Here is a 57,671-nt window from a genome sequence, read left to right as displayed (position 1 = left end):
GGATGCCAAGGCCGTGGGCATCAGCCTGTTCGGTCCTTATCTGCTGGTGGTCGAACTCGCCTCGATGCTGCTGCTCGCCGCAGCCGTCACGGCGTTCCACTTGGGCCGCAACGAAGCCAAGGAGCAATGACGATGCCTGCTATCCCCATGGAGCATGGTCTGGCGGTCGCCGGCATCCTGTTCTGCCTCGGTCTGGTCGGCCTGATGGTCCGCCGCAATATCCTTTTCGTGCTGATGAGCCTGGAGGTCATGATGAATGCCTCCGCGCTGGCGTTCATCGTTGCCGGTAGCCGCTGGGCGCAGCCGGATGGACAGATCATGTTCATCCTGGTGATCAGCCTGGCTGCCGCCGAGGCCAGTATCGGCCTGGCGATCCTGCTGCAACTGTATCGCCGCTTCCACACGCTCGATATCGACGCTGCCAGTGAGATGCGCGGATGAACATGATCTTTCTGACTTTCGTATTTCCCCTGATCGGGTTTCTCCTGCTGTCGTTCTCCCGCGGACGCTTCTCGGAAAACCTCTCGGCACTGATCGGCGTAGGCTCCATCGGCCTGTCCGCAGTGGTCGCGGCCTACGTGATCTGGCAATTCAATGTCGCGCCACCCGAGGGTGGTCACTACACCCTGGTGCTGTGGCAATGGATGGCGGTCGAAGGCTTCAAGCCTGACTTCGCCCTCTACATCGACGGCCTGTCGATCACCATGCTCGGCGTGGTGGTGGGCGTCGGCTTCCTGATCCACCTGTTCGCGTCCTGGTACATGCGCGGTGAAGACGGTTACTCGCGCTTCTTCGCCTACACCAACCTGTTTATCGCCAGCATGCTGTTCCTGGTACTGGGCGATAACCTGTTGTTCCTGTACTTCGGCTGGGAAGGCGTGGGCCTGTGCTCGTACCTGTTGATCGGTTTCTACTACAGCAACCGCAACAACGGTAACGCGGCACTCAAGGCCTTCATCGTGACCCGTATCGGTGACGTGTTCATGGCCATCGGCCTGTTCATCCTGTTCGCTCAACTGGGCACGCTGAACATCCAGGAACTGCTGGTGCTGGCACCGCAGAAATTCCAGGCCGGCAACTTCTGGATGGTCCTGGCGACCCTGATGCTGCTGGGTGGCGCTGTCGGTAAATCCGCGCAACTGCCGCTGCAAACCTGGCTGGCGGACGCGATGGCCGGTCCTACTCCGGTTTCGGCACTGATCCACGCCGCGACCATGGTGACCGCCGGTGTCTACCTGATCGCCCGTACTCACGGCCTGTTCACCCTGGCGCCGGAAATCCTGCACCTGGTGGGCATCGTCGGTGGCGTGACCCTGGTGCTTGCAGGTTTCGCCGCACTGGTACAGACCGACATCAAGCGTATCCTCGCCTACTCGACCATGAGCCAGATCGGCTACATGTTCCTGGCCCTGGGCGTCGGCGCCTGGGATGGCGCGATCTTCCACCTGATGACCCACGCCTTCTTCAAGGCCCTGCTGTTCCTTGCCTCCGGTGCGGTGATCGTTGCCTGCCACCACGAGCAGAACATCTTCAAGATGGGTGGCCTGTGGAAGAAACTGCCTCTGGCCTACGCCAGCTTCATCGTTGGCGGCGCGGCCCTGGCGGCCCTGCCACTGGTGACTGCGGGCTTCTATTCCAAGGACGAAATCCTCTGGGAAGCGTTCGCCAGCGGCAACCACGGTCTGCTTTACGCCGGTCTGGTCGGCGCGTTCATGACCTCCCTGTACACCTTCCGCCTGATCTTCATCACGTTCCACGGTGAAGCGAAGACCGAAGCCCATGCCGGTCACGGCATTGCTCACTGGCTGCCGCTGTCGGTGCTGATCGTCCTGTCGACGTTCGTCGGCGCGATGATCGTTCCACCGTTGCACGGCGTGCTGCCGGAAAGCGTCGGCCATGCCGGTGGCGAAGCCAAGCACAGTCTGGAACTCGCTTCGGGCGCCATCGCCCTGGCCGGTATCCTGCTGGCCGCGCTGCTGTTCCTCGGCAAGCGTCGCTTCGTGACCGCCATCGCCAACAGCGGCATCGGCCGTTTCCTGTCGGCCTGGTGGTTCGCTGCCTGGGGCTTCGACTGGATCTACGACAAACTGTTCGTCAAGCCTTACCTGGCGATCAGCCACATCCTGCGCAAAGACCCGCTCGACCAGACCATCGGTCTGATCCCGCGCATGGCCAAAGGCGGTCACACCGCCCTGAGCCGTACCGAAACCGGTCAACTGCGTTGGTATGCCGCCTCGATGGCTGCTGGTGCCGTGCTGGTCATTGGCGCCGTCGTGCTGGTAGCGGTCTGATATGAACCTTGCGAACTTGCGAAAGGAATTGAGCCCGTCATGATTCTGCCTTGGCTAATCCTGATCCCCTTCATCGGCGGCCTGCTGTGCTGGATGGGTGAGCGCTTCGGCGCCACCCTCCCCCGCTGGATTGCGCTGTTGACCATGACCCTGGAACTCGCTCTCGGCCTCTGGCTGTGGGCCCACGGTGATTATTCATTTGCCCCGGCGCCTGGCGCCGATCCGACCTGGTCGCTTGAGTTCAAGCACGTCTGGATCCAGCGCTTCGGCATCAACGTGCACCTGGCCCTCGACGGCCTGTCGCTGTTGATGATCCTGCTGACCGGCCTGCTGGGTGTCCTCTCGGTACTCTGCTCGTGGAAAGAGATCCAGCGCCACGTCGGCTTCTTCCACCTGAACCTGATGTGGATCCTGGGCGGTGTCGTCGGCGTGTTCCTGGCCCTCGATCTGTTCATGTTCTTCTTCTTCTGGGAAATGATGCTGGTGCCGATGTATTTCCTCATCGCGCTCTGGGGTCACAGTTCTTCGGACGGCAAGAAAACCCGGATCTACGCGGCGACCAAGTTCTTCATCTTCACTCAGGCTTCCGGCCTGATCATGCTGGTGGCGATCCTGGGTCTGGTACTGGTCAACTTCAACAACACCGGCGTGATGACCTTCAACTACGCCGACCTGTTGAAAACCAAGATGTCGATGACCACCGAGTACGTCCTGATGCTCGGCTTCTTCATCGCCTTCGCGGTCAAGCTGCCAGTCGTACCGTTCCACTCCTGGCTGCCTGACGCTCACGCCCAGGCGCCGACCGCAGGTTCCGTGGACCTGGCCGGTATCTTGCTGAAAACCGCTGCCTACGGCCTGCTGCGTTTCGCCCTGCCGCTGTTCCCGAATGCGTCGGCCGAGTTCGCGCCGATCGCCATGACCCTGGGTCTGATCGGGATCTTCTACGGTGCGTTCCTGGCGTTCGCGCAAACCGACATCAAGCGTCTGATCGCCTTCTCGTCCGTTTCCCACATGGGTTTCGTGCTGATCGGCATCTACTCCGGCAGCCAACTGGCGCTGCAGGGCGCGGTGATTCAGATGCTGGCGCACGGTCTGTCGGCCGCGGCACTCTTTATCCTCAGCGGTCAGCTATACGAACGCACCCACACCCGCGACATGCGTGAAATGGGTGGCCTGTGGTCGAAGATCGCCTACCTGCCGGCCATCAGCCTGTTCTTTGCAGCCGCGTCCCTGGGCTTGCCGGGTACCGGTAACTTCGTCGGCGAGTTCCTGATCCTGATCGGCACCTTCGCCAGCGCTCCATGGGTCACCGTGATCGCGACGTCCGGCCTGGTGTTCGGTTCGGTCTACTCGCTGATCATGATCCACCGTGCCTACTTCGGTCCGTCCAAATCGGACGCGGTCCTGCAGGGCATGGATGCTCGCGAACTGATCATGGTGGTCGGTCTGGCAGCGCTGCTGGTCTACATCGGCGTCTACCCGCAACCGTTCCTCGACACCTCTGCCGCGACGATGCATGGCGTGCAGCAGTGGCTCGGCACCGCCTTCACTCAACTCGCTTCGGCACGGTAAGAGCGCTATGGAATTCACGACTCAACACTTTATCGCGCTTGCGCCGTTGTTGATCACCAGCGCCACGATCATCGTGGCGATGCTGGCGATCGCCTGGCGCCGCAACCACTCGCAGACCTTCCTGATTTCCGTGGCGGGTCTGAACCTGGCACTGCTGTCGATCCTGCCAGCCCTGAAAGTCGCGCCCCTGGCCGTGACGCCATTGCTGCAAATCGACACCTTTGCCTGCCTGTACATGGCGCTGATCCTGGTCGCCACCCTCGCCTGCGTCACCCTCGCCCACGCCTACCTCGGCGAGGGCGGTTCGGGTTACCCGGGCAACCGTGAAGAACTGTACCTGCTGATCCTGATGGCCGCCGCCGGTGGCCTGGTTCTGGTCAGCGCGCAGCACCTGGCCGGGTTGTTCATCGGTCTGGAGCTGCTGTCGGTGCCGGTCTACGGTCTGGTGGCCTACGCCTTCTTCAACAAGCGTTCGCTGGAAGCCGGCATCAAGTACATGGTGCTGTCGGCAGCCGGTTCCGCGTTCCTGTTGTTCGGTATGGCCCTGCTCTACGCTGACTCCGGCTCCCTGAGCTTCGTCGGTATCGGTCAGGCGCTGGCGGCTACCGGTCTGCCAAGTTCGCTGGCGCAACTGGGCCTGGGCATGATGCTGATCGGCCTGGCGTTCAAGCTGTCGCTGGTACCGTTCCACCTGTGGACCCCGGACGTTTACGAAGGTGCTCCAGCGCCGGTCGCAGCGTTCCTGGCAACCGCTTCCAAGGTCGCCGTGTTTGCCGTGATGGTGCGTCTGTTCCAGATCTCGCCAGCGGCAAGCAGCGGTGTGCTGAGCAACGTACTGACCATCATCGCCATCGCGTCGATCCTGTTCGGTAACCTGCTGGCCCTGACCCAGAGCAACCTCAAGCGTCTGCTGGGTTACTCGTCCATCGCCCACTTCGGTTATCTGCTGATCGCCCTGGTGGCGAGCAAAGGCATGGCCGTGGAAGCTATCGGCGTGTACCTGGTCACCTACGTGATCACCAGCCTCGGCGCCTTCGGCGTGATCACCCTGATGTCCTCGCCGTACAAAGGCCGTGACGCGGACGCCCTGTACGAATACCGCGGCCTGTTCTGGCGCCGTCCGTACCTGACTGCCGTACTGACCGTGATGATGTTGTCCCTGGCTGGTATCCCGCTGACCGCGGGCTTCATCGGCAAGTTCTACATCATCGCCACCGGTGTCGAATCCCATCAGTGGTGGCTGGTCGGCTCGCTGGTACTGGGCAGCGCCATCGGCGTGTTCTACTACCTGCGTGTGATGGTCACCCTGTACCTGATCGAACCGAACCTGCGTCGCCACGATGCGCAACTGCACTGGGAACAGAAAGCAGGCGGCGTGATGCTGCTGGCCATCGCGGTACTGGCCTTCTTCCTCGGCCTGTACCCACAACCGCTGCTGAGCCTGGTTCAGCAATCGGGCCTGGCGGGTTGATCGCTTAGCGTTATCGGTAGCAAACAGAAACGGCACCTTCGGGTGCCGTTTTTGCATTCTGGACGTTGCTGGACGGGCAGCGCTGCCCTCACCATTCCGTGCTGACCGACACGACGCCATCGCTGGCAAGCCAGCGCCTGTAAGTGATCGTGAATCAATCCAGGGGCTGCGTCCGACTCGGCATCCGCAAGCGCCGGCATGCCGACGAAAGCAGTGGCACAAACAAAAAACGGCACCTCTCGGTGCCGTTCGCCTTTCACACTCCTGTCACTTACTTGCGCGCATCCGCCCACGACTTCAGCAGTTCGTTGTAGCTCACGGTCTCCCCTTTAGGCTTCTCGTTGGCCAGTTTCGGTTTGGGTGCGCCCGGCTGGTCGAACCAGTATTGCGCGTCGCGTTCCGGGTTCATCTTCGGCGCGCAGGTGGTCTGCGCTTTCGAACGTTCCAGGCGGGACATGATTGCGTCCTGGTCCTTGGCCAGACCGTCCAGTGCCTGCTGTGGAGTTTTCTCGCCGCTGGCCGCTTCGGCGATGTGGCTCCACCACAACTGCGCGAGGCGAGGATAATCAGGCACATTGGTCCCGGTCGGCGTCCATTGCACGCGGGCCGGGCTGCGGTAGAACTCGACCAGGCCACCGAGCTTCGGCGCCAGGTCGGTCATGGCTTGCGAGTTGATGTCCGACTCGCGGATTGGCGTCAGGCCGACGATCGTTTTCTTCAGTGACACGGTTTTCGACGTCACGAACTGCGCATAGAGCCAGGCGGCGAGTTTTTGCTTCTCCGGCGTGGACTTCATGAACGTCCAGGAACCCACGTCCTGATACCCCAGCTTCATGCCCTCCTCCCAGTACGGGCCGCGCGGCGACGGTGCCATGCGCCATTTCGGCGTGCCGTCGGCATTCACCACCGGCAGACCCGGCTTGGTCATGTCGGCCGTGAACGCGGTGTACCAGAAGATCTGCTGGGCGATGTTGCCCTGGGAAGGCACGGGGCCGGATTCGGAGAAAGTCATGCCCGCCGCTTCCGGTGGCGCATAGGCCTTCATCCAGTCGACGTACTTCTGGGTGGCGAAGACCGCCGCCGGGCCGTTGGTGTCGCCACCGCGAGTCACGCTGGAGCCCACCGGATGGCAATCCTCGACGCGAATGCCCCACTCGTCCACCGGCAAACCGTTGGGCAAGCCCTTGTCGCCGCCACCGGCCATGGAGAACCAGGCATCGGTGAAACGCCAGCCCAGGGAGGGGTCTTTCTTGCCGTAGTCCATGTGCCCGTAGACACGCTTGCCGTCGATCTCCTTGACGTCTTCGCTGAAGAACTTGGCGATGTCTTCATAGGCCGACCAGTTCACCGGGACGCCCAGCTCGTAGCCGTATTTCTCCTTGAACTTGGCCTTGAGGTCCGGGCGCTCGAACCAGTCGGCGCGGAACCAATACAGGTTGGCAAACTGCTGATCGGGCAGTTGATAGAGCTTGCCGTCCGGAGCCGTTGTGAAAGAAGTACCAATGAAGTCCTTGAGGTCCAGAGTCGGCGAAGTGAAGTTCTTGCCTTCATTGGCCATCAGGTCGGTGATGGCTTCAGTCTTGCCGTAACGAAAGTGCGTACCGATCAGGTCCGAGTCGTTCACCCAGCCGTCATAAATGCTTTTGTCCGACTGCATCACGGTCTGCAGTTTTTCCACCACATCGCCTTCTTGCAGCAGGTCGTGGGTCACCTTGATCCCGGTGATCTCGGTGAAGGCCTTGGCCAGCACCTTGGATTCATATTCGTGGGTGGTCAGGGTTTCGGAAACGACCTTGATGTCCATCCCGCGAAACGGCTCGGCGGCCTTGATGAACCACTTCAACTCCTCGAGCTGCTGATCGGCCGTCAGGGTGGACGGTTTGAACTCGCTGCCAATCCATTTCTTCGCAGCGTCTTCATAGGCATCGGCCCAGGCCGCGGCGCTCAAACCGCTGAGTGCCAGCATGGCTGCCAATGAAATGCTATGTCGCAGCTTATTGTTTTTGTCGAACATAGAGACCTCCTGTTTAAGTTTCGGAGCAACATTGCCGAGCGATTCGACTAGCCCCACCGCATCACAGCCAACAGCCACACCAGGGACGACGCGAAGGCGACCCAGATGCTCCAGTCGGTTACGCCGATGACCAGCAGATGCAGGTAGGCGCTACCGAGAAGACCGATAAACAGCCGGTCGCCACGGGTGGTGGCAATCGGCAGAAAACCACGCCGAAGAATGCTCGGCGAACGCAATTCCCAGGTCGTCATGCCCACCAGAATCAGGCCAATGACGACGAAGAACGCTGCGGTGGGAATCGTCCAACTCATCCATTCCATCATCAGCTCCTCATACCCGGCCCAGGGCAAAGCCCTTGGCCACGTGGTTGCGAACAAACCAGATCACCAGCATGCCCGGCAAAATGGTCAACACCCCCGCCGCCGCCAGCACGCCCCAGTCGATGCCTGACGCCGAGACCGTGCGGGTCATGACCGCCGCGATCGGTTTGGCGTTCACCGACGTCAGGGTGCGCGCCAGCAGCAGTTCGACCCAGGAAAACATGAAACAGAAAAACGCCGTGACACCGATGCCGGAGCCGATCAGCGGGATGAAAATCTTCACGAAGAACTTGGGAAAACTGTAGCCATCGATGTAGGCGGTTTCGTCGATTTCCTTGGGCACGCCAGACATGAACCCCTCGAGAATCCACACCGCCAGCGGTACGTTGAACAGGCAGTGCGCCAGGGCCACGGCTATGTGGGTGTCGAACAGCCCAATCGACGAATACAGCTGGAAGAACGGCAACAGGAACACCGCCGGCGGTGCCATGCGGTTGGTCAGCAGCCAGAAGAACAGGTGCTTGTCACCGAGGAAACGGTAACGCGAGAACGCATAGGCCGCCGGCAGCGCCACGCTCAGGGAGATCACCGTGTTCAGGCTCACGTAGTACAGCGAGTTGAGATAACCGGTGTACCAGCTCGGATCGGTGAAGATCACTTTGTAGTTATGCAGGGTGAAATCCGCGGGAAACAGCGTCAGGCCGCCGAGGATTTCGGTGTTGCTCTTGAAGGACATGTTCAGCAACCAGTAGATCGGCACCAGCAGGAACAGGATGTAGAGCAGCAGCGGAATCAGCTTTCTCTTGCTCATGGCGGGCCTCAGCGGTTGGCGTCAGAGTGAGTCATGGCGGTATAAAACAGCCACGACACCAACAGGATGATCAGGAAATACACCAGCGAAAACGCCGCTGCCGGGCCCAGGTCGAATTGCCCTACGGCCATCTGGGTCAATGTCTGACTGAGGAAGGTCGTGGCATTACCCGGCCCGCCGCCCGTGAGCACGAACGGTTCGGTGTAGATCATGAAACTGTCCATGAACCGCAGCATCACCGCGATCAGCAGCACGCTCTTGAGCTTGGGCAGCTGGATGTGCCGGAACACCGCCCAGGCCGAAGCCCGATCGATCCGCGCCGCCTGGTAATACACGTCCGGAATCGCCCGCAGACCGGAGAAACACAACAGCGCCACCAGCGACGTCCAGTGCCAGACGTCCATCACCAACACGGTGACCCAGGCGTCCATGGTGTTCGCCGCATAGTTGTAGCTGATGCCCATGGCATTAAGGCTCGAACCCAGCAGCCCGATGTCCGCGCGGCCGAAGATCTGCCAGATGGTGCCCACCACGTTCCACGGAATCAGCAACGGGATCGCCAGAATAATCAGCACCAGCGACGACCAGCGCCCCTTGGTCGGCATGGTCAGGGCGATGGCAATGCCCAGGGGAATTTCAATCAGCAACACACAGGCCGAGTAGATGAACTGGCGCAGCAGCGAGTCATGCAGGCGCGGATCGAGCAGCACTTGCCTGTACCAGTCGGCACCGACGAAGTAGCGGCTGGACTGGTCGAATATGTCCTGCACCGAATAGTTGACCACGGTCATCATCGGGATCACCGCACTGAACGCCACCAGCAGGAACACCGGCAGCACCAGCCACCAGGCCTTGTTGTTCTGCACCTTGTTCATGGCTGCGCCTCTTCATTGGCCATTGTTTCGTTGACGGCATGGGGCTCCAGCAGGAATTCGTCGGCGTAGACCATCAGCCACTGCCCCGGAAAACTGATGTAAGCCGTGCCTTCAGGCACCGGTTTGTCTTCGGCCAGGCGAACTTTCAGCGGCGCGCCATCGAGGTTCAGGGTCATGATCTTGTAGGTGCCAAGGTCTTCGACGTGTACGACATGAGCCCGCATCGCGTCATCGAATGGCTCTTCCCACACATGGACGAACTCGGGTCGGATACCGACTTTCAAGGTTTTCCACTGGGTCTCGGCGATGCGTTGCTGCATGGCGGCGGACAAGGGCAAATGGGTCGAAGCAAAACCGACGCCGCCCGGTTGCGGCTGCACCTCGATCAGGTTCATCCCCGGGCTGCCGATGAAGTAACCGACAAAGGTGTGGCTCGGCCGCTCGAACAATTCCCGTGGCGTGCCGAACTGCACGATCTGCCCGCCGTACATCACCGCGATCTTGTCGGCAAAGGTCGAGGCTTCCAGTTGATCGTGGGTGACATAGACCATGGTGATGTTGAACTGCTCGTGGATCTGCTTGAGCTTGCGCCGCAGCTTCCACTTCAGGTGCGGGTCGATCACGGTCAGCGGTTCATCGAAGAGAATCGCCGACACGTCATCACGCACCAGCCCACGGCCCATGGAAACTTTCTGCTTTTCGTCGGCGGTGAGGTTGCGTGCTTTTTTGCTCAGCAGGTTCTGCAGGTCGAGCACTTCGGCTATTTCCTGCACCTTGGTGTGAATCTTCGCCTCGGCCATGCCCTGATTGCGCAGCGGGAAAGCCAGGTTGTCGAACACCGTCATGGTGTCGTAGACCACCGGAAACTGGAAAACCTGAGCGATGTTGCGCTTCTCCGGGGTCAGGTCATTGACCGCTTTGCCATCGAACAACACATGGCCCTGGGACGGGCTGAGCAACCCGGAAATGATGTTGAGCAAGGTCGACTTGCCGCACCCCGACGGGCCGAGCAAGGCATAGGCACCGCCCTGCTCCCAGATGTGGTCCATCTCGCGGATCGCGTAATCCTCGGGTCCGCCCGGGGTTTTGGTGTAGCTGTGGGCGAGGTTCTGCAAACGGATTTCGGCCATCAGGCAACCCTCGCGACACGCCGGCCCGGCGCCTGGATCAGCCGCCCCTGCGTATCGAACACAAACAGTTTATGGGTCGGGATGTAGATGCGGATCGGCGCATCGACGTCGTATTCGTGGACACCGGGCAAGTGCAGCACCAGCAGGAAATGCTCGTTGCGCACGTGCAGGAAGGTTTCCGAGCCGCTGATTTCCGCGACTTCGACGGTCACCGCCAACTCCAGGTCGTCGTCGTTGCTCGGCACCAGCGAGATATGGCTGGGCCGCACGCCGAAGCGAAACTCGCCCTCGCCCACCGGCCGCAAATCGACGTTCAGCGGGAAATGCACGAAATTGGCGAAACTCACTTCATTACCGGCGATGCGCCCCGGCATCAGGTTGATCGGCGGTTCGGAAAACAGCTCGGCCGCCAGCACGGTCTGCGGCTGGTGATAGACAGCGGAAGACTTGCCGCTCTGGATCACCCGACCTTCGTGAAGAATGGTCGTGGTGCCGCCGAGGGCCAGCGCCTCGTTGGGTTCGGTGGTGGCGTAGATCGCGATGGTGTGGCGGGCCTTGAACAGCTCGCGCATTTCCTGGCGCAGTTCCTCGCGCAGTTTGTAGTCGAGGTTGACCAGCGGTTCATCGAACAGAATCAGTTCGGCGTCCTTGACCAGCGCCCGGGCCATGGCCGTGCGCTGTTGCTGGCCCCCGGAGAGCTCCAGCGGATAACGCTGCAGAAACTTCTCGATGCGCAGCATCCTGGCGGTTTCCAGCACTTTGCTCTGGATCTGCTCGTTGGACACGCGGGCCTGGCGCAACGGCGAAGCGATGTTCTCGAACACCGTCATGGTCGGGTAGTTGATGAACTGCTGATAGACCATCGACACGTTGCGCAGGCGCACCGGGCGTTGGGTGACATCCACGCCATTCATCAGGATGCGCCCGGTGTCAGGCTTGTCCAGCCCGGCCATCAGCCGCATGAGACTGGTTTTGCCGGACAGCGTGCGACCCAGCAAAACGTTGAAGGAACCGGGTTCGAAACTCAGGCACGCATCGTCGATCCAGGTCTGGCCCTCGACGGTACGGCTGACATGCTCCAGGGTTAATGACATGGCTCGGCCTTTTTTATTTTTGGAGTCAAGCGACCGGAGCTACATAGCGACATTTGTGCCAAAAATCACAAGCCGTTGATTTGGCTTGAAATCCTTGAATGTGACTACCGAGTCACGTTCGTTGCTGAACACAAATGAACAATCGAAAGTGAACAATTGAACAGTTCACCGATTGACAATGAACATTAGTGAACAACACTCTACAGACCGTTTCACGCACCCTGAAACGGACGCAAAACCTGTGGGAGCGAGCCTGCTCGCGATAGCGTTGGATCAGCCAACATTCATGTCGACTGACACTCCCTCATCGCGAGCAGGCTCGCTCCCACAAGGAAAACCTATAACAACAATAAAAAGCGTAAATCAGAGGCTGACCTGTAATGGCCCTACCTGCCCTGCCGCTGTCCCACGACGCCATCATCCAGGACTCCTGGTCCCGCTGCCGCGCGTTCGGTCTCAGTCATCAAAGCGCTCCGGCGTTCGATCAGTTGCCCGCCGAAGGCATCGCGCAGTTGCTCGAGAGCCAGCACTCGCTGGTGCAGACCACCCACCAGGAAGTCCTGCCGTATTACGAGAACATCCTCAGCAACTCCAATTGCCTGATCATGCTCGCCGACAATCAAGGCCAGGTGCTGACGTCATGGGGCACCCAGCGCTTCATCGAGCCGAGCCTGACCCGCGGTTTCAGCGCCGGCGCCAGTTGGCTGGAGCACTGCAGCGGGACCAACGCCATCGGCACCGCTTTGGCCTGCGAACAAGCGGTGCACATCGAACACGATGAACACTTTCTCAAGGCCAACCGCTTCATGACCGGTTCCGCCGCGCCGATTTTCGATGCCGAGCGCAAAGTGATTGCCGTGCTGGATGTCTCCAGCGACAGCTACCTGCCGCCGTCCCACACCCTGGGCATGGTCAAGATGATGAGCCAGACCGTGGAAAACCGGCTGATCCTCAACCTGTTTCACGGCCAGCATTTCCAGTTGACCTTCAACACGGGCCTGAACAACCTCGACAGCCAGTGGGCCGGGTTGCTGATTTTCGATGAAAGTGGCCAGGTGCTGTCCGCCAACCGCCGCGCTGACAACCTGCTGGGCATCCGCCTGTCGCGAATCAGTGTGGAGAGCCTGTTCAACGTCTCGCTGCTGGAACTGCTGAATCAGCCAGAGGGCCTGCCCTTCGCCCTGCAGACTCGCGGACGCAACCGTTTCCAGTGCCTGTTGAAACGGCCGAAGCAGTCACCGATTCAGCCGCGGCTGTTTTCTGAAAGCAAAAGTGCTGACCCCAAGAGCGCCGTGGCGGACGCTAAACCCGCCACCATCAGCCTGAAGACCCTGCACTTTGGCGACAGTCGCGTGGAAAAGGCCGTGCGCCAGGCCGAGCGCTTGCTGGAGAAAGACATTCCGCTGTTGATTCACGGGGAAACCGGGGTTGGCAAGGAAGTCTTCGTCAAGGCCCTGCATCAAGCCAGCTCCCGCCATAAACAAGCGTTCATTGCCGTCAACTGCGCGGCGATCCCCGCCGAATTGGTGGAATCCGAGCTGTTTGGCTACGAGAAAGGCGCGTTCACCGGGGCGAACCAGAAAGGCAGCATCGGCCTGATTCGCAAGGCCGACAAAGGCACCTTGTTCCTCGACGAAATCGGCGACATGCCGCTACCGACCCAGGCACGCTTGCTGCGGGTGTTGCAGGAGCGCTGCGTACAACCGGTGGGCAGCAGTGACTTGTTTGCGGTGGACATCCGCATCATCTCCGCGACCAACCGCTCCTTGCGGGAGCAGGTGCAATTGGGGCGTTTCCGCGAAGATTTGTACTACCGCATCGGCGGCCTGACCCTGGAGTTGCCGCCGCTGCGCGAGCGTAGCGACAAAGAGGCACTGTTCAAACGCCTGTGGGAGCAGCATCGGGAACCCACCCAGTGGGCGGGACTGAGCCCTGAAGTGCTGGAGCTGTTCAGCCGTCATCCGTGGCCCGGCAACCTGCGCCAGGTCAGCAGCGTGATGCAGGTGGCGCTGGCCATGGCCGAGGAACAACCGGTGCGGCCGGAGCATTTGCCGGATGATTTCTTCGTCGACCTGGAGATGGAGCCGGTGGAGGCGCCAGAGCCGTTGGGGGTTGATCTGAATGATGCCCAGGCGTTGAACCGGGAACTGAAGGCTGCCGGGGGGAATATTTCGCATCTGGCGCGGCGGTTGGGGGTTAGTCGCAATACGCTCTACAAGCGCTTGCGCCACCTGGAAAGCTGACTGCTGCGCAGTCAATCGCGAGCAGGCTCGCGAAGGCGCCAACCCGGTCACCGCAAAAACCACTCACTCCCCCCATTGACCGCAGCGACCAGACTGTGACGAAATGTTTCAGCTTTTCGCCCCACTCCTTTTTTTCCAGACCCTTCCTCCTCCTGATCTTCACAGGAAAAGTGCTTTGACCAACATCTGTTCTACCGGCCTTGATATCGGCTTTGCCTCGCTGGATTACCTGCAAATCGGCTTCCTGGGCATCGTTCAGGGCATCACCGAATTGTTGCCCGTGTCCTCCACCGCGCACATGCGCATCGTGCCCGCCCTGCTCGGTTGGCCCGATCCCGGCTCGGCGTTTTCCGCGGCCATGCAGTTGGCCGCACTGGCGGCGGTGGTCAGTTATTTCTGGCGTGACGTCAGGCAAGTTGTCAGCGGCAGTGTCGGCGCGGTACGCCAACGCGATTACAACAACCAGTGGTTCATCCTCGCGGTGGCCATCGTGCTGGCGACCATTCCCATCGGTATTGCCGGCGTGGCCTTGTCCTCGACGCTCAATGCCTGCAACTCGCCGTTGCGGGGGCTGATGGTGATCGGGATTTCCTGCGTGGTCATGGCGGTTTTGCTCGCGGCCGCCGAACTCAGTTGCCGGCATCGCCGCACCGTTGGCGAAATGCGCCTGCGTGATGCACTGATCGTTGGCATTGCCCAGATCGGCGCGCTGATTCCCGGCGTGTCGCGCTCGGGGTCAACGTTGACGGCGGCGCTGTTCCTCAATTTCAAACGTGAAGAGGCCGCGCGGTTCTCCTTCCTGCTGGGGCTGCCCGCGATCGCCCTGGCCGGCTTGAAGGAGCTGTGGGTGTTGTTCCATGCTGATCTTCCCGCGCAAGCCTGGGCGCACCTGTTTTTTGGCCTGGTGATCGCCAGCATCTCGGCGTTTTTCGCCATCTGGGGCCTGATGCGCTTTCTGGAGAAGTTCTCCACCTGGCCGTTTGTCATCTACCGCGCGGTGCTCGGAATCTTCCTGATTGTCGCGGTCAGCACCGGACTCCTGAGCTAACGCCCGCCACAAAAAACAAAACCCGCACAAGGCGGGTTTTGTTTTTTACGGATCAAGCAATCAGTCAGCCAGACGCCAGGTCGTCCCACCCTTGCCGTCTTCCAGCACCACGCCCATGGCGGTGAGCTGGTCGCGGATGCGGTCGGATTCGGCCCAGTCTTTCCCGGCACGTGCCGCCAGACGCGCAGCAATCAGCGCCTCCACTTCAGCGGCATCCACGCGCCCTTCGGCACCGGCCTGCAGGAAGTCGTCAGCCTCAAGCTGCAACACACCCAGCACGCTGGCCAGTTCTTTCAGGCGCGCCGCCAGACCGGCTGCCGCATCGAGATCGGTCTCGCGCAGGCGGTTGATCTCGCGCACCATCTCGAACAACACCGCACAGGCTTCAGGCGTGCCGAAGTCGTCGTTCATCACCGTGGTGAAGCGCTCGACGAACGCTTCGCCGCCAGCCGGAGCCACGCTCGGCAGGCCCTTCAGCGCGTGGTAGAAACGCTCCAGTGCGCCTTTGGCATCCTTGAGGTTGTCTTCCGAATAGTTGATCGCGCTGCGGTAGTGGCTCGACACCAGCAGGTAACGCACGACTTCCGGGTGGTACTTGGCAAGCACGTCGCGAATGGTGAAGAAGTTGTTCAAGGACTTGGACATCTTCTCGCCATTGATGCGGATCATGCCGCAATGCATCCACGCGTTGGCGTAGGTCTTGCCGGTGGCCGCTTCGCTCTGGGCGATTTCGTTTTCATGGTGCGGGAACTCGAGGTCACTGCCGCCGCCATGAATGTCGAAGGTCTCGCCGAGGCAGCAGGTGGACATCACCGAGCACTCGATGTGCCAGCCCGGACGCCCGGCGCCCCACGGCGATTCCCAGCTCGGCTCGCCCGGCTTGACGCCTTTCCACAGCACGAAGTCCAGCGGATCTTCCTTCGCTTCGTCGACCTCGATCCGCGCACCGATGCGCAGGTCCTCGACCTTCTTGCGCGACAGCTTGCCGTAACCCATGAACTTCGCGACGCGGTAGTACACGTCGCCATTGCCCGGGGCGTAGGCGTAACCCTTGTCGATCAGGGTCTGGATCATCGACAGCATGCCCGGGATGTGGTCCGTGGCACGTGGCTCCATGTCCGGCTTGAGGATGTTGAGGCGCGCCTCGTCCTCGTGCATTGCGGCGATCATGCGCTCGGTCAGCGCGTCATACGGCTCGCCGTTCTCGCGGGCACGATTGATGATCTTGTCTTCGATGTCGGTGATGTTGCGCACATAGGTCAGGTTGTAACCGCTGAACCGCAACCAGCGGGTCACCAGGTCGAACGCGACCATGCTGCGGCCGTGGCCTATGTGGCAGTAGTCATACACGGTCATCCCGCAGACGTACATGCGCACATTGTTGCCATCCAGCGGCTTGAAGACTTCTTTGCTCTTGGTGAGCGTGTTGTAGATCGTCAGCACTTTAAATTTCCTTGACGCAGAATCACTGGCCCCACGAATCACGCAGGGTCACGGTACGGTTGAATACCGGCTGACCTGGTTTCGAATCCTTGATATCGGCGACGAAGTAACCTTCGCGCTCGAACTGGAAACGGTCTTCCGGCTGTGCATTGCCCAGCGAGGGTTCAGCACGACAACCGATGAGTACCTGCAGCGAATCAGGGTTGATGTTGTCCAGGAAACTCGCGCTGTCTTCAGCCTTCTCCGGGTTCGGAGAGCGGAACAGACGATCGTACAGACGGACTTCGCACTCGACGCTGGCAGCGGCCGGCACCCAGTGGACCACGCCCTTGACCTTGCGGCCTTCGGGGTTCTTGCCCAGGGTGTCCGGGTCGTACGAGCAACGCAGCTCGACGATGTTGCCGTCGGCGTCCTTGATCGCTTCGTCGGCACGGATCACGTAGCTGCCGCGCAGGCGCACTTCGCCGTTTGGCTCCAGGCGCTTGTAGCCTTTTGGCGGCTCTTCCATGAAGTCTTCACGGTCGATGTAGATCTCACGGGCGAACGGCAGGACGCGCACGCCCATGTCTTCTTTCGGATGGCATGGCAGTTCGAGGTTCTCGACCTGGCCTTCCGGGTAGTTGGTGATCACGACTTTCAGCGGACGCAGTACGCACATCGCGCGCGGGGCGCTGTGGTCGAGGTCGTCGCGGATGCTGAATTCGAGCATGCCGAAGTCGACCACGCCGTCGGAACGGTTGGTGCCGATCATCTCGCAGAAGTTGCGGATCGATTTCGGCGTGTAGCCACGGCGACGGAAGCCCGACAGCGTGGACATGCGCGGGTCGTCCCAGCCGTTGACGTGCTTTTCGTCGACCAACTGCTTGAGCTTGCGCTTGCTGGTGATGGTGTAGTTCAGGTTCAGGCGGCTGAACTCGTACTGGCGCGGGTTGGCCGGCACGGGCAGGTTCTCGAGGAACCACTCGTACAGCGGACGGTGGCTTTCGAATTCCAGGGTGCAGATCGAGTGGGTGATGCCTTCGATGGCGTCCGACTGACCGTGGGTGAAGTCGTAGTTCGGGTAGATGCACCACTTGTCACCGGTCTGGTGGTGGTGGGCGTGACGGATGCGATACATGATCGGGTCGCGCAGGTTCATGTTCGGCGAGGCCATGTCGATCTTGGCTCGCAGCACACGTGCACCGTCCGGGAATTCGCCGGCGCGCATGCGGGCGAACCAGTCCAGGTTCTCTTCGACGCTGCGGTCGCGGAACGGGCTGTTGCGGCCTGGCTCGGTCAGGCTGCCACGGTATTCCTTGGCTTGCTCAGGGGTCAGGTCGTCGACATAGGCCTTGCCGGCCTTGATCAGCTCGACGGCCCAGTCGTGCAACTGGTCGAAATACTGCGAGGCATAGCGCACTTCACCGGACCATTCGAAGCCCAGCCATTTGACGTCGCTTTCGATTGCGTCGATGTATTCCTGGTCTTCCTTGGCCGGGTTGGTGTCGTCGAAACGCAGGTGCGTGACGCCGCCGAACTCCTGGGCCAGGCCGAAGTTCACGCAGATCGACTTGGCGTGACCGATGTGCAGGTAGCCGTTGGGCTCAGGCGGGAAACGCGTGACGATCTGCGTGTGCTTGCCCGAGTCCAGGTCTGCCTGGATGATCGGCCGCAGGAAATTGACCGGCACAGCAGGGCCGGTCTTGGCATTCGAGGTAGGGTCGACAGTGGGCTTGCTCATAGGATCCTTGAACGTACAAGTGCGTGGCCGTAATAAAGGCCGGACAAAACAAAGCCGCTATCATAGCCGATGCCGTCAAGCAGCTGACAGAGCAGGCCTGCAAACGGTCGCATTTAATGGGGCGTAAATGAAAAACAGCCTCGAAATTCGCGTCTGGCACGCTAAACTGCGCACCTTGGCCGAAAACGGCTGAACCGGTGAAGGGACCGCAATGTCCCGAAATCCACGAATTCCCTGAATGAGTAGTAATCATGACCCAAGTCAAACTGACCACCAACCATGGCGACATCGTCCTGGAACTGAACGCCGAGAAAGCCCCGATCACCGTGGCCAACTTCGTCGAATACGTCAAAGCCGGTCACTACGAAAACACTGTTTTCCACCGCGTCATCGGTAACTTCATGATCCAGGGCGGCGGTTTCGAGCCTGGCATGAAAGAAAAGAAAGACAAGCGCCCAAGCATCCAGAACGAAGCCGACAACGGTCTGCCGAACGAGAAGTACAGCGTGGCCATGGCGCGCACCATGGAGCCGCATTCGGCTTCCGCCCAGTTCTTCATCAACGTGGCTGACAACAGCTTCCTGAACCACAGCGCCAAGACCACTCAGGGCTGGGGCTACGCCGTGTTCGGCAAAGTCGTTGCAGGCACCGACGTTGTCGACAAGATCAAGGGTGTTTCCACCACCATGAAGGCCGGCCACCAGGACGTACCAGCAGACGACGTGATCATCGAGAAAGCCGAGATCATTGAGTGATATTGCTGATTTCAGACTTGCATCTGGAAGAGGAGCGCCCGGACATCACCCGGGCGTTTCTGGATTTGCTCGCCGGACGCGCCCGCTCGGCGAGTGCGCTGTACATTCTGGGCGACTTTTTCGAGGCATGGATTGGCGACGATGCCATGACGCCGTTCCAGCGCTCCATCTGCCAGGCCCTGCGCGACCTCAGCGACAGCGGCACGGCCATTTTTCTGATGCACGGCAATCGCGACTTCCTGCTCGGCCAGGCCTTTTGCAAACAGGCCGGCTGCACCTTGCTGAAGGATCCGAGTGTCGTGCAACTGGCAGGCGAGCCGGTGCTATTGATGCACGGCGACAGCCTCTGCACCCGCGACGAAGCCTATATGAAGCTGCGTCGCTACCTGCGTAACCCCGTCACGTTGTTCATCCTGCGGCATCTGCCGCTGCGCACGCGGCATAAACTGGCGCGCAAGCTGCGCAGTGAAAGCCGCGCGCAAACGCGGATGAAGGCCAACGACATCGTTGATGTCACCCCCGAAGAAATTCCGCGAATCATGCAGGAATACGGGGTGAAAACCCTGATTCACGGCCACACCCATCGCCCCGCCGTGCACAAGCTGCAACTGGGCGATCAAGCCGCCCGGCGCATTGTCTTGGGGGATTGGGATCGTCAAGGGTGGGCGTTGCAAGTGGATGATCATGGGTTTGCGTTGGCGCCGTTCGATTTCGCCCCACCGCCGCAATTGGCTGCCCCCGCCAACTAATTTGCACAACAAATAACCTGCAGGAGCGAGCCTGCTCGCTCCTACAGGGATTGTGCTTGTATCAATGTCCGGCGGAAGCCGCCGGCCCGGCCTTGGCGGTAAAGGGGGGCTTGGCCAGCCACACGATCAGGATCAACCCCATGAACATCCAGCCCAGCAGCGTGAAATAGTCCACCGTGGACATGATGTACGCCTGGCTGATCACCATTTGGTCCATCTGCGTATAAGCCTTGGCCCCTGCCCCGCCCAATTGATGCAATGCCTCGCGGGTGGCCGGGTCGAACGGGGTGATGCTTTCCGTCAGGTAGGCATGGTGCTGGTCGGCGCGGCGGATCCAGATCCAGGTGGTCAACGACGCCGCGAAACTACCGCCCAGCGTACGCAAGAACGTCGCCAGGCCCGAGCCGTCGGCGATCTGGCTCGGCGGCAGGTCCGACAGCAGGATGGTCAGGGTCGGCATGAAGAACAGTGCCACGCCAATACCCATGAACAGCTGCACCAGGGCGATGTGCTGGAAATCCACCTCATTGGTGAAGCCGGCGCGCATGAAACAACTCAGACCGATGGCCAGGAATGCCCCGCCCGCCAGTACCCGCATGTCGAATCGCGGTGCGTATTTGCCGACGAAAGGCGACAGCAGCACCGGCAGAATGCCCAATGGCGCCACGGCAAAACCGGCCCAGGTCGCGGTGTAACCCAAGCGGGTCTGCAACCATTGCGGCAGGATCAGGTTGATCCCGAAGAATCCGGCATAGCCCAGCACCAACACGATGGTGCCAAAGCGGAAGTTGCGGTGGGCGAACAGCCGCAAGTTCACCACCGGGTGCTCATCAGTCATTTCCCAGATCACGAAAAACGCCAGGGCAACCACGGAAATCACCGAGCCGATAATGATGAAACTGGACTCGAACCAGTCGGCATCGTTGCCTTTGTCGAGGACGATCTGCAATGCGCCGACGCCGATGATCAACGCGATCAGACCCACGTAATCCATGGGTTGGCGGCTGGTGACCACCGGACGCGTCTTCATCTGCTGGGTGACCACCCATGCGGCGAACAAACCGATCGGCACGTTGATGAAGAAAATCCACGGCCAGCTATAACTGTCGGTGATCCAGCCGCCGAGGATCGGCCCGGCAATCGGTGCCACCACCGTGACCATCGCCAACAGCGCCAATGCCATCCCCCGTTTCGCCGGAGGGTAAACCGCAATCAGCAGTGTCTGGGTCATCGGATACAACGGCCCCGCCACCACGCCTTGCAGCACGCGAAAGCCCACCAATTCCGGCATGGACGTGGAAATGCCGCACAGGAACGAGGCGAGCACGAACAGCAGTGTCGCCCAGACAAACAGCTTCACCTCACCGAAACGCCGACTGAGCCAGCCAGTCAGCGGCAAGGCGATGGCGTTGCTGACGGCAAATGAAGTGATCACCCAGGTGCCTTGCTCCGAACTCACCCCGAGGTTGCCGGAAATCGTCGGCAGCGCCACGTTGGCGATGGTGGTGTCGAGCACCTGCATAAAGGTCGCCAGCGACAGGCCGATGGTGCTCAGCAGCAGGCTGGGCGGGGAAAAAGACGCGTTATTGCTCATCGCGAATCCTTTGGAGCTGAATTTTTTGCAGCGGGATTGGCGCTGCGCCTGTTACAGGCGCAGCTGACCCTGTGGGAGCGAGCTTGCTCGTTCCCACAGGGGGGCGGCGTGCTGTACACAGGCGAATCAGCGTTGCGCGGTTTTGCTGACTGCCGCGCTGTTGTCGTGGATCAGTTGAGTAATCATCGCGTCGGCCTCGGCCAGCTGACGGTCATAGATGGTGGTGCTGAACGACGCCTTTTGCGGTGGCTGTTGCGCCAGCACCGGGCCACTCTGGTCATGCAGGTTCACATCGACCACGGTCGACAGGCCGACCCGCAGCGGGTGCCTGGCCAGCTCATCGGCGTTGACGTGAATCCGCACCGGCACGCGCTGCACGATCTTGATCCAGTTACCGGTGGCGTTCTGCGCGGGCAGCAGGGCAAACGCGCTGCCAGTCCCGGCGCCAAGGCTGTCGATGGTGCCGCTGTATTTCACGGCACTTCCGTAAAGGTCGGTTTCGATTTCCACTGGCTGGCCGATGCGCATGTCACGCAACTGGGTTTCCTTGAAGTTGGCGTCGATCCACAACTGATCCAGCGGGATCACCGCCATCAGCGCCGTGCCCGGCTGCACACGCTGGCCAAGCTGCACGGTACGCTTGGCCACGTAACCGGTGACCGGCGCGATCAAGGTGCTGCGCGAATTGTTCAGGTACGCCTGACGCAATTGCGCGGCGGCGGCCATCACGTCCGGATGCGACGACACCACGGTGTCATCCACCAGGGCGCTGGTGGTTTTCAGTCGCTGCTTCGCATCGGCCAAGGCGTTTTGCGCCGAGGTCAGGTCATCACGGGCGTGGGACAGTTCTTCCTGGGAAATAGCCCCGCCCGCCGCGAGGTTCTTGCGGCGATTGAAATTGTCCTGGGCTTTCTGCACTTCTGCCTGCTGGGCATTGACCTGGGCTTTCTGGCCGTCGACGTTGCTGTACAGGCCGCGCACCTGACGCACGGTACGGGCCAGATTGGCCTGAGCACTTTGCAAACCGATTTCGGCATCGTTCGGGTCGAAGTTCACCAATACCTGACCTTCGTGCACCAGATCGCCATCATCGGCACCGATGCTGACCACGGTGCCGGTCACCAGCGGAGTGATTTCCACCACGTTGCCATTCACGTAGGCGTCGTCGGTGCTTTCGCTCCAGCGACCGTAAAACTCGTGGTAGGCCCAGACGCCCGCACCGCTCAGCGCCACCGCCACCGCGAGGATCAGCAGCATGAACTTGCGCTTGCCCGAGTTGGGATTGCCTGGAGTGTTTTCAGCAGTTTGAGTTGTATCGGCAGTGGCCATGGCAAATACCTTGAATTAGTGGCTCAGCGTGGCTGGCGATGTGTTGGCAGACGCGAGGTTGTCGGGTGCAAACCCGCCACCCAGCGCCTGCATCAGTTGGATCGACAAGTCGATCTGCTCGGCATTCAGGTTGGCCAGCTGCCGCTGGGCCTGGAGCAGTTGTTGCTCGATGCTGAGCACGTCCAGGTAGTTACCGATGCCGGAACCGTACCGCTGGACCACGGTGTTGTAAGAGTCCTGGGCGATGTCAGTGGCGTGTTGTTGGGCGGCGATTTGCCGGCCGATGTCACGCAACTGGTTGATGCTGTCGCTGACATCCCCCAACGCCTTCACCAGGCTTTTGTTGTACTGCGCCACCGCGAGGTCGTAATCGGCGTCGCGGGAGTCGAGGTCGGCGCGCAGGCGGCCGCCATCGAAGATCGGCAGTGAAATCGTTGGCCCGACGTTGAAGAAACGACTGGCCGAACCGAACATCGCGTCACCCAACAACGATTGGGCACCGGCCGCCGCACTCAGGTTCAAGTTGGGATAAAACTGGGTTTTGCCAGCGTCGATGTTTTTACTGGCTGCCTCAACCCGCCAGCGCGCCGCTACCAGGTCCGGGCGACGACCGAGCAACTCGGCCGGCAGCACCGATGGCAACGCCACGGCGCTGGCCTGAAGGACTTTCGGCCGGGCGATCTCGTTACCGCGGTCCGGGCCCTTGCCCAGCAGTACGGCCAGGGCGATTTTGGCGCTTTGCAGGCGTTTCTCGGCGTCAATCAGGTTCGCTTCAGAGGTGGCCTCCAGGCTTTCGGTCTGCTGGAACTGGTACTGACTGTCGATCCCGGCGCTCAGGCGGCGCTGGCTCAAATCGAGCATCTGCCGGGTGCGCTTGAGGTCTTCGGCAGACAAGTCATAAACGATGTGCGCCTGCCCCAGATCGCTGTACGCGCGGGCCACGTCAGCGGACAAGGTCAACTGTGCGGCCTGCTGATCGATTTCAGCGGCACGGGCCTGGCCCAATGCGGCTTCCCAGGCGTCTCGCTGGCCACCCCAGAGGTCGAAGTTGTAATTGAAACTGGCGCCGATGTTACGCAGGGTGGAGTAGTTGTCGCCCTGCCCGCTCGGGTCTTGATCACGGGCCAGACGCGAACGGGTCACGCCGGCGCTGGCATCGATAGTCGGCATCCGCGCGGCATCGGCGGCGTATGCGGCGGCGCTGGCCTGATGGGCACGGGCGTCGGCGATCTGCATGTCAGGGCTGTCGTGCAGGGCTTCGCGAATCAGGCCGTCGAGCTGAGGGTCGCCGAGGCTTGTCCACCAGTCGCTCTTCGGCCAGGCCGCCGGCGAAAGCTTCACACCGCTGAGGGATTGCCCGGCCTTGAGGTTTTTCGCCTCGAGGCTGACACCTTCGGTATTCAGGCCGCTGTAATTGGCACAACCGGCGAGGGTCAAGGCCAACAGCACCAGGCTCAAACCGGTACGCAGGGTTTTGCTGCTCATTTGTCACCTACCCGCAGCAAGGTGATCGCGTCACCGGCTGCCACCAGGATTTTCTTCAGGATCTGTTCCAGGGTCTTCAACTCTTCAGGGGTGATGCCGCTCGCCAGTTCGTTCATGGCTTCGGCACCGATGTGCGGCAACAGAGCAGCCAGTTTTTGGCCCTCTTCGGTCAACACCAGCTGGATCTGCCGGCGATCGGCTTCGCAGCGTTGGCGGGCAAGTAAACCTTTCTGTTCCAGACGATCGAGCATCCGGGTCATCGAACCGCTGTCCAACGACAGGTGCCGGCACAGCTCGGCCGGGGTATCGACGCCGAACTGGGCCATGATGATCAGCACCTTGAACTGCGCGGCGGTGATGCCGTGGGGCTCCATGTGCGTGTCGATAATCCGGTCCTTGAGCAACGCAGCGCGTCCGAGCAGCAAGCCAAGGTGGCAATTGTGGAAATCGTCTGGGGTGAAATGTTTCATCTGGACACCAGTTAGCTGCCTAGGCAGTGAATGTATGTCGAGATATTACTGCTTAGGCAGCGAATGTCAACGCAATAGTTAGCATGCTTTGTAATTAGTTGACTAACGGCGTCGGATATTAACGGCGAACGCGGTGATGCCTTCGCTGGCAAGCCAGCGAAGGTTCAGAGCACGTATTGGAGAAAACGGGACCTAGAAATCCCGCTTGTAGAAGATGTCCAGCGAACTGGCCACGCCGCCAGCGGCTTCGAGGTAGACCTTTTTGCTCAGTTTGTAACGCAAGGCAATGGTGTTTGCCGGTTCGAACACGCCCACGCCATAGCGCAGGCTGAGCTTCTCGGAAAGGTTGCCACTCGCCACCACGCTGGTGGTGTTGCCGCTGCCCTGGGTGTCGAGCTGGAAGTCCTGAATACCCAGGTTCTTGGCCAGCCCGCTGGTGACCCCGGAACTGCCCATCAGCCCCAACCCGAGGGCCGCCTGGGCGAGCATGTTGTTGTCCTCGCCGTTGCTGCTCAGCGGACGGCCCAGCACCAGGTAGGACAGCGCCTGTTCCTGGCTCATGGCCGGCTCGGAGAAAATCTGCGTGGTCGGCTGCTCGGCGCTGCCGCTCAAGCGAATGCCGGCGATCACGTCGTCGGTCTTGCGAATGGCTTCGATGTCGAGGTAAGGCTGATCGATCGGCCCGGCAAACAGTAACCGCGCCCGGCGCACGGTCAACCGCTGACCGTAGGCGCGATAGCGGCCGTCGTTGAGCCAGAGTTCCCCCCGGGTGTCCATGTTGTCGCCGATGTGCACATGACCTTGCAGATTGGCCGTGAGGCCAAACCCGGCGAAGCTCAGTTTGTCCTCGCCGACCACCACATCGATGTCCATCAGCGTGGCCATCGGCGGCTTGCCCTGTTCGGTCTGCTGGCCGACGATCACCGTGTCACCGGAGACTTTGACCGTCGATGGCGGCAGCTCGCGAATGGTGATTTCGCCCTTGGGCACCTGCACTTTCCCGGAAACCGCGAGCTTGTCGTCCTTGATCGAGATCTTCAGGTCCGGCGCCACTTCCAGCTTGGCGTAAGGCTCGACGGTGACCGGCAACTGCGTGCCCTTGAGCGCCAGGTCCACCACCAGCGCCTGACCCCAGGCAACGCTACCGCTCAAACTGCCCTGGCCGGTCTTACCGCTTTTCCAGCCACCGTTCAATTGCACGGTTTCGCCGACGATGACGGCCTGAAGTTGCAATGCCTCGATCTCCATTGGCAGTTCCGGCCCGGAAACCTGGCCATCGCTGAGCAACAGATTGCCATTGACCTGGGGCGCCAGCAGCCCACCTGAAATCGTGCCGCTGCCGTTCAAACGGCCAGTCAGCTTTTCGACCATGGGCACAAACGGTCGCGCCACCGACAGGTCCAGGCCACTCAAGCGGAAGGAACCGCTCAGGGGTTTGTTCTTGGGCAGCGGGTTGATCTGCGCCTGCATCATCAGTTCGCCGAGCTTGCCACCGACGAAGTTGAGGTCTGTGTCGATGCGTTTGGGCGTGAATTGGCTGGTGAGCTTCAGGGTCTGGTACGGGAAGTCCAGCCACTGGTCTTTCTCGCGCATGCGCAAGACGCCACCGCTGGCGTCGAGGCTGACCTGGCCGTTCGGGCCGCTGGCCGGAAGATCCAGTTGCACGTCGGCGTTGAGTCGGCCCTGCCAGGCAAAGTCTTTGGGCAACCACTGCGCGAGGCTTTCGATAGGGAACTGCTTGAGGTGATAGCGCAGTTTCGGATCAGGCATCAGGCGCTGGTCTTCGCCGCACAAACTGGCCGGGCCGGACTGCCAGCAATGGGCACCGAAGTTGATCTTGCCGTCCGCCAGCCGCTCCAGTTTTGCCGGGCCCTGCAGCTTCCAGTCCTGGCCACCGGCCTGGATATCGCCGCTGGCCAGGCGTCCGCGCCAGTTGCCTTTGTCCAGGCTGCCGTCGAGACCGAGGGCCAGTTTCAGCTTCGGCCCTTGCAGATCGAGGGTCAGTTTCTGGTTTTTGATATCGCCCTGCCCACTGGCGGTCAGGGTGCCAAGGGAAGTATCGCCGGCCTGGATCCCGCTGCCCTTGAGGTCGATTTTCGCCCGTTGGGCGCTGTCGAGGGTGGCGTCCAGGTTCAGGCTTTGCAGCCGATTGTCGGCGAACGCCAGCTGAGTGCCTTGCAGGTCCAGCTTGCCTTGCGGTGCCTTGAGCGTACCGGCGACATCGATCCGGCCATTGAGCTGGCCGCGCAATTGCGGCCAGAGCTGGGCCAGACGCGGCAGCTTGATATCGATCTGCCCGGCGACCTTCTGTTGCAGGCTGCCCTTGCCGCTGATGCTGTTGTCGCCCAGGCGAATCTGCAGCGCATCGAAGTTCCACTGCTCGCCGCCGCCATTGGCCTTGGCCTGGATCACCGCAGGCTGGCCACGCAGTTTGCCTTTCAAATCGAGGTCGGCGCTCAGGCTGAGTTTTTCATCCTTGACTTCCCCTTGGCTGCGCAATGGGCCGGCCAGGGTGCCGGGCAATTCCGCCACCCAGTACGCCGGGTTGATCGCCGACAAATCCAGCGCGGTATCCCAGGCGATGCCATTGTCGAACTGCAGGTTCAGATGCCCTTCAGCCTTGCCCTGGCCGGCCGTAAGTTGAATCTGTTGCAGGTAGATTTTCGTCAGGTCACCCGCGAACGGACTGGTCAGGCTGAACGCCCCGGCCGGGCCGTCCAGCGCGGCGTTGAAGTGGCCGAGGTACTTACCGTCCGTGTAGGAAACTTCGCCATTGAAGCTGCGCAGAGCCACTTGCGGCTCATCGATCAGCGGATAGAGGCGGTGCCACGGAAAGTCCAGCCAATCGATTTTCGCCTCGGCACTCAGGCCTTTGCTCCAGTCGACTTGCCCGGAAAGCTTGAGGTTTTGCTTGTCGCTGGCCGTCAGGTCGAGCGCGGCGATCTGCGCGCCATTGGCGTCGACCTTGCCTTGCAACATCAGCGCTACAGGTCCTTGTTCGGCCGGCAACGTGGCCTTGCCGAGCAGCGCGTAGCCGTTTTTCAGGTCGCCGTCGCCCGTGAGTTCAAGCTGATTGAGTTGCAGGGTGTCCGGCAGGTCGGCGCCGGGCTTGAAACCGTCAGCGGTGATGCGCACCTTGGCCGGCAGGTTCTCCACCAGCGGTTGCAGTTGGCCGGTCAGTTGGCCGTTGAGGTATCCGCTGCTGTCGGCTTTCAGGTTGAGGGTCTTGAGCAAATCGCCGTCGATTTTCAGGGCCAGCGTCCAGGGCGCGGGGGTCGACAGGGTCAATTGGCCTTCAGCGCTGAGCGGCCAGTTGCCGCCGGGTTGCAACTGCCCGGTCAAATTCAGGTTCAGATCGTCCCGCTGCAGTTTTACCGAGTCGATCTGCATCCCCTTCTCGGTCCAGTGCGCCGTCAGTTGCAGGCCCTTGAGCTGCTCGCTGCCGTTGAACCGCACGCTGCCGATTTGCACGTCACCCAACTCTAGCGCCACCGGTAATTTCAAATCCGGCAGGCTGATCGGCCCGCTGCTTTGTTCTTCACCGCCCGGCGGGAATTGCAGGCTGACCTGATCAGCCTTCAATTGTTCGATGCACAAGGTCATGCGCGTCAGGCACAGCGGCGACCAGGCAAAAATCACCTTGCTCAGCTCGACCCGACTGGCGTCCTGCTGCCACACAACGCGATCGGCGCTCCATTGCCCGCCCAGCCGCCCCTGGAAGTTGTCCAGGGTCAAACCCGGCACAAAGCCAAGCGCCCACCGGCTGCCCGCCGCCGTGCCCAGCACCGTGGCCAGGGTCAGGGTGACCAGCATCAGCAGCGTCAGGATCGCCAGCAGCGATAGGTTCAAACCACGCTTCACAACTCGGGCCCCATGGAAAAGTGCAGTCGAATGCCGCCATCGTCATCCAGCGCGTGGGCCAGGTCGAGGCGGATCGGCCCCACTGGCGACACCCAGCGCACACCGATACCGACACCGGTCTTCAGATTCGGCAGTTCAAGTGTATTGAAGGAATTGCCCTGGTCGATGAACGTGGCGACACGCCATTTTTCGGCAATGGAATATTGATACTCCGCGCTGGCGGCGACCATGTAGCGGCCCCCGATGCGGTCACCCTCATTGTTTTCCGGGGACAGGCTCTGATAGTCGTAGCCGCGCACGCTCTGATCGCCACCGGCGAAGAAGCGCAGCGATGGCGGTACCGACTTATAGCCGTTGGTGGCACTGCCGCCGACTTGCACCCGACCGAGGAAGCGGTGTTTGTCGAACACCGTGGTCAAGCCCTTCACCAGCGCCGTGCCGTACACCAGGTTGTTATCCGACCCCAGACCTTCCTTGGCCACCTTGCTTTCGAATTGCAGGCGATAACCATTGTGCGGGTCGATGCGGTTATCGCTTTTGAGGTACGAATAGCTCACGCCGGGCATCAGCAGGTTACTGAGTCCCGAGTCGTCGCCGAGCCGGTACTCCTCGCGTTGCCACTTGAGTGACACCACCCGCTGCCATCCACTGGGCAACTTGCTGTGCCATTCGGGACCGATGGTCAGGAGTTTGCTGAGGCTGTCCCTGTCCGCGATTTCCTCATTCTGATAACCACCGGCGAAACGCAGTTTGTCCGTCAGTGGCGGGTCCAGCGGAATGTCATAGAACACCCCGACGTTTTGCCGTGGCGCCGAGACCTCGGTTTCCCAGCCATAGCTGTGCCCCTGCGGATTGACCCAATGCCGCGTCCAGTTGGCTTTGATCCGCGGGCCGACATCGGTGGAGTAACCCAGGCCAAGGCCCATGGTCCGCGGCTTGCGGGTTTCGAGCCGGACGTCCACCGGGATCACATTGTCCCTGGAGGCGGTCGGTGCCGCGTCCACTCGCACGCCCTCGAAATAACCGCTCGATTGCAGGGCCTGGTTGAGTTCGGCAATCAGCTCGGAGTCATACGGCGCGCCTGCCTTGAACGGCACCATGCGTTGCAGCAGGTCTTCGTCGAAGGGCGTATCGCCTTCGAAACTGACCTTGCCCAGGGCGTAACGCGGACCACTGTCATAGACCAGCTCGATATCGGCCACGCCGGCTCGCGGGTCCACCGACAATGTCGAACGGGTAAAACGCCCGCTGAAAAAGCCATAGCGCGAGGCCTGGTTCTGGATCAGCCGCTTGGCATCTTCATAATGGCCATGGTTGAGCACCGCACCGGTTTTCAGCGAATGGTCATTGGGCACACGAAAGGATTTGAGCGAGGCGGCCGGGCCGTCGATGCGGATGGTGACGTTGCGCAGATGCACCGGTTCGCCGGGGTCGATGTTCAGTATCAGGCGTGGCGTCTTGCCGCCCTTCACGTCGCTGTCGATGTGCGGCTGGTAATAACCCAAGGCCTGGGCGGCCTTGCGCGCCTGTTCCTCGGCGCCCCGACTGAAGCGCAGCAAGGCTTCTTCGTCACGATCGCCGAGACTGCCGACATAGCCCTCTATATTGGCTTTCAGTTCATCGTTGGACGGTTTGATCCGCACATCCAATTCACTTTGGGCCAGCGCCGCGCAGCTGGAAATCAGCATCAGCACGCCACTGGTAATTCTTCCTGGAAACTTCATAGGCGCGGATGCTATCACGAGCATGCTTGATGAACATGGGAGCGTGATAGAGCCCGGTGCGCCCCAAAAGTTCGACGATTATGCCGTTGCGCTTTGCACGACTTGAGGATTGGCGTGGAAAAACACGTGCTCGCGGATTGGTCCTACAGCGACCTCGCCAATTTCCTCGTAACCCTGTCGCTTATAGAACTCCAGATATCGAGGATTGCCGGTGTCGAGCACCACGCCCTGAGAATGTTCATCCACCGCGCACCAGTTGTGCACCGCTTGCAGCAGTTGTTCGCCGAAGTGTTTGCCCTGGAATTGCGGATGAATCCCCAGCAATGGCAGCAAATGCACCGAGTCGGACGGCACACAAGCCATCACCGCATCGTGATATTCAAGGTAGCGACGGGTGCAGCGAAACCCGGTGCTCAGCACCATCCGCAGGCGCCAGGCCCAACTTTCAGTGATGCCCAGGCGCCGTTGCGGCGGTGCGATCAGGGCGATGCCGATCAAGCGATCGTTGACCAGCAGGCCGATGGCCGGCAAATCCTGGAGAAAGTGCTGCTTGACCAGCTCGCGCACCGTGGCGCGCACCCGCTGTTCATAGCCGGGACGCTCGGCTTCGAACAGGTAGCCGAACGTCGGCTCGTGCCGGTAAGCCTGGTACAACAGGGAACGTGCTTCGCGGGAATAGCCCCTGTCGAGCATGTGAATATCGGCGATGGCGGTGGACGTTTCGGGCATGACGGTCATTCTCCCCGGCACAGCTCGAATGGCTGTGCTCTTGTTGGTAGGAGCCTTTGGGTGGCAACACAGTTCCCCCCCACAGGTATAGACCAGACTCGCCGATCAGTCAGTCAATATAAAAGCCGGCTGCACCCACTCCATCCCAACACTGGCCCGATGCCGACATGTCAGCTAGCATCGCCCTTTTGCCAGGACTGCCGACCATGAAGATCGTCTCCTTCAACATCAACGGGCTGCGTGCCCGTCCCCATCAGCTGGCGGCGCTGATCGACAAACACCAGCCCGACGTGATCGGGCTGCAGGAAACCAAGGTCCATGACGACCAGTTTCCGCTCGATGAAGTCAGAGCCCTGGGCTACCACGTGTATTTCCATGGACAAAAAGGTCACTACGGCGTCGCCCTGCTGTCGCGCAAAGAACCGCTGGCGCTGCACAAAGGCTTCGCCACCGATGATGAAGATGCCCAGCGGCGCTTTATCTGGGGCACGTTCGCCGACGCCAATGACGTGCCGGTGACCATCATGAACGGCTATTTCCCTCAAGGCGAAAGTCGCGACCACCCGACCAAATTCCCGGCCAAGGAACGCTTCTACAGCGATCTGCAGCAGTTGCTGGAAAGCCAGTTCCGTAACGACCAGCCGTTGGTGGTCATGGGCGATGTGAACATTTCCCCGGAAGACTGCGACATCGGGATCGGCCCGGACAACATGAAGCGTTGGCTGAAAACCGGTAAATGCAGCTTTCTGCCGGAAGAGCGCGAGTGGATGGCCCGCCTGAAAAACTGGGGCCTGGTGGACAGTTTCCGTCACCTGAACCCGGAGGTGACCGATATATTCAGCTGGTTCGACTACCGCAGCCGCGGTTTTGAAGACGAGCCCAAGCGCGGACTGCGCATCGACTTGATCATGGCGTCCCATGGGTTGTTGCCGCGGGTCAAGAACGCGGGCGTGGACTACGAACTGCGCGGCATGGAAAAACCCTCCGATCACGCGCCGATCTGGCTTGAGTTGAGCTGATCGCATACTTCATGCGGCCATGTGGGAGCGGGATTGCTCCCGCATTCAGAAACTGTCATCTCTCTGAAACCCTACTGACTTAATCTTCCGGCACCTCCTTTAGCCATTCAAGGTGCCGGCATGACGCTGCGCGGTTTATTCCTGTTGATGCTGTGCACCTGCTTGCCGCTGATGACCTCGGCCAACAGTTTGCCACTGCCCGACAATGGCCCGGTGCTGCGCATCCAGGGTTCCAACACCATCGGTGCGGCACTCGGTCCGGCGCTGGTCGAAGGCCTGTTGCGCGAACAGGGCTTGCTCAAGGTGCACAGCGAAGCGCCGGACAAGGCCAACGAACTGCGAATAGTCGGTGAAACCCCGCAAGGGCGCCGGGTCGAAGTCGAACTCGCGGCCCACGGCTCCAGCACCGGCTTCAGCGCACTGAAGGCCGGCAGGGCCGATCTGGCCGCTTCATCGCGCCCGATCAAGGACAGCGAGTTGGTTGACCTCCGATCCCTGGGTGATCTGAAAAGCGCGGCCGCCGAGCAGGTCATCGCCATCGACGGCCTGGCCATTATCCTTCACCCGCAAAACCCGCTGAACCAACTCGATACCGAGCAACTGGCACGCCTCTTCAGTGGCGAGGTCAAAACCTGGGAAGAACTCGGCGGCCGTGGCGGGGCCATTCATCTGTATGCGCGGGATGATCACTCCGGCACCTACGACACCTTCAAGGAACTGGTCCTCAGCCGTCGCGGGAAAACCCTGAGCGGTGCAGCGAAACGTTTCGAATCCAGCGAGCAATTGTCGGACGCGGTCAGCCTCGACCCACAAGGTATCGGCTTCATTGGCCTGCCGTACGTGCGCTCGGCCAAACCGGTGGCGATTGTCGACGGCCAATCCCAGGCCATGCTGCCGCTCAACAGTCTGATCGCCACGGAAGACTATCCCCTGTCCCGCCGCTTGTTCCTCTACCTGCCGCCCGCTGGGAAAAATCCCTGGGCCAACGCGCTGGTAGCGTTCGCCCAAAGCAGCCAGGGCCAGGCGATTGTCGCGGCCAACGGGTTTATCGCCCAGACCGTGCAGGCCATGACCGTCACACCCAACGCACTGATGCCCGAGGCCTACCAGGGACTCAGCCGCCACGCCCAGCGCCTGACCGTGAACTTTCGCTTCGAGGAAGGCAGCGCCAGCCTGGACAACAAGGCGCGACAGGATCTGTCACGGGTGCTCGACTATATAAAGCAGCGCGGCAAAACCGATCGGCAGGTCACACTGGTGGGGTTTGGCGATGCCAAGAGCGACCCGGCCCGCGCTGACCTGCTGTCAAAGCTGCGGGCCATGGCGGTGCGGCGGGAACTGGTTAAAAGTGGCGTGGTGCTGCGCGACGTTCGCGGGTTTGGCGCCGAAATGCCTGTGGCGGCCAATAGCGCCGATGAGGGGCGGATCAAGAATCGGCGTGTTGAAGTTTGGGTGTATTGAATTTGATGTAGATGTGTTGAATGGGCCGACGCCATCGCGGGCAAGCCCGCTCCCACAAGGTTCACACTAAACCTGTGGGAGCCGGGCTTGCCCGCGATGAACGATGACTCGGTGCCTGTTATTGCCCGCTACGCATCATTTCTTTTGGTACGTACTTGCCGATTTCGAACTTGCCGATCGCCGCTCGGTGCACTTCGTCCGGGCCGTCGGCCAGGCGCAGGGTGCGCTGCATCGCATACATGTAGGCCAGCGGGAAATCGTTGGAGACCCCTGCCCCGCCGTGAATCTGGATCGCCCGGTCGATCACCCGTAACGCCACGTTCGGCGCCACCACCTTGATCTGTGCGATTTCGCTTTTCGCCACTTTGTTACCGACGGTGTCCATCATGTACGCCGCTTTCAACGTCAGCAGGCGTGCCATGTCGATTTCCATCCGCGAGTCAGCGATCTTGTCGATGTTGCCACCCAGTCGCGCCAGGGGTTTGCCGAACGCCGTGCGGTTCACCGAACGTTTGCACATCAATTCCAGGGCACGTTCGGCCATGCCGATCGAACGCATGCAGTGGTGAATCCGGCCCGGGCCGAGGCGACCCTGAGCGATTTCGAAGCCGCGTCCTTCACCCAGCAGGACGTTTTCGTACGGCACGCGCACGTTTTCGAACAGCACTTCGGCGTGACCGTGGGGCGCGTCGTCGTAACCGAACACCGGCAGCGGACGCACGATTTTCACGCCGGGGGTGTCCACCGGAACCAGAATCATCGAGTGCTGTGCATGGCGCGGGGCATCAGGGTTGCTCAGGCCCATGAAGATCAGGATTTTGCAGCGTGGATCGCAGGCCCCGGAGGTCCACCATTTCTTGCCATTGATCACCCACTCGTCGCCATCGCGCACGGCACGGGCGGCCATGTTGGTGGCGTCGGACGATGCGACGTCCGGTTCGGTCATGGCAAATGCCGAGCGGATTTCGCCGCGCAGTAGCGGCTCGAGCCAGCGTTGCTTCTGTTCTTCGTTGGCGTAGCGCACCAGCACTTCCATGTTTCCGGTGTCGGGCGCAGAGCAATTGAACGGCTCAGGCCCCAGCAGCGAGCGCCCCATGATTTCGGCCAGGGGCGCGTATTCGAGGTTGGTCAAGCCGGCACCGAGCTCTGACTCAGGCAGAAACAAATTCCACAGGCCCTCCGCCTTGGCCTTGAGTTTGAGTTCTTCCATGATCGCGGTCGGCTGCCAGCGGTCGCCCTCGGCGACCTGGCGCTCGAACACGGTTTCAGCGGGATAGACGTAGGTGTCCATGAACGCTGTCACGCGCTCACGCAGTTCCTGAACCTTGGGCGAATAAGCGAAATCCATGAGCAAGATACCTTCTTGGGGGAGGTTGTTTAGATCATGCAATCGATGCTAGAACAGCTACGAAAATTTACCTAGCCTATTCTCGGCGTGTATTAACATTCATCACCGATATATGATCGACTGATCTTCAAGGCCAGCCGCCCACACAATAAGAGAGCCGCGTAATGAATCTGAGCAAGGTCGACCTCAACCTTTTCATCGTCTTCGACGCGATCTACACCGAAGCCAACCTGACCCGCGCCGGGCAGATTGTCGGGATCACCCAACCGGCGGTATCCAACGCACTGGCGCGCCTGCGCGAAACCTTCAACGACCCTTTGTTCGTGCGCACCGCCCAGGGCATGGTGCCGACGCCGATGGCCCAGAACATCATCGGCCCGGTACGCAACGCCCTTTCCCTGCTGCGGGTATCGGTGCAGGAAAGCCGCATTTTCAACCCGTTGCAGGCGGTCAAGACCTACCGCATCAGCATGACCGACCTGACTGAGGCGGTGATCCTGCCGCCGTTGTTCCAGCGCCTGCGCCGCCTCGCCCCCACGGTGATCATCGAGAGTTTCCTGTCCAAGCGCCGCGAAACCACCAAGGAACTGGCCGCCGGTCGCCTCGATTTTGCGGTGGATGCGCCGCTCAACACCGACCCGCAAGTGCGCCACGTCAAGTTGATGGAAGACCGCTATGTATGCGCCATGCGCAAGGGGCATCCGTTGGCGGGCAAGGAAAAATTCACCCTCGATGATTATCTGGGCCTGACCCACATCCATATTTCCAGCCGTCGCAGCGGTCTGGGGCATGTCGACCTGGCCCTCGGCAAGATGGGCATCCAGCGCAAGATCGCCCTGCGCTCACAGCATTACCTGATGGCATCGCAAGTGCTGCAGCAGACCGACATGGTCATGACCGTTCCGGAGCGCTTCGCCCGCCGTAACGATCTGCACGCCTTCAGCTTACCGGTCAACGATGTGCCGCCGGTGGAAACCCACCTGTACTGGCACGAAAGCACCGACCAGGATCCGGCCAACCGTTGGATGCGCGAGCAGATGATCGAGTTGTGCCAGCAGGTGACGGCGCATGAGAAGAAGCTCGAAAAGGTGTAAGGCGTTACACCGCGCTATGGTTCTTCGCGGGCAAGCCTCGCTCCTACAGTTGGCGGAGTAACCTGTAGGAGCGAGGCTTGCCCGCGAAGACGCCAGTGATCACAGCGCAGAACCCGCCCCTTGACGTAAACGTCAACCTGCCATTAGCTTAGCGCCATGACCTTTTGCGAGCGCTTCCATGAGCAGCCAGACCTACAGCATTTCCGACCTCGCCCGCGAGCTCGACATCACCACCCGGGCGATTCGCTTCTATGAGGAGCAAGGCCTGCTCAGCCCCGAGCGGCGAGGTCAGGAACGCATCTATTCGCCCCGCGACAAGGTCAGCCTGAAGTTAATCCTGCGAGGCAAGCGCATCGGCTTCTCCCTGGCCGAATGCCGCGAACTGATCGAGCTCTACGACCCTTCCAGCGGTAACACCAAGCAATTGCACAGCATGCTGGCGAAAATCAGCGAGCGTCGGGAACAGCTGGAACAGCAACTGCTGGACATCGAGCAGATGAAACTCGAACTCGATACGGCGGAAGAACGCTGCGTCCAGGCGCTGGAGCAGACCCTCAAAAGCCAGGAAGTCATTCAATAAAACCCGCCCCCTTGTAGGAGCGAGCCTGCTCGCGATGGTCGTTAACGATAACGCGTGTTGGCTGGATAAACGCGGTGCCTGGGAGCCCATCGCGAGCAGGCTCGCTCCTACAGGGTTCTCCGAACAATCAGCACAGGTCGAACCCCATGTCCCTCCCTACCCATGTACGCCTTGTCGAAGTCGGCCCGCGCGACGGTCTGCAAAATGAAGCCCAACCCATCAGCGTTGCCGACAAGGTACAACTGGTCGACGCGCTGACGGCTGCCGGTCTGGGCTATATAGAAGTCGGCAGTTTCGTCTCGCCCAAATGGGTACCGCAGATGGCGGGCTCTGCGGATGTCTTCGCGCAGATCCAGCGTAAACCCGGGGTGACTTACGGCGCGCTCGCCCCCAACCTTCGCGGGTTTGAAGACGCCATCGCTTCCGGGGTCAAGGAAGTCGCGGTGTTTGCGGCGGCCTCAGAAGCGTTTTCCCAACGCAACATCAATTGCTCGATCAGCGAAAGCCTGGAGCGTTTCGTGCCGATCATGGAGGCGGCCAGACAACACGGCGTGACCGTGCGTGGTTACGTGTCCTGTGTGCTGGGCTGCCCCTATGAAGGTAACGTCGCACCGGAACAAGTGGCCAGGGTCGCCCGCGAACTCTACGCCATGGGCTGCTACGAGGTATCCCTGGGCGACACCATTGGCACCGGCACCGCGGGCGCCACCCGCAAGATGTTCGACGTGGTTTCCGCCGTCGTGCCACGGGACAAACTGGCCGGGCACTTCCACGACACCTACGGCCAGGCCATGGCCAACATCTACGCCAGCCTGCTTGAAGGAATCTCGGTATTCGACAGCTCCATCGCGGGCCTCGGCGGCTGCCCTTACGCCAAGGGCGCCAGCGGTAACGTCGCCACGGAAGATGTGGTTTACCTGCTCAATGGGCTGGGTATTGACACGGGAATCGACCTGGACGCCTTGATCCTCGCTGGCCAGCAAATCTGCACAGTGCTGGGGCGGCCTACCGGTTCGCGCGTGGCCAAGGCACGTAGCGCTCAGTGAGGGCGCGGTTGTGTCCGGGTGTTACCGCTGCGGCTGAGCGTGGGGCAAAAGCGAGTAACACGGAAACAAATTGTCGGGGTTTGCCTGAGGGAAAAACCTTACGCTTTTCTTAAGCCATTGATTTAAAAGGTTTTTTAAAAGTTGGCACGACACCTGCTATCTCTATGGCATAACAAGAATAAAAAAAGCGGCACAACCAATAAAAACAAGACGTAACGACTCTGACATAACAAAAACAACACGGCAGAGACGCAGCTAACAGATTTTTTTGGAGAAGATGTGCTTTTCAGGGTGCTTTGCGAAGTTACCCGCAACCGGGCAGAGAACAATAAAACTACCTTCAGGTAGCTCCCGAATCGGTTGGATCGCTCAGCGAGAAAGTAGATCAGCGCTCAAAAAAATACGTTTGCTCTTGATCCCGGATGGGGATCGACAAAAACAGCGGTAAAGGGTCACGGTCACCAAAAACAACAACAGACCGCCCCTCAATAATAAAAAAAGAGCACGCGCAACGAAAATTAAAGGGGAGCTTCGGCTCCCCTTTGTGCTGTCTGGCATTTGTGTTTTTCACCACTCTCCTGTAGGAGCGAGCCTGCTCGCTCCTACACAAGGCCTGGTCAGCCCTGCTTGCTACGCAACTCCTCGATGCTGACCTCGCGCATCCGGAATTTCTGGATCTTGCCGGTCACCGTCATCGGAAACTCCTCGACGAACTTGAAGTAACGCGGCGTCTTGAAGTGCGCGATGCGCTCCTTGCACCAGGCTTGCAGTTCCTGCTCGGTCGCGCTGTGACCGGGGTGGAATTTGATCCAGGCAACAATCTCCTCGCCATAGCGCGAGCAAGGAATCCCGATCACCTGCACGTCGGCCACGGCCGGGTGGGTGAAGAAGAACTCTTCCAACTCCCGTGGGTAAATATTCTCGCCGCCACGGATGATCATGTCCTTGTTGCGCCCGGCAATGCACACATAACCCTCGTCATTCATGCTCGCCAGGTCCCCGGTGTGCATCCAGCCCGCCTGGTCGATCGCTTCGGCGGTGCCTTCGGGGTTGTTCCAGTAGCCGAGCATCACGCTGTAACCGCGGGTGCACAGTTCACCGATAGTGCCGCGCGGCACCAGGTTGCCCGCCTCATCAATGATTTTGCTTTCCAGTTGCGGCTGGGTGCGGCCGACGGTGGTCACGCGCAACTCCAGGTCATCTGACGGCCCGGTCTGCAAGGACACCGGGCTGGTTTCCGTCATGCCGTAGGCAATCTGCACTTCGCTCATGTGCATTTCGCTGATGACCCGCCGCATCACCTCAATCGGACAGGTCGCGCCCGCCATGATCCCGGTGCGCAGGGTCGACAGATCGAAATCGTTACGTTGAGGCTGATCGAGCATGGCGATGAACATGGTCGGCACGCCGTACAGCGCAGTGGCTTTCTCTTCGGCGACGGTGTTCAGGGTCAGCAGCGGATCGAAGGCGTCACTGGGGTAAATCATGGTGCTGCCATGGGTGATACAACCCAGATTGCCCATCACCATTCCAAAGCAGTGATAGAGCGGCACCGGAATGACCAGGCGATCGGCGGCGCTCAGGCCAAGGCTTTCACCGACCATGTAACCGTTGTTGAGAATATTGTAGTGACTGAGGGTCGCGCCTTTGGGAAACCCGGTGGTTCCGGAGGTGTACTGGATGTTCACCGCCTGGTCGAAATGCAGGCTGTCCTGGCGCTCGTGCAATTGCTCGACCGACACCCCGGCCGCCAGATCGCTCAGCTGCGACCAGGGCAGGAAACCGACGGGTGGCTGCGCATCAAGGCTGATGACGCCGCGCAACGCCGGCAAGCGATCACTCTGCAGCTTGCCAATGGATTGCTCCGCCAGTTCCGGCACCAGGCCTTGCAGCATGGCGTGGTAATTGGAGGACTTGAACGCCCCGGCACAGACCAGCCATTGGCAGCCGGATTGCTTCAACACGTATTCCAGTTCGGAACTGCGGTAGGCGGGGTTGATGTTGACCAGGATCACGCCGATTTTCGCACTGGCGATCTGACTGATGCACCACTGAGCGCAATTCGGAGCCCAGATCCCCAGGCGGTCCCCGGTCTGCAGGCCCAGCGCCAGCATGGCTCTGGCGTGCAGGTCCGCCGCATCCGCCAATTGCCGCCAGGTGTAGCGCAGCTGCTGATGGCGCACGACCAACGCTTCACCGTCCGGGTACTGCGCGGCGGTGTTGTCGAACGCCTGGCCGATGGTCATCGCCAGCAAGGCTTTGTCCTGGGAACCGCGGGTGTAGCTGCGCTGCGGATGTGCACTGGGTTGATCCATGACGACCCCTATTATCTTTATTGTTGGTGCGCGGCATGTGTGGCGAGGGAGCTTGCTCCCTCGCCACAGAGTGCGACGCCAGTCTGTAAGAACAGCTCTACTCTCGCTCAAGTTGACGTTAACGTAAAGGGCGATTGACAGCCATTCGTCACAGGCTTACGTTAACGTAAAGGTGAGAGCTGAATCGCTGCCCTCCCCACCCAACAAAAAAGCCAAAAGGTGACCCATGAGCTATCCATCCCTGAACTTCGCCCTCGGTGAAACCATCGACATGCTGCGCGATCAGGTTCAGTCCTTCGTCGCCAAAGAGATCGCCCCGCGCGCCGCTCAGATCGACATCGACAACCTGTTCCCCGCCGACCTGTGGCGCAAGTTCGGCGACATGGGCCTGCTGGGCATCACCGTGCCGGAAGAGTATGGCGGCGCTGGCCTGGGTTACCTGGCCCACGTGGTGGCCATGGAAGAAATCAGTCGTGGTTCGGCTTCGGTTGCGCTGTCCTACGGCGCGCATTCCAACCTCTGCGTCAATCAGATCAACCGCAATGGCAACCACGAACAGAAATCCAAATACCTGCCGAAACTGATCAGCGGCGAGCACATCGGTGCCCTGGCGATGAGCGAACCGAACGCCGGTTCCGATGTGGTATCGATGAAGCTGCGCGCCGACAAACGCGGCGATCACTACGTGCTCAACGGCAGCAAGACCTGGATCACCAACGGTCCGGACGCCAACACCTATGTGATTTACGCCAAGACCGACCTGGAAAAAGGCCCCCACGGGATCACTGCCTTCATTGTCGAGCGCGACTGGAAAGGCTTCAGCCGCAGCAACAAATTCGACAAGCTCGGCATGCGCGGTTCGAACACCTGCGAACTGTTTTTCGATGACGTCGAAGTGCCGGAAGAAAACATCCTCGGCGTGCTCAATGGCGGCGTGAAAGTGCTGATGAGCGGCCTCGACTATGAGCGTGTGGTGCTTTCGGGTGGCCCGACCGGGATCATGCAGGCCTGCATGGACCTGATCGTGCCGTACATCCACGACCGCAAGCAGTTCGGCCAAAGCATCGGCGAATTCCAGCTGATCCAGGGCAAAGTGGCCGACATGTACACCCAACTCAACGCCAGCCGCGCCTACCTGTACGCCGTGGCCCAGGCCTGCGAGCGTGGCGAAACCACGCGCAAGGACGCTGCGGGCGTGATCCTCTACAGCGCCGAACGCGCCACGCAAATGGCCCTCGACGCGATCCAGATTCTCGGCGGTAACGGCTACATCAACGAATTCCCGGCCGGTCGTCTGCTGCGTGACGCCAAGCTGTACGAAATCGGCGCTGGCACCAGTGAGATCCGTCGCATGCTCATCGGCCGCGAACTGTTCAACGAAACCCGCTAAACGGAGCTGTCCATGGCTATCCTGCATACCCAGCTCAACCCCCGTTCGGCGGAGTTCGCCGCCAACAGCGCGGCGATGCTCAAACAGGTCGACGCCCTGCACACCCTGCTCGCCCAAGTGGCGCAAGGTGGCGGCCCGAAAGCGCAAGAACGCCACACCTCGCGGGGCAAGCTGCTGCCCCGTGAGCGCATCAATCGCCTGCTCGATCCGGGCTCGCCGTTTCTCGAAATCAGCCAATTGGCCGCCTACGGGGTTTATGGCGAAGACGTTCCCGCCGCTGGCGTGATTGCCGGGATCGGCCGCGTGGAAGGCGTCGAATGCATGATCGTCGCCAACGATGCCACGGTGAAAGGTGGCTCGTACTACCCGCTGACCGTGAAAAAGCACCTGCGTGCCCAGACCATCGCCCAGCAAAACCGCTTGCCGTGCATCTACCTGGTGGACTCCGGCGGCGCCAACCTGCCGCGCCAGGATGAAGTGTTTCCGGATCGCGAGCACTTCGGGCGGATCTTCTTCAACCAGGCCAACATGAGCGCCATGGGCATTCCGCAAATTGCCGTGGTCATGGGTTCCTGCACCGCTGGCGGCGCCTATGTGCCGGCGATGGCCGACGAAGCGATCATGGTCCGTGAGCAAGCGACGATCTTCCTCGCCGGCCCACCGCTGGTGAAAGCCGCCACCGGTGAAGTGGTCAGCGCCGAAGACCTCGGCGGGGCCGATGTGCACTGCAAGATCTCGGGCGTGGCCGACCATTACGCCGAAAGCGATGAACACGCCCTCGCCATAGCGCGCCGCAGTGTGGCCAACCTCAACTGGCGCAAACAAGGCGAAGTTCAGCAACGCACACCGATCGCCCCGCTCTACAGCAGCGACGAGTTGTACGGCGTGGTCTCGGCCGATGCCAAGCAACCGTTCGACGTGCGCGAAGTGATTGCCCGGTTGGTGGACGGCTCGGTGTTCGACGAATTCAAGGCGCTGTTCGGGACGACGCTGGTGTGCGGTTTTGCTTACCTGCACGGTTATCCGATCGCGATCCTCGCCAACAACGGGATCCTCTTCGCCGAAGCCGCGCAGAAAGGTGCGCACTTCATCGAGCTGGCGTGCCAGCGCGGCATCCCGTTGTTGTTCCTGCAAAACATCACCGGCTTCATGGTCGGTCAGAAATACGAGGCCGGCGGTATCGCCAAACACGGCGCAAAACTGGTGACCGCCGTGGCGTGCGCCAAAGTGCCGAAATTCACGGTGATCATCGGCGGCAGCTTCGGTGCCGGTAACTATGGGATGTGCGGTCGTGCTTATGACCCACGTTTCCTGTGGATGTGGCCGAATGCGCGCATCGGCGTGATGGGTGCCGAGCAGGCGGCTGGCGTGTTGGTGCAGGTCAAGCGCGAGCAAGCCGAGCGCAGTGGCCAGGGTTTCAGTGCCGAGCAGGAAGCCGAGATCAAGCAACCGATCCTCGACCAATACGAAGAACAGGGCCACCCCTACTATTCCAGCGCCCGCTTGTGGGACGACGGTGTCATCGACCCGGCACAGACTCGCGATGTTTTGGGCCTGGCGTTGTCCGCGTCGTTGAACGCGCCAATCGAACCGAGCCGCTTCGGCGTGTTCCGGATGTGATCTTTTTGTAGGAGCGAGCCTGCTCGCGATGGACGTTAACGATAACGCGTGTGTTCTGGATAAACGCGCCGCCCTTCAGTCCATCGCGAGCAAGGCTCGCTCCTACAAAGTGCCGTGGAGAACGGAAGAATATGAGCGACTTCAACACCCTCCAATTGCTGACCGACCCTCGGGGTTTCGCCACCCTGTGGCTCAGCCGCGAAGAGAAGAACAACGCGTTCAACGCCGAGATGATCCGCGAACTGATCCTCGCGCTGGACAAGGTATCGAATGACGCCAGCCTGCGTTTTCTGCTGGTGCGTGGCCGCGGCAAGCATTTCAGCGCCGGTGCCGACCTGGCCTGGATGCAACAATCGGCCGAACTCGATTACCACACCAACCTCGACGACGCCCGTGAACTGGCGGAGTTGATGTACAACCTCGCCAAGTTGAAAGTCCCGACCCTGGCGGTGGTGCAAGGCGCGGCCTTCGGTGGCGCGCTGGGCCTGATCAGTTGCTGCGACATGGCCATCGGTGCCGATGACGCGCAATTCTCCCTGTCAGAAGTCCGCATCGGCCTGGCACCGGCGGTGATCAGCCCGTTCGTGGTGCAAGCCATCGGCGAACGGGCCACCCGACGTTATGCCTTGACCGCTGAACGCTTCGGCGGGCAACGGGCGCGGGAACTCGGTTTGTTGTCGGAGAGCTATCCGCTGATCGATCTGGAGCAAAAGGTCGAACAGTGGATCGACAACCTGTTGCTCAACAGCCCCGCCGCCATGCGTGCCAGCAAGGATCTGCTGCGTGAAGTCGGCGATGGCTCGCTGAACCCGGCGTTGCGCCGCTACACCGAGAACGCCATTGCCCGCATCCGCGTCAGCCCTGAAGGCCAGGAAGGCCTGCGCGCCTTTCTGCAAAAACGTCCGCCGAGCTGGCAGTCCGAAACCACCACCAAGGAGCCCCGTTGATGAGCGCACCTGTTATCACCTCTGTGCTGGTGGCCAACCGTGGCGAAATCGCCTGCCGGGTCATGCGCACCGCCAAGGCCCTGGGCCTGACCACCGTGGCCGTGCACAGCGCCACTGACCGTGACGCCCGCCACAGCCGCGAAGCCGATATTCGCGTCGACCTCGGTGGCAGCAAAGCCGCCGACAGCTACCTGCAAATCGACAAACTGATCGCCGCCGCCAAGGCCAGCGGCGCCCAGGCCATCCACCCCGGCTATGGCTTTCTGTCGGAGAACGCAGGGTTCGCCCGCGCGATCGAAGCGGCCGGCCTGATTTTCCTCGGCCCGCCCGCGTCGGCCATCGACGCCATGGGTAGCAAGTCCGCCGCCAAAGCCTTGATGGAAACCGCAGGCGTGCCGCTGGTGCCCGGTTATCACGGCGAAGCTCAAGACTTCGAGACCTTCCGCGCGGCCTGTGAACGCATCGGTTACCCGGTGCTGCTCAAAGCCACGGCCGGTGGTGGCGGCAAGGGCATGAAAGTGGTCGAGGACGTCAGCCAACTGGCCGAAGCCCTGGCCTCGGCCCAGCGTGAAGCGCAATCGTCGTTCGGCGATTCGCGGATGCTGGTGGAGAAATACCTGCTCAAACCGCGCCACGTGGAAATCCAGGTGTTCGCCGATCAACACGGCAACTGCCTGTACCTCAACGAACGTGACTGCTCGATTCAGCGTCGGCACCAGAAAGTCGTGGAAGAAGCACCGGCGCCAGGCCTGAGCCCGGAACTGCGACGTGCCATGGGCGAAGCGGCCGTGCGCTCGGCCCAGGCCATCGGTTATGTCGGCGCCGGCACCGTGGAGTTTCTGCTGGATGCGCGCGGCGAGTTCTTCTTCATGGAGATGAACACACGCCTGCAAGTCGAGCACCCGGTCACCGAAGCCATCACCGGCCTCGACCTGGTGGCCTGGCAGATTCGTGTCGCAAGGGGTGAAGCACTGCCCATGACCCAGGATCAGGTTCCGCTGATCGGCCACGCCATTGAGGTGCGGCTGTATGCCGAAGACCCGGGCAATGATTTCCTGCCGGCGACCGGACGCCTGGAGTTGTATCGTGAGTCGGCCGAGGGGCCGGGGCGTCGTGTCGACAGCGGCGTTGAGGAAGGCGATGAGGTTTCACCCTTCTACGACCCGATGCTCGGCAAATTGATTGCCTGGGGCGAGGACCGTGAACAGGCGCGTTTGCGCTTGCTGAGCATGCTCGATGAATTCGCCATTGGCGGGCTCAAGACCAACATCAACTTCCTGCGTCGAATCATTGCCCATCCGGCGTTTGCCGCGGCGGAACTGGATACCGGGTTCATTCCGCGTTACCAGGAGCAACTATTGCCGGCGCCGGTGGCGCTCAGCGACGACTTCTGGCAAGCCGCCGCCCAGGCATTTGCCCAGAGCCAGCCTCGTTCACCGCGCGTCGATGACCCGAGTTCGCCTTGGGCCGACAGCAACGGTTTCCGCGCCGGATTGCCATCGGAAATCACCCTGCACTTGAGTTGTGAAGGCCAGGACCGCGCGCTGACGCTGGGCAACATCAACGCCCAGAGCGCGCGGCTCAAGGGTGAGCAATTGCTGACCGAGCACGACGGCGTGCGTCGCCAGCATCGGGCCATCCGCCAGGGTGAGCGGGTCTATCTGCAATGGGATGGCGAGTTGCGCCGCATCGAAGCCTATGACCCGATCGGCGCCGTCGAAGCCAGTCACAGCCATCAGGGCGGGCTGACAGCGCCCATGAACGGCAGCATCGTGCGCGTACTGGTAGAGGCCGGGCAAACGGTCGAAGCCGGTGCGCAACTGGTGGTGCTCGAAGCGATGAAGATGGAGCACAGCATCCGTGCGCCACACGCCGGGGTGATCAAGGCGCTGTATTGCCAGGAAGGCGAGATGGTCAGCGAAGGCAGTGCGCTGGTCGAACTGGAAGAAGCGTGAAATGAAGATCGGTCCTGCGCCTGGCGAGGACCGATCCGGTCAGAACTTGGCTGTCGCCTGAACCACCACGCCGATGATTCGGCAGTCGTCGGTGTAGAGGGCTTTGGGATACGTCGGATTGAGCGGGACCAGGTAACGCTGCCCGCCCTCTTCGATCAGCTTGCGAAAGATCGCCTCGGTGCTGTCGTGCCATTGCGCGATCACCAGTTTGCCGGGCTCCGCAGCCACGTCCGGGTCCACCAGAATCAACATGCCTTCGCCAATGCTCAGGCCACTGGGGGCGGTCATCGCGTCGCCGGTCACCGTCAGCCAGAATGCCGAGCCCTGGGCGTGGTAGTCCGACAATTCGAAACGGTACTGCGCCCGTTCTCCGTCGCGCACTTCAGCGGTTGCCTTCCAGTCACTGACCGGGTAACGAAAGTACGGATTGTACTTTTGCGTCAGGGAGACTTCGTCGTCCTTCGCGTCCGTGGTTTCGCGGATCACCAGCGCCACTTCCAGAAAGTCCATGCCGAGCGCCTTCAACACTCGATTCATGTTCTCGACACCCGGCTCGCGACGTTTATTCAGCCAATGGCCAATGCCACCCTGGGACATCCCAAGGCGCTCGGCGAGTATTTCCTGAGTGATTTTGAGTTCACTCATCTTGGCCTTGACCAATTCGATCCATTTATCCATGGGCGGCACGATACTGGGGCAACTCCGGCCATCAAAACACAAATTGTAGTATTAAACCCATGGTCACAAATACAAATCGTACTAGGATGAGCTCACGGATCTGAACCTATCACGGAGCTTGCCATCACCATGACCCAACAACCGGCCAACGAACTGCCCGACCTGCAAATCGACACCTCCCTCACCTCGCCCCAAGGCTCCGCTGCCGCCCAACGGGCGCTGGACTACTACTTGAAGCCGGCGGTTTCAGAGAATGAGGTCGAGGAGCGCTTCTTTGATGTGAATCGCAACATCAGCAGAGAAGAGGCATTGGTCCATGCTTCCGATCTGCTGCGTTGTGCCGCAGCCATCGCCTACGAGTCAGCCAATCACCTCCAGGGCGCCAGTCGGGACCTGGCGTTTTCGGCAGTGCATATGATCGATATGGCCAAAGCCATGGTCGCCCGCTCCCTGGAGGGGCACCAGAAAGCCTAAGAGGAAGGCGCTGACAGAGGACCGGAAAGAACTTTCCGATCCCAAGATAAAAAAAGCTTGACCCGCAAACGAGAATGATTATTATTGCAACATCTGGTCGCGAGATCAGTCGATGGATCAAGGGACCTCAGGTCGGACTTTTGGTCTATCTCCTCATCAGGCTAATCACGGTTTTTGACCCGGCTTATTGCCGGGTCTTTTTTTGCCCGTTTTCTGGCCTGTGGCTTCAGGCTGATCAACTCTTTAAGTACCGCATACACGCAATGGCGCGCACGATATCAAAAGAATGTCCGCTGGCATGGGCAGCCCGACATCATTGGGGCGAACCACCGAAAAATAGCACTTGAGAATCAATTCCACAGTCTCTAAGCTGCGACAGCGTCAAGGAAGACGCCCCCCCCCCGCTTTACATCATCCGCCTGCCCCCCCTCGTTCCTTGTCTCTGCGATGACCTGTCTTGCCGTCACCATCAGGTTGAAGCGGGTATGCAGGCGAGGATGCACCACCCTCGTCCTCCTGACCTCAATACACCACGATATGCGAATCCGCCCGTAACCGGTCAGGTCGCACACCTCATGCCCACGGCGCCAAAGCGGATTGAGATCGGGGCTGGCTATATAGAGGGGCAGGCTGCATGGAGCGCACCAAACAAAGAACGCGTAGAAATACCCCCATTCTGCAACTCGATAGCCTCAAAACAGTGCTGGTGGTAACACGGATGATCGCTACGCTGAGAAGGAGCGCTTCGTGGCGGACACGGGCCGCGGATCAGTGCATCCGCAGGAAGGGTGAAACGTTTTTTCTGCCGCTCCTAACCCCCTTCTCTTGCGTGTACAGTAGCCGCCATAAAATCTAAACAGGAACCCAACCGTGGCTAAATCCTCTCTCGACATCAGTGCCAACTTTGACAGCGGCAACATTGAAGTGCTGGACATCAGCAACCCGCTGCAGGCGCTGCTGGCCATCAAGCCCGACACCCGCAGCCAGCATTTTCAATGGTTCCACTTCAAAGCCAGTGGCCTGCATGTCGGACAGGAGCACTGGTTTCGCCTGAACAATGCCAGCAAGTCCTCTTACAACAAGGCTTGGGACGGTTATCAGGCGGTGGCGTCCTACGATCATGTGAACTGGTTTCGCATACCGACCATCTTCGAAGGCGACTGCCTGCGTTTCAGTCTTGAAGCGACCCAGACCCACGCCTGGTTCGCCTACTTCGAACCCTACAGCCGTGGCCGTCACGACTGGTTGATCGAGCAGGCGCTGACCAAGGCCGGCACAGAACTGCTGGCCACCGGCAAGAGCATCGAAGGTCGGGACATTCAGCTGTTGCGCAAAGGCTCGGGCGCCGAAGGCCAGCGCAAGGTGTGGATGATCGCTCAGCAACATCCGGGCGAACACATGGCCGAGTGGTTCATGGAAGGCGTGATCGAACGCCTGGAAAAACACGACGACCCCGAACTGAACAAACTGCTGGCCAGCGCCGACCTTTACCTGGTGCCGAACATGAATCCGGACGGCGCCTTCCATGGTCATCTGCGCACCAACGCGATGGGCCAGGACCTGAACCGCGCCTGGCAGAGCGCCAGCCCGGAAATCAGCCCCGAAGTCTTTTTCGTACAGCAACAGATGGAAAAGTACGGCGTCGACCTGTTCCTCGACATCCACGGCGATGAGGAAATCCCCTACGTGTTCACCGCGGGCTGCGAAGGCAATCCAGGCTACACACCGCGAATCGAAAAACTGGAAGAGCACTTTCGCAATCACCTGAAGCACCTGACCAAGGACTTCCAGACCAAACATGGCTACACCCGCGACGAACCGGGCAAGGCCAACATGACGCTGGCGTGCAACAGCGTGGGTGAGAAATTCGATTGCCTGTCGCTGACCCTGGAAATGCCGTTCAAGGATAACGATGATCATCCGAACCCGCTGACAGGCTGGTCGGGCAAGCGGTCGAAGCAGTTGGGGAAGGATGTGTTGACCACGGTGGCCGAGATGGTTGATACGCTGCGCTGATTGCTTTTTCAGATCAAAAGATCGCAGCCTGCGGCAACGCCCCAGGCTGCGATCTTTTTTCAGGTTATGACTAACCGCGATCCTTGCCCCGCAACATACTGTCCAGCACGTCATCCCGACGCACCCAGGCGTGAAACAACGCCGCCGCCAAATGCAGCAACACCGTCAAGAACAACAGATAAGCCAGATACCCGTGGGCCTTGCGCAGGAAGGCAAACACCTGGGCATTGGCCGGCAGGATCGATGGCAATTGCAACGATTTGCTGAGCATCACCGGTTCGCCCGAGGCCGAAATCATCGCCCAGCCCAGCAGCGGCAATATCAGCATCAAGGCATACAGCAGCACGTGGGAGGCCTTGGCCGCCAGCGCTTGCCAGCCCGGCAAGTCCGCGGGTAACGGCGGCTGTTGCGTGGAGAACCGCACGAGCAGACGCACGATCACCAACAGCAGAATGGCGACACCCAAGGGTTTGTGCAGGTGAATCAGCCATTCATGACGCTCGGACACCGAGGCCACCATGCCTGCACCGATGAACAGCATGGCGATGATCATCAGCGCCATCAGCCAGTGCAGCAATCGCGCCAGGGGAGCGAAATGGTTCGGTTGGGCGCTCATTGCTTGGCCTCCTGTTTGGCGGCGGGTAACTGGCTGACTTCGCTGGTGCGACGCAGGTAGGAAGTGGCGTAACCGGCCGAACGAGCCGCGAGCAAGGGGTCGTCGGAACCTTCGATCCCGGCGGGCAATACCAACGGGTCGTAGTTGATGTCACGGCACTCGCCACTGAGCTGCGGCTGGGTGCTTTCCAGAACCAGGGTACCGGCGTTCAACACCTTGCGCCCGTCGGGCCAGGCCTTGCTCGCGTCGTTGACCGGGTCGCCGGGGTTGGCCAGGGTGATGTTCAACTGCCAACGCAACGGTCCAGCGGCGATGCGTTGAACCAGGTCTTTTTCCAGATAATCGCTGCCCTCCGGGGCCGTCGCGCCCGGTGCATCTTGAGCCACCGGCACCATGCTCCAGCGCACCGCCTGTCGTTGCCCGGCGGCGTTCACCAGGTAAAACGCGTTGACGCTGTTATAGGTTTCCGTCACGTAGCTGGCCGATGGCTTGGCGGTCTTGATCCAGGCCAGGAAAGGTGCAGCTTCAGGGTGCGAGCCGAAGAACGCCGGCACCGCCGCCGGGTTCGGCTTGCCGGTGGCCGGGTCAGGCGACTGGGCTTGTTGCAATTGATAGAACGCCTCGGGCGTGCCCACCGGGAACACCGGCATGCTGTTCATCCCGGTGCGCCACTGCTGGCCGTTGGCCTGGGTGAAGCGCAACGCCAGGCTGCGGATGGGCACGGCACTGTCCGGCGCATAAGGATTGCCTGCAGGCAAGGCGAAACGCCCGACCACCGGGGTCCGCGCTTCATTGAACACCTGCGCCGAGGAATAACTGCGCGCTTCGCCGCTGCTCTCGAAATGGCCGATCACGCACACGCCTTTGGAGTGATTGCGTCGGAACCCTGGGTGCACGCCGTTGTTGGTCTCCAGCACATTGATCAGCTTTTTCGGCGTCAGGCGTTGTGGGTCGAGGGTGCCGTTGACGTAGGCAAACGCCCCGGCCACGGCGGCAACGACCACGGCAATGCCCGCCAGGCGCATCATCAGGCTCGCGGTACTCAGGGGTGGCCGGGTGGGCGGTGTTGATCGATCTACCATGAAGGACTCCAGGGCCATCGGCCACAAGTGAGAAGAACCAGACAGACGATCCCCCCGAGGGTTTATTCCATCGTTCGGTTTTTATTTTTTCCGGCGTGGAATAACCTCGATTGCCATGCGTCTTGCTGGACACTCACCACAGCGTAGTGACTGGTCAGAACTTGATGAATGATATCGACGAACAATTGCGGGAAATTATTCCCAGGCTGCGCCGTTTCGCTGTATCGCTGACGCGAAATCCCGGCAATGCAGACGATCTGGTGCAGTCGTGCCTGGAACGGGCACTGTCGGCCTGGGGCGACAAGCGGCCCGACGGAGACCTGCGTGCCTGGCTGTTTTCGATTCTCTATCGGCAGTTCCTCGACGCTCACCGGCGCTCCCGACGCTATGCGCGAATGCTCGAGTTCTTCACCGGTCGCGACGATGCGCAGCCCTCGACAGAGCGAACGGTGATCGCCCAATCGACACTGAACGCCTTCGATCAACTGCCCACCGAACAGCGCGCGCTGCTGCTTTGGGTGTCGGTGGAAGGCCTGAGCTACAAAGAGGTCGCCGAGATTCTCGATGTCCCCACTGGCACGGTGATGTCCCGCCTGTCCCGGGCCCGCCAGGCCTTGCGCCAACTCAGCGATGGCGAAATCAACCGCCCTTCCCTGCGGAGACTCAAATGATCAGCATGCCCCCCAGCGAGCGCGATCTGCACGCTTATGTCGACCACCAACTCAGCGATGACGACCGACGCCTGGTGGAGACTTATCTCTCTGGCAACGCGCCCATTGCCGAGCAGGTGCGCGCCTGGCAAAAAGACGCCCAGCAACTGCGGGCAGCGCTGAGCGGCGCCCTGCAGCAACCGGCCAACCCGGACCTCGATCCTGTGAGGATTCGTCAACGCCTCAAACACCAGTTCCGTCGTCACCTGGCCAGCGCCGCTGTATTGCTGATCGCCGTCGGCATCGGCGGGGTCAGCGGCTGGCAGGCACGGGAGATGACCCTCGCCAGCGCCCCGCTGCCCATGACCGATGCCCTTCAGGCCTACCGGCTGATTGCCCAGCAAGGCATCTTGCCAGCCGACTACAAGGTCAGTGCCGACGGCGACATGCAAGGCTGGCTCGACCGCTACTTCACCCAGGCCAATCGCCTGCCCGATCTCTCGGGCGCCGGGTTCAAACCGGTCAGCGGGCGTTTGCTCAGCACCGAGCAAGGGCCGGCGGCGATGGTGGTCTACGAGGATCAAGGCGGACATAAGATCAGCTTCTACGTGCGCCCGCCGGGGCCGAAAAACTTCCTGCTGCCACGGGGCAGTCGCCGTGATGACGGCTTGCAGGCCGAGTACTGGTCAGGGGGCGGCTACAACTATGCGATGGTCAGCCCGGCGGATACGCCGGCGGCGCAGATGCTCAAACAGACAACTCAGTTCTGAGCGCCACATCAATTCCGTAGACGCTGGCCTGGCAGCGTCTGCCGGGTTTCGCCTACGCTTTCTTTTTCAGCGTTGCCCACGTAGATCTTAGCGTTGCAGTGGACCACCTGACGGCCCCGAAAAAATGTATCCACGCCCAATTGAATTGATTTTGTAGGGCCTGTATCGATTTTCTGCAGAACTCCAACTCGAAATAAGTTGTACACGCCGCAGTAATCCGTCCAAAAAAACCAGCATTCCAGCGACATGACTGGAAGCAAATTCTCCCCTCTGGGTACACTATGGCGCCGCCGCGCGGGAGCCGGCCTGAAGATTATGGGGTGACATCACAGTGGCCGTTCGACCGCCCAACCGTTTGCGTCTCGCACCGCGCTGGCCATCGCTGCGCCGCCTGTTCGGCAAGGCCTCGGCTGCGCACGCCCATGGAACCGCAACAGGCCGGGTCATCCACGATTACTTTCACCGCAAGGCTCATGCGCAGGGCTACACCCTCAGTCACAGTCAACAGCGCGTGATCGACTGCATGGCGCAACACGCCACCGCACTGCTGGGCAGCGCAGCGCACCCCCTGCCCGGCCTCTATCTGCATGGCGCCGTGGGTCGCGGCAAGAGTTGGCTGCTCGACGGCTTCTTCCAGGCTATTCCCCTGGAACAAAAACAGCGCCTGCACTTCCACGAGTTTTTTGCCCGGTTGCATCAGGGTATGTTCAGCCATCGCGATCAACCGGACGCGCTGGCGACCACCCTGGATGATTTGCTGTGCGATTGCCGAGTACTGTGTTTCGACGAATTCCATGTCCATGACATCGGCGACGCGATGCTGATCAAGCGTCTGTTCAAAGCGCTGTTCCGTCGAGGCATTCTGCTGCTGGTCACCTCCAATTACCCACCGGAGGGTCTGTTGCCCAATCCGCTGTACCACGCGCGCTTCAAACCGGTGATCGACCTGATCAATGCGCGCATGCAGGTGATGGAGGTCGGCGGGCCACACGACTACCGCAGCCAGGCCAGAACTCACACGCATCAACTGTTTACCCAGGGTCAATACATCTGGCCCGGCACAGCGTCGCAGCGTCAGGCATCCAACCTGCCACCCGCCAACGCGCCGGCCATTGCGCTGCCGGTCGGCCCTCGCCACCTGCCCGCTCGTTACTGCGAAGACCGTACCATCGGTTTTACCTTCACCGATCTGTGTGAGCAGCCCACGGCGGTCATGGATTACCTGGAGCTGTGCCGACGCTTCGATCACTGGATCATCGACGAATTGCCCAACCTGGCCGACTGTTCAATCGCCGCTCAGCAACGCTTCATCAATCTGGTGGACGTTTTGTACGATCAAGACAAGCATCTGGTGCTGATGGGGCAGCATTCATTGCGCGAAAGCCTGGACGGCGATGCCATCGACCTGGCACGTACCCGCAGCCGCCTGGGGCAGTTGGTGGAGGTCCGGGAGCCGGCCTGATCGCTCGTATTCGATTGGGCGGCTGGCGCGTTCGCTCCCGCATTTCGCCCGCGCTTGATTAAACAACTCGATCGACTGCGGGCTCGCTCGCGAAAGCGGTCTGACCGACAACACTCATTCCCGTTATCATGCCGCCCATTCATTTGATCGATGGCGAGCCCCGTTCATGCACACCCTTGCACAATTGCGCGCCGGCACACTGGCAGGCATCACCCGTCTGGACCTCAGCTGCGGCCTGACAGAATTCCCCCGGGAAATCTTCGACCTGGCGGACTCCCTGGAAGTGCTCAACCTCAGTGGCAATGCCTTGAGCAGCCTCCCGGACGACCTGCATCGCCTGACCCGTTTGCGCGTGTTGTTCTGCTCGGACAATCTGTTCACCGAACTGCCGGCCTGCGTGGGCCAGTGCGCGGCGCTGACCATGATCGGCTTCAAGGCCAACCGCATCGAGCACGTGCCGGGCGCTGCGTTGCCACCGCTCCTGCGTTGGCTGATCCTGACCGACAACTGCATCGGCGAACTGCCGACGGAGCTGGGCGAACGCCCCAACCTGCAAAAACTGATGCTGGCGGGTAACCGACTGCAACGCTTGCCGGAAAGTTTGCGCCATTGCCATCGGCTGGAGCTGATCCGCATCGCCGCCAACCAGATCAGCCAATTACCCGAATGGCTGCTCGCGCTGCCGAGCCTGACCTGGCTGGCGTACGCCGGTAACCCACTGGAAACCGAAGCCGACGCGGCCGCCCTGGCAGCCACTGCGAGCATTCCCTGGTCGCAGTTGCGTCTGGAGCAGCTCCTGGGCGAAGGTGCTTCGGGGTTGATTCATCGGGCGGCATGGGCACGACCGGGCCACGCGGACACGCCAGTCGCGGTTAAACTCTATAAGGGCGAAATGACCAGTGATGGCTCGCCGTTGCATGAAATGAACGCCTGCATTACCGCTGGCCTTCACCCCAACCTGATCCGGGTCGAAGGCCGGGTGGTCGATCACCCGCAAGACACCGCCGGGCTGGTGATGCAACTGATCGAGCCCAGCTACCGCAACCTTGCCGCGCTGCCGAGCCTGGCGACCTGCAGCCGCGATGTCTACGCCGAAGATACCCGGTTCACGGCCGATGTCGCCTTGCGCATTGCCCGTGGTATCGCCTCGGTCGCCGAGCACTTGCACCGCCAGGGCATCACCCATGGCGACCTCTACGGCCACAATATTCTGTGGAACGCGCAGGGTGATTGCCTGTTGGGGGACTTTGGCGCGGCGTCTTTCCATGCCACGCAAGACACCCTGGAAAGCCGTGCACTGCAACGCATCGAAGTGCGAGCGTTCGGGGTTCTGCTGGGGGAATTGCTGGAGCGGATCGACTCGGGGTTGAGCGCCGAGGAGCGTCTGCGGCTGGAGGATCTGCAGCAGCGCTGCTGTCAGCCTGATGTACTGGCGCGACCGGGGTTCGACGAGGTCATTCAATTGCTGAAAGATTGATGACTGCTGCGCGGTCCATCGCGGGCCAGCCCGCTCCCACAGGGTTCAGCGTCGTACGCATTTTTGCGAACGACACAAATACTGTGGGAGCGGGCTGGCCCGCAATGGCGGTGTTACTGGAAATACAACTTAACCCGCCAACCCGACAAACATGTCTTGCACGTCATCATGGTTATCGAGGCCTTCGAGGAAGGCTTCGACTTCAGCCATCTGCTCGTCGCTCAGGCCGCTGACCGGGTTCTTCGGCTGGTAGCCCAGCTTGGCCGACAGTACGGTGAAGCCTTGCCCCGGCAGGGCTTTCTGTACTGCGTCCAGATCCGCAGGCTCGGTCAGGAACAGGGTCGCGCCGTCTTCGCCCGGCTCGAAATCCTGAGCGCCCGCTTCGATGGCGGCCATTTCCGGATCGGCGTCCGGGGTGTCCGGCGAGGCTTCGATCATGCCCACGTGGTTGAAGTCCCAGGCCACCGAACCGGAAGCGCCCAACTGGCCCTTGCGGAATGCCACGCGGATTTCAGCGACGGTACGGTTGATGTTGTCAGTCACGCATTCAACGATCAGCGGCACCTGATGCGGCGCGAAGCCTTCATACGTCACGCGATGGTATTGCACGGTTTCGCCCAACAGGCCCGCACCCTTCTTGATGGCGCGATCCAGTGTTTCCTTGGGCATCGAAGCTTTCTTGGCCTGTTCAACCACCAGGCGCAGGTGTGCGTTGGTGGCGACATCAGCGCCGTTGCGCGCAGCAATGGTGATTTCTTTCACCAGTTTGCCGAAGATCTTTCCCTTGGCGTTGGCTGCCGCTTCTTTGTGTTTAACCTTCCACTGTGCGCCCATTACTCACTCTCTTGTCTGTGGCGCCGAGACATCTATTGGCCGACGCATTGCGCCAGTTTACCCGGCCTAAAGTTGGCAATCGACCAAAAATTCCGACCTCGAATCGACATATTCACCGGCAGTTGTAGGGCGATTCTGAAACTCCTGTTTGCGATGACCATTAAGGGCTGTGGTTTCGTACCCTCTGCAGCCGTACTCCATGGCAGAAGCGCGTCCGATGCATAACGATAAGGAAAGTCTCTTCACCCTGACACTGCTTGACGACGATTTGAGCCTGCAGGTGGTGCAGTTCAGTGGCCAAGAAGCCCTCAACCAACCCTATCGATTCGAGATTGAAGTGATTGGCCTGGCGCCGGCCATGCCGCTGCAACAACTACTGCACCAAGCGGCGTTCCTGAGCCTTGGACAGGGCCAGGGCATTCACGGCGTACTGCACAACGTCAGTCGCGAACATCGCGGCCCGCACCGGGTCGGCTACAAACTGGTGCTGGGCCCCGCCCTGCAATCGCTGGACCGACATCGTTGCCGACGCATTTTTGAGCCGTCCAGCGTGCCCATGATCCTGCAGCAGTTGCTGGCCGAACATGAGCTACCCGATGACAGCTATCGCTTCGAACTGACCCATGACCACTATCCTCTGCGACCGTTTTGCATTCAGTACGAAGAAACCGACCTGGCCCTGCTGCAACGGCTGTGCGAGGAGGAAGGCATTCACTATCACTTCGAACACCACCGCCACGGGCACGTTCTGGTGTTCGCCGACGACAGCCTGAGTTTCCCTCAGGAACCGTTGTTGATGCCGTTCCGGAGCGATGCACCCGATGACAGCAACCCATGGCGAATCAGCGAGCTGTTCCAGCGTCACGATTCACGGCCCTCTTCGCCAAGGCTGGATGCCCGAGACCGCGGCGCCATGGACACCGACGACGGCGCGGCCAATCATGTGTTTAGCCAAGCCATGGCGCCCACGGCCCGCCCCGCTCCCGAACAGCGCTACCGCGATCAACTTGCTCGCCGGCATCTGGAGCGCTTGCGATGCCGGCAAATGCAGATTCACGGCCAAAGTAATCACGGCGAACTGCGCAGCGGCTGCATCGTGCAGGTGACTGAGCACCCACTAACCGGTTTCAACGATCAATGGTTGGTGACCCAGGCGCGTCATCAGGGAGAGCAGGGTTCGATTCTGCAGCAGGGCACCTCGGGCGCGCCCAGGCGTTACCGCAATCAGTTCAGCGCGATTCCCTGGTCAACGGTGTTTCGTCCGGCGCTCGAACAGACGAGGCCGCGTATCCCGGGTTATCAGCCAGCGCGGGTGCTGGGCCAGACCGGGCAGCAGTCGGCGCTGGATGAGCAAGGTCGCATACAGGTGAGTTTGTGGCCTGCTACGGACAATGAAACCGAAGATGGCATCGGCCTCTGGCTGCCCGTTGCGGTGACGGGTGCCCGCATCGATCCTGGCGGTTTGCCCATGGCCGGCACAGACGGATGGGTCAGTTTCCTCGACAGCGATCCCGACCGCCCGGTGTTCTGCGCCAGCACCGGACACCGCTCCACGCCTCGATCCGCCCGACGCCATGAGCCACGGAGCGATAGCCGACTGCTGCTCGACTGGTTGATCGACCCCACCGACGCCGGGTCCTGAGCCTCACCCCTTGTCAGCCTTGCCGGCCGCCGCCGCGAACCTGGCCAGGCGCACGTCCAGATGCCGGGGCCGCCGTCCGTGGTCCTCGGCGCGCTCCTTGCGGCGAATGGCGTTGCGCACCATCAGCGAGCCAAGGTAGCGAATCGGTTCCGGCGGGAAGAAGCCCAGCGGTCCGTTGACCAGTGGCGAGCGCGTCCAGGGATTGTCCAGGCCCTGGACCATCGAAGCCAGAATCTGCCCGCCCATGTGGCATGGCCCGACGCCGCTGCCGGAATATCCAAAACCGTAGAACAGGTTCCCGCTGGCACTCATCTGCCCAAAGAACGGCAGCCCTGTGACCGAGCGATCCGACGGGCCGTTCCAGGTTGCGTCGACCTTGACGTCGGCAAACGCCGGGAAGAAGTCCGTCAGACTGCTGCGAAGCAGACCGGCATAGGGCGATGGCTGATCGAACACCGGTGACAGGC

The 57,671-nt window shown here is 60.8% G+C and carries 47 protein-coding genes (2 of these 47 only partly in view); 25 read left to right on the top strand and 22 right to left on the bottom strand.

What is annotated here, in order from left to right; translation table 11 throughout:
* The 5 genes in view from nuoJ to nuoN are tightly spaced (at most 39 nt apart) and all read left to right on the top strand, a layout consistent with a single transcriptional unit that may run on beyond the window.
* Positions 1-130, top strand: the 3' portion of a protein-coding gene (gene nuoJ / locus ACX3YD_RS26800; RefSeq protein WP_047527652.1) for an NADH-quinone oxidoreductase subunit J. 374 nt of this gene lie to the left of the window's left edge; the window shows 130 of its 504 coding nt (coding positions 375-504); its start codon lies off the left edge, out of view; it ends in the stop codon at positions 128-130.
* 2 nt (positions 131-132) lie between these two features.
* Positions 133-441, top strand: a complete 309-nt coding sequence (gene nuoK / locus ACX3YD_RS26795) for an NADH-quinone oxidoreductase subunit NuoK (protein WP_007946416.1) — start codon at positions 133-135, stop codon at positions 439-441.
* A complete protein-coding gene (gene nuoL / locus ACX3YD_RS26790) occupies positions 438-2,291 on the top strand; it encodes an NADH-quinone oxidoreductase subunit L (protein ID WP_103405055.1) in 1,854 nt (617 codons plus the stop codon). The genes nuoK and nuoL overlap by 4 nt, the downstream gene beginning before the upstream one ends.
* Before the next feature lie 39 nt (positions 2,292-2,330).
* On the top strand, positions 2,331-3,863 hold the full coding sequence (nuoM, locus tag ACX3YD_RS26785; protein ID WP_090468407.1) for an NADH-quinone oxidoreductase subunit M: 1,533 nt from the start codon (positions 2,331-2,333) through the stop codon (positions 3,861-3,863).
* A 7-nt stretch (positions 3,864-3,870) separates the two neighbouring features.
* Positions 3,871-5,334 carry an NADH-quinone oxidoreductase subunit NuoN gene (gene nuoN / locus ACX3YD_RS26780; RefSeq protein WP_047527643.1) on the top strand — a complete coding sequence of 488 codons (1,464 nt, stop codon included), beginning with the start codon at positions 3,871-3,873 and terminating at the stop codon, positions 5,332-5,334.
* Positions 5,335-5,605: 271 nt separating this feature from the next.
* Here the strand turns inward: nuoN and ACX3YD_RS26775 are convergent, their stop codons facing one another.
* Genes ACX3YD_RS26775 through ACX3YD_RS26750 form a run of 6 tightly spaced genes read right to left on the bottom strand, consistent with a single transcriptional unit; the run spans position 5,606 to position 11,578 of the window.
* Positions 5,606-7,348, bottom strand: a complete 1,743-nt coding sequence (locus ACX3YD_RS26775) for an ABC transporter substrate-binding protein (RefSeq protein ID WP_047527641.1) — start codon at positions 7,346-7,348, stop codon at positions 5,606-5,608.
* Between the two features lie 47 nt (positions 7,349-7,395).
* Positions 7,396-7,668 carry a DUF2160 domain-containing protein gene (locus tag ACX3YD_RS26770; RefSeq protein WP_047527639.1) on the bottom strand — a complete coding sequence of 91 codons (273 nt, stop codon included), beginning with the start codon at positions 7,666-7,668 and terminating at the stop codon, positions 7,396-7,398.
* Between the two features lie 10 nt (positions 7,669-7,678).
* Positions 7,679-8,479 (bottom strand): carbohydrate ABC transporter permease, encoded by an 801-nt coding sequence (locus ACX3YD_RS26765; RefSeq protein ID WP_047527637.1) that lies wholly within the window; start codon positions 8,477-8,479, stop codon positions 7,679-7,681.
* A gap of 8 nt (positions 8,480-8,487) precedes the next feature.
* Positions 8,488-9,354, bottom strand: a complete 867-nt coding sequence (locus ACX3YD_RS26760) for a carbohydrate ABC transporter permease (protein ID WP_047527635.1) — start codon at positions 9,352-9,354, stop codon at positions 8,488-8,490.
* Positions 9,351-10,484 carry an ABC transporter ATP-binding protein gene (locus ACX3YD_RS26755; RefSeq protein WP_103405054.1) on the bottom strand — a complete coding sequence of 378 codons (1,134 nt, stop codon included), beginning with the start codon at positions 10,482-10,484 and terminating at the stop codon, positions 9,351-9,353. Before ACX3YD_RS26755 ends, ACX3YD_RS26760 begins: the two co-directional genes overlap by 4 nt.
* Positions 10,484-11,578 (bottom strand): ABC transporter ATP-binding protein, encoded by a 1,095-nt coding sequence (locus ACX3YD_RS26750; protein WP_103405053.1) that lies wholly within the window; start codon positions 11,576-11,578, stop codon positions 10,484-10,486. Before ACX3YD_RS26750 ends, ACX3YD_RS26755 begins: the two co-directional genes overlap by 1 nt.
* A 380-nt stretch (positions 11,579-11,958) precedes the next feature.
* Here ACX3YD_RS26750 and ACX3YD_RS26745 point away from each other — a divergent pair, with 380 nt between their 5' ends.
* Both ACX3YD_RS26745 and uppP read left to right on the top strand, forming a co-directional pair.
* On the top strand, positions 11,959-13,821 hold the full coding sequence (locus ACX3YD_RS26745; protein ID WP_458961459.1) for a sigma-54-dependent Fis family transcriptional regulator: 1,863 nt from the start codon (positions 11,959-11,961) through the stop codon (positions 13,819-13,821).
* A gap of 175 nt (positions 13,822-13,996) precedes the next feature.
* Complete coding sequence (gene uppP, locus ACX3YD_RS26740; protein WP_090468403.1) at positions 13,997-14,869, top strand: undecaprenyl-diphosphatase UppP; 873 nt, start codon at positions 13,997-13,999, stop codon at positions 14,867-14,869.
* A 60-nt stretch (positions 14,870-14,929) separates the two neighbouring features.
* Here the strand turns inward: uppP and cysS are convergent, their stop codons facing one another.
* Together cysS and ACX3YD_RS26730 are read right to left on the bottom strand one after the other, a co-directional pair.
* On the bottom strand, positions 14,930-16,312 hold the full coding sequence (gene cysS, locus ACX3YD_RS26735; protein ID WP_047527626.1) for a cysteine--tRNA ligase: 1,383 nt from the start codon (positions 16,310-16,312) through the stop codon (positions 14,930-14,932).
* A gap of 22 nt (positions 16,313-16,334) precedes the next feature.
* Complete coding sequence (locus ACX3YD_RS26730; RefSeq protein WP_458961458.1) at positions 16,335-18,032, bottom strand: glutamine--tRNA ligase/YqeY domain fusion protein; 1,698 nt, start codon at positions 18,030-18,032, stop codon at positions 16,335-16,337.
* A gap of 251 nt (positions 18,033-18,283) precedes the next feature.
* Between ACX3YD_RS26730 and ACX3YD_RS26725 the strand changes: the two genes are divergently transcribed.
* Both ACX3YD_RS26725 and lpxH read left to right on the top strand, forming a co-directional pair.
* Entirely contained in the window at positions 18,284-18,787 is a 504-nt protein-coding gene (locus ACX3YD_RS26725) for a peptidylprolyl isomerase (protein ID WP_090323535.1), read from the top strand.
* On the top strand, positions 18,784-19,536 hold the full coding sequence (gene lpxH, locus ACX3YD_RS26720) for a UDP-2,3-diacylglucosamine diphosphatase (RefSeq protein WP_103405050.1): 753 nt from the start codon (positions 18,784-18,786) through the stop codon (positions 19,534-19,536). The genes ACX3YD_RS26725 and lpxH overlap by 4 nt, the downstream gene beginning before the upstream one ends.
* 61 nt (positions 19,537-19,597) lie before the next feature.
* Here the strand turns inward: lpxH and ACX3YD_RS26715 are convergent, their stop codons facing one another.
* The 7 genes from ACX3YD_RS26715 to ACX3YD_RS26685 form a co-directional block, all read right to left on the bottom strand.
* The gene (locus tag ACX3YD_RS26715) at positions 19,598-21,130 is read right to left on the bottom strand and encodes a DHA2 family efflux MFS transporter permease subunit (RefSeq protein WP_458961457.1); all 1,533 of its coding nucleotides are present in this window, start codon (positions 21,128-21,130) and stop codon (positions 19,598-19,600) included.
* Positions 21,131-21,256: 126 nt separating this feature from the next.
* Positions 21,257-22,459, bottom strand: a complete 1,203-nt coding sequence (locus ACX3YD_RS26710; protein ID WP_458961456.1) for an HlyD family secretion protein — start codon at positions 22,457-22,459, stop codon at positions 21,257-21,259.
* A 15-nt stretch (positions 22,460-22,474) separates the two neighbouring features.
* Positions 22,475-23,944, bottom strand: coding sequence for an efflux transporter outer membrane subunit (locus tag ACX3YD_RS26705; RefSeq protein WP_458961455.1), 1,470 nt, complete (start codon positions 23,942-23,944; stop codon positions 22,475-22,477).
* Entirely contained in the window at positions 23,941-24,414 is a 474-nt protein-coding gene (locus ACX3YD_RS26700) for a MarR family winged helix-turn-helix transcriptional regulator (protein ID WP_103405046.1), read from the bottom strand. The genes ACX3YD_RS26705 and ACX3YD_RS26700 overlap by 4 nt, the downstream gene beginning before the upstream one ends.
* A gap of 192 nt (positions 24,415-24,606) precedes the next feature.
* Positions 24,607-28,275, bottom strand: a complete 3,669-nt coding sequence (locus ACX3YD_RS26695; protein ID WP_458961454.1) for a translocation/assembly module TamB domain-containing protein — start codon at positions 28,273-28,275, stop codon at positions 24,607-24,609.
* The gene (locus ACX3YD_RS26690; protein WP_458961453.1) at positions 28,272-29,999 is read right to left on the bottom strand and encodes an autotransporter assembly complex protein TamA; all 1,728 of its coding nucleotides are present in this window, start codon (positions 29,997-29,999) and stop codon (positions 28,272-28,274) included. The genes ACX3YD_RS26695 and ACX3YD_RS26690 overlap by 4 nt, the downstream gene beginning before the upstream one ends.
* A 78-nt stretch (positions 30,000-30,077) precedes the next feature.
* A complete protein-coding gene (locus tag ACX3YD_RS26685; protein ID WP_103405084.1) occupies positions 30,078-30,728 on the bottom strand; it encodes a GNAT family N-acetyltransferase in 651 nt (216 codons plus the stop codon).
* Between the two features lie 206 nt (positions 30,729-30,934).
* Here ACX3YD_RS26685 and xthA point away from each other — a divergent pair, with 206 nt between their 5' ends.
* Both xthA and ACX3YD_RS26675 read left to right on the top strand, forming a co-directional pair.
* Entirely contained in the window at positions 30,935-31,747 is an 813-nt protein-coding gene (xthA, locus tag ACX3YD_RS26680; protein ID WP_103405043.1) for an exodeoxyribonuclease III, read from the top strand.
* 120 nt (positions 31,748-31,867) lie between these two features.
* A complete protein-coding gene (locus ACX3YD_RS26675; RefSeq protein WP_458961452.1) occupies positions 31,868-33,208 on the top strand; it encodes a substrate-binding domain-containing protein in 1,341 nt (446 codons plus the stop codon).
* 118 nt (positions 33,209-33,326) lie between these two features.
* Here the strand turns inward: ACX3YD_RS26675 and ACX3YD_RS26670 are convergent, their stop codons facing one another.
* Positions 33,327-34,556, bottom strand: a complete 1,230-nt coding sequence (locus tag ACX3YD_RS26670) for an acyl-CoA dehydrogenase (protein WP_103405042.1) — start codon at positions 34,554-34,556, stop codon at positions 33,327-33,329.
* Between the two features lie 164 nt (positions 34,557-34,720).
* Between ACX3YD_RS26670 and ACX3YD_RS26665 the strand changes: the two genes are divergently transcribed.
* From ACX3YD_RS26665 to ACX3YD_RS26655, 3 genes are all read left to right on the top strand, one after another.
* The gene (locus ACX3YD_RS26665; RefSeq protein WP_047527602.1) at positions 34,721-35,650 is read left to right on the top strand and encodes a LysR family transcriptional regulator; all 930 of its coding nucleotides are present in this window, start codon (positions 34,721-34,723) and stop codon (positions 35,648-35,650) included.
* Positions 35,651-35,828: 178 nt separating this feature from the next.
* On the top strand, positions 35,829-36,230 hold the full coding sequence (locus ACX3YD_RS26660; RefSeq protein ID WP_103395451.1) for a MerR family transcriptional regulator: 402 nt from the start codon (positions 35,829-35,831) through the stop codon (positions 36,228-36,230).
* Positions 36,231-36,376: 146 nt separating this feature from the next.
* A complete protein-coding gene (locus ACX3YD_RS26655) occupies positions 36,377-37,276 on the top strand; it encodes a hydroxymethylglutaryl-CoA lyase (RefSeq protein WP_103405041.1) in 900 nt (299 codons plus the stop codon).
* A 617-nt stretch (positions 37,277-37,893) separates the two neighbouring features.
* Here ACX3YD_RS26655 and ACX3YD_RS26650 read toward each other — a convergent pair.
* Positions 37,894-39,591, bottom strand: coding sequence for an AMP-binding protein (locus tag ACX3YD_RS26650; protein ID WP_103405040.1), 1,698 nt, complete (start codon positions 39,589-39,591; stop codon positions 37,894-37,896).
* A 226-nt stretch (positions 39,592-39,817) separates the two neighbouring features.
* Here ACX3YD_RS26650 and ACX3YD_RS26645 point away from each other — a divergent pair, with 226 nt between their 5' ends.
* From ACX3YD_RS26645 to ACX3YD_RS26630, 4 genes are all read left to right on the top strand, one after another.
* A complete protein-coding gene (locus ACX3YD_RS26645; RefSeq protein ID WP_008031893.1) occupies positions 39,818-40,981 on the top strand; it encodes an isovaleryl-CoA dehydrogenase in 1,164 nt (387 codons plus the stop codon).
* 12 nt (positions 40,982-40,993) lie between these two features.
* On the top strand, positions 40,994-42,601 hold the full coding sequence (locus ACX3YD_RS26640) for a carboxyl transferase domain-containing protein (RefSeq protein ID WP_196585803.1): 1,608 nt from the start codon (positions 40,994-40,996) through the stop codon (positions 42,599-42,601).
* Positions 42,602-42,732: 131 nt separating this feature from the next.
* The gene (locus ACX3YD_RS26635; RefSeq protein ID WP_458961451.1) at positions 42,733-43,548 is read left to right on the top strand and encodes a gamma-carboxygeranoyl-CoA hydratase; all 816 of its coding nucleotides are present in this window, start codon (positions 42,733-42,735) and stop codon (positions 43,546-43,548) included.
* Positions 43,548-45,503 carry an acetyl/propionyl/methylcrotonyl-CoA carboxylase subunit alpha gene (locus tag ACX3YD_RS26630; protein WP_103405037.1) on the top strand — a complete coding sequence of 652 codons (1,956 nt, stop codon included), beginning with the start codon at positions 43,548-43,550 and terminating at the stop codon, positions 45,501-45,503. Before ACX3YD_RS26635 ends, ACX3YD_RS26630 begins: the two co-directional genes overlap by 1 nt.
* 39 nt (positions 45,504-45,542) lie before the next feature.
* Here the strand turns inward: ACX3YD_RS26630 and ACX3YD_RS26625 are convergent, their stop codons facing one another.
* Positions 45,543-46,181, bottom strand: coding sequence for a LexA family protein (locus tag ACX3YD_RS26625; RefSeq protein WP_458961450.1), 639 nt, complete (start codon positions 46,179-46,181; stop codon positions 45,543-45,545).
* A 129-nt stretch (positions 46,182-46,310) separates the two neighbouring features.
* Here ACX3YD_RS26625 and ACX3YD_RS26620 point away from each other — a divergent pair, with 129 nt between their 5' ends.
* Entirely contained in the window at positions 46,311-46,655 is a 345-nt protein-coding gene (locus ACX3YD_RS26620) for a DUF6124 family protein (protein ID WP_047527586.1), read from the top strand.
* A gap of 870 nt (positions 46,656-47,525) precedes the next feature.
* Positions 47,526-48,671 carry a M14 family metallopeptidase gene (locus ACX3YD_RS26615; RefSeq protein ID WP_207291542.1) on the top strand — a complete coding sequence of 382 codons (1,146 nt, stop codon included), beginning with the start codon at positions 47,526-47,528 and terminating at the stop codon, positions 48,669-48,671.
* A 70-nt stretch (positions 48,672-48,741) separates the two neighbouring features.
* On the opposite strand, the gene ACX3YD_RS26610 is transcribed toward ACX3YD_RS26615, so the two are convergent.
* Positions 48,742-49,287, bottom strand: a complete 546-nt coding sequence (locus tag ACX3YD_RS26610; RefSeq protein WP_103405977.1) for a cytochrome b — start codon at positions 49,285-49,287, stop codon at positions 48,742-48,744.
* Positions 49,284-50,369, bottom strand: a complete 1,086-nt coding sequence (locus ACX3YD_RS26605; protein WP_103405978.1) for a catalase family peroxidase — start codon at positions 50,367-50,369, stop codon at positions 49,284-49,286. Before ACX3YD_RS26605 ends, ACX3YD_RS26610 begins: the two co-directional genes overlap by 4 nt.
* A 164-nt stretch (positions 50,370-50,533) precedes the next feature.
* On the opposite strand from ACX3YD_RS26605, the gene ACX3YD_RS26600 reads away from it, so the two are divergent.
* The 4 genes from ACX3YD_RS26600 to ACX3YD_RS26585 all read left to right on the top strand — a co-directional run bounded on the left by ACX3YD_RS26600 (position 50,534) and on the right by ACX3YD_RS26585 (position 54,728).
* Positions 50,534-51,040 (top strand): sigma-70 family RNA polymerase sigma factor, encoded by a 507-nt coding sequence (locus tag ACX3YD_RS26600; protein WP_103405979.1) that lies wholly within the window; start codon positions 50,534-50,536, stop codon positions 51,038-51,040.
* The gene (locus ACX3YD_RS26595; RefSeq protein WP_458961449.1) at positions 51,037-51,789 is read left to right on the top strand and encodes an anti-sigma factor family protein; all 753 of its coding nucleotides are present in this window, start codon (positions 51,037-51,039) and stop codon (positions 51,787-51,789) included. Before ACX3YD_RS26600 ends, ACX3YD_RS26595 begins: the two co-directional genes overlap by 4 nt.
* Positions 51,790-52,120: 331 nt before the next feature.
* On the top strand, positions 52,121-53,251 hold the full coding sequence (gene zapE, locus ACX3YD_RS26590; protein ID WP_458961448.1) for a cell division protein ZapE: 1,131 nt from the start codon (positions 52,121-52,123) through the stop codon (positions 53,249-53,251).
* 166 nt (positions 53,252-53,417) lie between these two features.
* Complete coding sequence (locus ACX3YD_RS26585) at positions 53,418-54,728, top strand: leucine-rich repeat-containing protein kinase family protein (protein WP_458961447.1); 1,311 nt, start codon at positions 53,418-53,420, stop codon at positions 54,726-54,728.
* Between the two features lie 129 nt (positions 54,729-54,857).
* Here ACX3YD_RS26585 and ACX3YD_RS26580 read toward each other — a convergent pair whose 3' ends face one another.
* The gene (locus ACX3YD_RS26580) at positions 54,858-55,562 is read right to left on the bottom strand and encodes a YebC/PmpR family DNA-binding transcriptional regulator (protein ID WP_090323589.1); all 705 of its coding nucleotides are present in this window, start codon (positions 55,560-55,562) and stop codon (positions 54,858-54,860) included.
* A 217-nt stretch (positions 55,563-55,779) separates the two neighbouring features.
* Here ACX3YD_RS26580 and ACX3YD_RS26575 point away from each other — a divergent pair, with 217 nt between their 5' ends.
* Entirely contained in the window at positions 55,780-57,204 is a 1,425-nt protein-coding gene (locus tag ACX3YD_RS26575) for a type VI secretion system Vgr family protein (RefSeq protein WP_458961446.1), read from the top strand.
* 3 nt (positions 57,205-57,207) lie between these two features.
* Here the strand turns inward: ACX3YD_RS26575 and ACX3YD_RS26570 are convergent, their stop codons facing one another.
* Positions 57,208-57,671, bottom strand: partial view of an FAD-dependent oxidoreductase gene (locus tag ACX3YD_RS26570; protein ID WP_458961445.1) — the 3' portion only. It continues 928 nt past the right edge of the window; the window shows 464 of its 1,392 coding nt (coding positions 929-1,392); the start codon falls outside the window, past its right edge; the stop codon is at positions 57,208-57,210.

Source organism: Pseudomonas fluorescens group sp. PF-1, from assembly GCF_054481335.1.
The sequence above is the reverse complement of the archived record's forward strand: the minus strand, read 5'-3'. Positions and strand labels throughout refer to the sequence as shown.

Bases quoted from the DNA above. Each gene is read 5' to 3' on its own strand.
- ACX3YD_RS26605 (WP_103405978.1), bottom strand. From the start codon at position 50,369: ATGGTAGATCGATCAACACCGCCCACCCGGCCACCCCTGAGTACCGCG.
- ACX3YD_RS26620 (WP_047527586.1), top strand. From the start codon at position 46,311: ATGACCCAACAACCGGCCAACGAACTGCCCGACCTGCAAATCGACACC.
- ACX3YD_RS26635 (WP_458961451.1), top strand. From the start codon at position 42,733: ATGAGCGACTTCAACACCCTCCAATTGCTGACCGACCCTCGGGGTTTC.
- nuoM (WP_090468407.1), top strand. From the start codon at position 2,331: ATGATTCTGCCTTGGCTAATCCTGATCCCCTTCATCGGCGGCCTGCTG.
- ACX3YD_RS26770 (WP_047527639.1), bottom strand. From the start codon at position 7,668: ATGGAATGGATGAGTTGGACGATTCCCACCGCAGCGTTCTTCGTCGTC.
- ACX3YD_RS26670 (WP_103405042.1), bottom strand. From the start codon at position 34,556: ATGGATTTCGCTTATTCGCCCAAGGTTCAGGAACTGCGTGAGCGCGTG.
- ACX3YD_RS26730 (WP_458961458.1), bottom strand. From the start codon at position 18,032: ATGAGCAAGCCCACTGTCGACCCTACCTCGAATGCCAAGACCGGCCCT.
- ACX3YD_RS26625 (WP_458961450.1), bottom strand. From the start codon at position 46,181: ATGGATAAATGGATCGAATTGGTCAAGGCCAAGATGAGTGAACTCAAA.
- ACX3YD_RS26595 (WP_458961449.1), top strand. From the start codon at position 51,037: ATGATCAGCATGCCCCCCAGCGAGCGCGATCTGCACGCTTATGTCGAC.
- ACX3YD_RS26675 (WP_458961452.1), top strand. From the start codon at position 31,868: ATGACGCTGCGCGGTTTATTCCTGTTGATGCTGTGCACCTGCTTGCCG.
- ACX3YD_RS26715 (WP_458961457.1), bottom strand. From the start codon at position 21,130: ATGAGCAATAACGCGTCTTTTTCCCCGCCCAGCCTGCTGCTGAGCACC.
- ACX3YD_RS26610 (WP_103405977.1), bottom strand. From the start codon at position 49,287: ATGAGCGCCCAACCGAACCATTTCGCTCCCCTGGCGCGATTGCTGCAC.
- ACX3YD_RS26755 (WP_103405054.1), bottom strand. From the start codon at position 10,484: ATGGCCGAAATCCGTTTGCAGAACCTCGCCCACAGCTACACCAAAACC.
- ACX3YD_RS26705 (WP_458961455.1), bottom strand. From the start codon at position 23,944: ATGAGCAGCAAAACCCTGCGTACCGGTTTGAGCCTGGTGCTGTTGGCC.
- ACX3YD_RS26710 (WP_458961456.1), bottom strand. From the start codon at position 22,459: ATGGCCACTGCCGATACAACTCAAACTGCTGAAAACACTCCAGGCAAT.
- ACX3YD_RS26600 (WP_103405979.1), top strand. From the start codon at position 50,534: ATGAATGATATCGACGAACAATTGCGGGAAATTATTCCCAGGCTGCGC.
- ACX3YD_RS26745 (WP_458961459.1), top strand. From the start codon at position 11,959: ATGGCCCTACCTGCCCTGCCGCTGTCCCACGACGCCATCATCCAGGAC.
- ACX3YD_RS26660 (WP_103395451.1), top strand. From the start codon at position 35,829: ATGAGCAGCCAGACCTACAGCATTTCCGACCTCGCCCGCGAGCTCGAC.
- ACX3YD_RS26690 (WP_458961453.1), bottom strand. From the start codon at position 29,999: ATGAAGTTTCCAGGAAGAATTACCAGTGGCGTGCTGATGCTGATTTCC.
- ACX3YD_RS26645 (WP_008031893.1), top strand. From the start codon at position 39,818: ATGAGCTATCCATCCCTGAACTTCGCCCTCGGTGAAACCATCGACATG.
- ACX3YD_RS26685 (WP_103405084.1), bottom strand. From the start codon at position 30,728: ATGCCCGAAACGTCCACCGCCATCGCCGATATTCACATGCTCGACAGG.
- ACX3YD_RS26750 (WP_103405053.1), bottom strand. From the start codon at position 11,578: ATGTCATTAACCCTGGAGCATGTCAGCCGTACCGTCGAGGGCCAGACC.
- ACX3YD_RS26760 (WP_047527635.1), bottom strand. From the start codon at position 9,354: ATGAACAAGGTGCAGAACAACAAGGCCTGGTGGCTGGTGCTGCCGGTG.
- xthA (WP_103405043.1), top strand. From the start codon at position 30,935: ATGAAGATCGTCTCCTTCAACATCAACGGGCTGCGTGCCCGTCCCCAT.
- ACX3YD_RS26655 (WP_103405041.1), top strand. From the start codon at position 36,377: ATGTCCCTCCCTACCCATGTACGCCTTGTCGAAGTCGGCCCGCGCGAC.
- ACX3YD_RS26725 (WP_090323535.1), top strand. From the start codon at position 18,284: ATGACCCAAGTCAAACTGACCACCAACCATGGCGACATCGTCCTGGAA.
- ACX3YD_RS26575 (WP_458961446.1), top strand. From the start codon at position 55,780: ATGCATAACGATAAGGAAAGTCTCTTCACCCTGACACTGCTTGACGAC.
- nuoN (WP_047527643.1), top strand. From the start codon at position 3,871: ATGGAATTCACGACTCAACACTTTATCGCGCTTGCGCCGTTGTTGATC.
- nuoL (WP_103405055.1), top strand. From the start codon at position 438: ATGAACATGATCTTTCTGACTTTCGTATTTCCCCTGATCGGGTTTCTC.
- ACX3YD_RS26665 (WP_047527602.1), top strand. From the start codon at position 34,721: ATGAATCTGAGCAAGGTCGACCTCAACCTTTTCATCGTCTTCGACGCG.
- ACX3YD_RS26585 (WP_458961447.1), top strand. From the start codon at position 53,418: ATGCACACCCTTGCACAATTGCGCGCCGGCACACTGGCAGGCATCACC.
- ACX3YD_RS26580 (WP_090323589.1), bottom strand. From the start codon at position 55,562: ATGGGCGCACAGTGGAAGGTTAAACACAAAGAAGCGGCAGCCAACGCC.
- ACX3YD_RS26775 (WP_047527641.1), bottom strand. From the start codon at position 7,348: ATGTTCGACAAAAACAATAAGCTGCGACATAGCATTTCATTGGCAGCC.
- ACX3YD_RS26650 (WP_103405040.1), bottom strand. From the start codon at position 39,591: ATGGATCAACCCAGTGCACATCCGCAGCGCAGCTACACCCGCGGTTCC.
- ACX3YD_RS26700 (WP_103405046.1), bottom strand. From the start codon at position 24,414: ATGAAACATTTCACCCCAGACGATTTCCACAATTGCCACCTTGGCTTG.
- nuoK (WP_007946416.1), top strand. From the start codon at position 133: ATGCCTGCTATCCCCATGGAGCATGGTCTGGCGGTCGCCGGCATCCTG.
- ACX3YD_RS26765 (WP_047527637.1), bottom strand. From the start codon at position 8,479: ATGAGCAAGAGAAAGCTGATTCCGCTGCTGCTCTACATCCTGTTCCTG.
- ACX3YD_RS26640 (WP_196585803.1), top strand. From the start codon at position 40,994: ATGGCTATCCTGCATACCCAGCTCAACCCCCGTTCGGCGGAGTTCGCC.
- ACX3YD_RS26630 (WP_103405037.1), top strand. From the start codon at position 43,548: ATGAGCGCACCTGTTATCACCTCTGTGCTGGTGGCCAACCGTGGCGAA.